Here is a 51,636-nt window from a genome sequence, read left to right as displayed (position 1 = left end):
GTGCGCGGCGCCGCGCAGGACACGGCGCAGCTGACGGCCTGGCTGTGGTCACCCGACGCCCCGGCCATGGACATGCGCCACTACGACGACCGCCCGCACGGCCTGGTGGCCAGCTACGAGGACGTGCAGCCCGGCATGAGCAAGGCCTATGGCGTGGCGCGCACCAGCGAGCTGACCATCTATCCGTCGGCCGGCGTGCCCGCGCGTACCGAGCAGGTGGCGCAGGCCCAGGCCGTCGCCCAGCGCCCGCTGCTGACGGCCAGCCCGGAATACCTGCATGCCGCCGGCGTGTTTGGCGTGTGGAGCCTGCCGGACCGTTCGACGCCGCTCAAGGCCGAGATGGAAGGGCGCCTCGACTCCATCCTGGATTTTTACAAACAGCAGGTCGATGAGCGCTACTGGTACGGTTTCTGGTACTACGGCGACTTCATCCACAGCTACAACGCGGCCGGCCATGTCTGGTACTACGATTACGGCGGCCACGCCTGGGACAGCACGGAACTGGGCACGCCGCTGTGGCTGTGGTACAGCTATCTGCGCAGCGGCCGCGCCGATGTGTTCCGCATGGCCGAGGCGCTGACCCGCAATACCAGCGAGACCAATGTCTACCACATCGGTCCCATGGCGGGCCTGGGCTCGCGCCACAACGTGGTGAAGTGGGGGGACGGCGCCAAGGAAGCCCGCATCAGCCAGGCCGCGCACTGGCGTCCCTATTACTACCTGACCACCGACGAGCGTACCGGCGACGTGATGCGCGAACAGCTCAAGTCCGACCTGGCCATCATCAGCCACGATCCGATGCGGCTGGCGCAGCCGGTGCTGCCGCAGGACCCCAAGTATCCCGGCCGGCTGCGCATCGGGCCGGACTGGTTCGTCCTGGCCGGCAACTGGATGACGGAATGGGAGCGCACCGGCGACACCCGCTGGCGCGACCGCATCAACGCCGGGGTGGACGGCATCCTGGCCATGCCGTACTGGCTGCGCTCCGGCGTGCGCAACGGCTTGAACCCGCTGCTGAAGAAGGGCGAGATCGGTCCGCTCAAGGGCGGCGGCAGCATGACGGTGGGCTACGACCCCGCCACGGGCAAGCTGTTCCCCATCCCCGACCCCAAGGCGGGCAAGCAGGTGCCGGTGCTGTACAACCTGGCCACCATACAGGGCGGCGCGCAGGTGATGTTCGAGCTGGTGCCGCTGCTGGGCCGGGACGATATCAAGCGCGCCTGGCTGCAGTATGCGCGCCTGGGCGGCGCCCCGGCCGAGGTGCTGGACAAGGACCGCGAGACCGGCAACGAAGGCGCCGACGCCAGCCTGGTCGAGAGCGGGCAGGGCGGACCGCGCCTGGCGGCGTATGCGTACTCGCAAACGCGCAATCCGGCCTTTGCCAAACGCGCCGTGGCCGCGCTGGCGCGCTATCGCGGCGCCGAGCAGCGCCTGGTCAGCGGCGCCGACTCGCTCAATCCGGTGCACGAGGCGCCCGGCGTGTCCACCAACGACGCGGCCCAATCGGGCATGACCATCATTGAAATCCTTGCCCTGTGTGCCGACGCGCTGCCGCTGGAGCTGCCGCCGGCCGAGGCGCGCAACAAAAGGTAACCATATGCCACGCTTACTTCCCCAACTCACCCCGGCGCGCATCGCGTTGGCCACCGCCCTGTTGCTGGCGCTGCAGGCGCACGCCACGTTGCCGCCGTTGCCACCCATGCCGGCCGTCCCCGCGCCGCTGCCGGTGGACAGCGTGCCGCTGGGCGACTCCGCATCCGCGCCGGAAGTGCAGCTCGACCTGCCCATCATGCCGGGCCCGTTCCAGCCCACCTGGGCCTCGATAGAGAAGAACTACCCGGGCACGCCGGCCTGGCTACGCGAGGCGAAATTCGGCATCTGGGTGCACTTCGGACCGCAGGCCGCCGGCTTGAGCGGCGACTGGTATGCGCGCAGGATGTACAGTCCCGGCACGCCGGCCTACGCCAACCACCTGCAAGCCTTCGGGCATCCGTCCACCTCCGGCTACAAGGAGATACTGCGCGACTGGAATCCGGTCCGCTTTGACCCGGTCCAGCTGACCGCGCTGTACAAGGAAGCCGGCGCGCGCTTCCTGCTGGTACAAGGCGTCCATCACGACAATTTCGACCTGTGGGATTCGCGCTACCAGCCGTGGAACTCGGTACGCCTGGGGCCCAAGCGCGATTTGCTGGGCGAGTGGGCCAGGGCCGCGCGTGCGGCTGGCATCCGCTACGGTGTCGCCTTCCACCACGAGTATTCCTGGTGGTGGTGGCAGACCGCGTTCGGCAGCGATACCAGCGGCGCGCTGGCGGGCGTGCCCTATGACGGCGGCCTGGCCCTGGCCGACGGCAAGGGCAAGTGGTGGGAAGGCCTGGACCCGCGCCTGCTGTACAACGTGGACCTGCGCGAATACCGGGGCGTGGCCAAGGCCGCCGGCTCGGCCTGGAATCCGCCGCCGGATGGCCTGTTCACGCGCCATGCGGACTACGCCAAGTGGTACGCCACCCGCTGGGCGCTGCGCATGATGGACGTGGTCGAACGCTACGACCCGGACTTCATCTACACGGACGGCACCGGACCGCAACCCTTCAGCGGCGACCACACCGGCACCGGCATCAAGGCCGACGCCATGCAGCGCGTGATTGCCGATTACTACAACCGCACGCTGGCCGCGCGCGGCAAGCTCGATACCTTCAGTATCGTCAAGTTCCGGCCCAACACCAATGGCACCGTCAACACCGAGGAAGGCACCATTCCGGCCGGGATCAAGACCGACCAGGCCTGGATCGCGGAGAACCCGGTGGGTGACTGGTACTACCGTCCCGGCTTCACCAACGATGCCGGCGCCGTCATTCGCTATATCCTGGAGCAGGTGGCGCGTGACGGCAATGTGGCGATCTGCATATCACCGCTGCCCGACGGCTCGCTCGATGCCGGCACGGTGCGCATGCTCAAGGATGTCGGCGCCTGGATGCGTATCAATGGCGACGGCATTTATGGCAGCAAGGCCTGGGTGCGCCTGGGTGAAGGAGCAGATGCCGGCAAGGGCGGCAAGCTGCGCACCCTGCCGGCCGGTAAGCTGGGCAAGAGCCAGGCCGATTTCCGCTTCGGCCCGCACGACTTCCGCTTCACGGTGGGCAAGGATGGCGCCCTGTATGCCTACGCGATGGCGGTGCCGGCGCCGGGCAGCACCGTGAAAATCGCCAGCCTGGGCCGCGCCGCCGGCCTGCTCGGCAAGCCGGTGCGCTCGGTCACGCTGCTGGGCCACCAGGGCAAGCCGTTGGCCTGGAAGCAGGAGGACGATGCGCTCGTCATCGCCAGCCCGCAGGACATGCCATTTTCCACCGCAGTCGCCTTCCGGATCGAATAGCCCCGGCGCGGGCAAGAAAAAACGGCTGCGGTCCCCAGGCGGGAGCGCAGCCGTTCTGGCGGTCAGCGATAAGGATTAACGCTGGCCCTGGTACATGAAGCCTGAGTCATTCAAGCCGTACTTGTACTTCTTGTTCAGCTCAATGATCTCGGCGCCGGCCAGCAGCACCGGGCCGTAGCCATGCGCGGCGCGCGTGCTGGTCGGACGGTAGTAGTAGAAGGCCGGGTCGAAGGCCATGCCGGTGCCCACGCAGATGCCTTCGATCTCGCCCTTGGCGTTGACTTTGCTGGCCACCGCGTTCCAGGCCAGGTTGGCCTTGGTGCCGTACATTTCCTTGTCCAGGTAGCCGCGGTTGACGGCGCGCGCCAGCGCATAGGTGTAGATGGCGCTGGCCGAGGTTTCCAGGTAGGAGTCGGGGCGGTCCAGCAGCTGGTGCCACAGGCCGTCCTTGTCCTGGTACTTGACCAGGCCGGCGGCGTGGGCGCGCAGCTGGGCTTCCACGGCCTTGTAGTCCTTGTGGTTCTTGGGCAGCACTTCCAGCACTTCGACCATGGCCATCAGGGCCCAGCCGTTGGCGCGCGCCCAGTGCAGCTGCGGGTGGTCGCGCAGGCCTTCCACGTAGCCGTGCATGTAGATGCCCAGCTGCGGGTTGAACATGCGTTTGGAGAATTGCAGCACCTGCTTGGCGGCGTCGTCATAGTATTTGCTGTTGCCGGTGTACTTGCCCATCAGCGCGATGGTCGGCACGCCCATGAACATATCGTCCAGCCACAGGGTGTTGGGCAAGGGACGCGGCTTGACCTTGCCGTTGGCGTCCGGACCGCCACGGGCCAGGGTGCCGTCCGGCAGGCGGTATTCCTTCTCGGTGACGAAGGTGCCGCACACGCCGACCATCTGGCTGTAATCGACCTTGACGCCCATGTTCTTGGCCTTCAGGAAGCTCATGCACAGGGCGCCGGCGTCGTCCAGCGCGTGCGGGTTCAGGAAGCTCTTGATGGGCGCGTGCGCATTGGCCTTGTCGGCCTGCACCACGGGCAGGTAGAGGCGGGTCAGGTCGGCCATCAGCTGGTGGCGCTTGGTGGTGTAGTCGGTGTAACGGGCGTCGCCGGTGGCGGCGCCGGCGGCCAGCATGCCGGCGTAGGTCACGCCCCATTCATAGCTGGTCAGGCGGAAGTCGCCCGGTTTCAGGACCGCGTCCGGATCGGCCTTGTCCAGCTTGGCGATGGGGGCGTGGGTTTTTTCGCTGATCAGTTCAGCGGGGGTGACGGCGTCCAGGTAGTTGAACACGCGGTCCAGCACGGCCTTGACTTCGGCCGTTTCCATGGCGCGGTAGGGAGTCGGGTATTTCACTTCCAGCGCGTGCAGCATGGCGTCGGCGGCGGCCGGGCCTTTTTCCTGTGCGGCCGGGGCTTCCTGGGCGATGGCATTGAGCGACAGCGGCAGGGCGGTGGCGAACAGGGCGCCGACCAGCAGGCGGCAGGCTTTGAGTTTGAACTGAGTGGTCTTCACTTGGACAGCTTCTCCGAATGGTTATGTGATAAGCCACGCTACAGTAGCGGATATGCCACCGCGCCGCAATGCGGCGGCGGCGGCAATCAAAAACACTCGCATTGTTGATTGGAAGTGAGCAACTGGGCGTCGTTCATGGCCATCCATTGCTAAGATCATGCCGCTGTCTTCATGATCGGGAGGGTGTTATGGGCACATCATCGGATTTTCCGCATTTTTTGCAGCAGCGCGAACAGGCATCGACCGCCTTTGTCAACGGCGACTACGGTCCATTGGGCCAGGTTTCCACACAGGCCTCGCCGGCCACCATCTTCGGCCCCAAGGGCGATTGCGTGCAAGGGGCCGAGGAGGTCAACAAAGTCAACCAGCAGGGCGCGGGTATGTTCGGCGAGGGCAGCGAGAACGCCTTCGAGATCATGCACAAGGCCAGCGACGGCGTGCTGGCCTACTGGGTTGGCATCCAGCGCTCCAAGGTCAGCATGAAGGGCAAGGAGGGCAAGGTGCCCATGGACTTGCGCGTGACCGAGATATTCCGCCGCGAGGACGGCCAGTGGAAGCTGATCCACCGGCATGCCGACCAGCTGGCGCCCGGGCCGGGCGCATGAGCGCTTAAAAGCCCGGGCCGCCGCCACCGCCGGGGAAACCGCCGCCCGGCATGCCGCCGCCCTGACCGCCGCGCATGCCGCCTTCACCAGGCTGGCCGCGGAACATGCCGCCGCCGTTGCGGATGCGCGGGTCGCCGGTCACGCCGCCCAGCGTGAAGCTGAGCGCTACATTGATGACGCGGCCGCTCTGGCGGTTGTAGCTCTCGGTCTGCACCGTGTCGGTGAACTGCCGGCTGTGGTTGACGCTGCTGTTGAACAGGTCGGTAACCATGGTGCGCAACGATATACCCCTGACCAGGGTCCAGGACCAGCTGAGGTTCGCGGTCCAGTAGGCCTCGGTCTCTATGGTTCCCCGGTATTGCTTGCCCGTATAGTTGGCATTGAACTGCAGGCTATGATCGGGAATACCGAAGTATTGGGTCCGCAGCTGCACGGTTTTTGGGGTGGACTCCAGCTCCCTTTCCCGGGTGGTGCGAGTGCCGTCGGCGTTATTGATGGTGGATAAGACGGACTGGCTGATGCGCTGCAGGTTGACGGTAGCGCCGAATCTCAGGGTTTTATCTGGCTGTCCCTGGAAATTGAGGCTGATGCCGTTGTTGATTTTTGCGCCGAAGTTCACGTACTCGCTGATGATGACGGTGCTGTTGGGTACTGCTACCAGGGCGCGGCCGATCAGCGGCGATTCGGTTTCCCGATAAGGGGTGATCGTGTAGCTTACCCAATCCCACTTGTCGTCGTACTTGATCTCGTATTTTTTGTTATGGACCGGCGCCAGGCGAGGGTCGCCCAGATTGGAACTGGTGTCGCTGACGTATTGCAGGTTGGGGTTAATTTCATTGATCGACGGCCGCCGGATACTGCCCGAGTAAGCGCCGGTGATGGTGGAACGCCCATTCTCGCCCCACGCATAACGCACGAACATACTGGGTAACAGCCTCTTGCTCCTGTCGCCGCCGGTCGTGTGCTGATTAATGTAATCGATATCGCGGTTGATGGTTTCATAGCGCGCGCCAGGCTGCATGGTCCAGTGATCGCTCAAGGGGATGTTGAATGATGCGTAGACGGCCGCCGAGTGTTCCGTAGTCTTGAAGGCGCTGGCGCGGGTGGGATCGATCAATTCTTCGCCGGTGAGCGGATCGATATTGAAGTAGTCCGCATCGCTTTGCCCACGGTTCAAGCCAGCTTTCAGTCCCGCTTTCATTTGAACGGTCTGCATCAGGAGCTGGACGTAATCCATGGTGAAGTCCGCGACTGTGTTACTGGATTTGTTACCGTTCAGGTATTGGGGGCGCGGGCCGGTGGGCGGCGTGACGGTATAGGAATTCAGATAACGGCTCTCGCTGTCGCTGTTGGAGCCCGACACGCGCAAATCGTAATTGAGCTTGTCGGTGCGGTTGAACTTCTGCTCATAGGTGAGCGCTGCCTGATATTGGGTGGAAGGGCTGTCGCCCAAGGATTTTTGCCGGTACTGCTGGTATGGTGTGGTCGAACCCTGGTAATACACCCAGTCGGAAACGTTGTCCCTGTCGCGAGTGCTGCGGTTGTAGTTCAAGGCCAGGCGGACGCGGTCGGATTCACCCACGTTATAGGTAAAGGTGGGGGCCAGCGTGAGGGTGTCCGAAATATTCTTGCCAGTGCCATCGCGGCGGCTGGTGGTGACCACATTGCCGGACTGGGTAATTGAATTGGACCAGCCGCTGGAATCGTTCACGCGGCGGGCCAGGCTGGCGATGCCATCGACCTGGAAGCGGCCGGTATTGTAGCTGCCGGTCAGGGCGGTGTTGCGCCGTCCTTCCGGCCCGGCGCCGACGCTGAAGTTGCCCTGGCCCCCGGGCGGGCGCACCCGGCGCGTCACCAGGTTCAGGATGGGGCCGCCGCCACCTTCCGAGCCGAATTCCGGACCGGGTATCGTGATGACCTCGACGCTTTCCAGCGCAGAGGCAGGATAGGCGTTCAGGGCGTCGCCGGCGCTGTCGCCGGAGAACATGGCGGAGCGCTTGCCGTCCACAAAAATCCGGGTGTTCTGGTTGCCCCGGATCGCTACCTTGCCGTCCTGGTCTACCGTGACATTGGGGACGTTGGCAATCACGTCGGCGGCCGAGGCGGCAGGGGTGATGACTTCCTGCTTGAGGTCGTAGACGGAGCGGTCTATCAGTTCGTTGGGCCGCTGTGCCACCACTTCGACGGTTTGCATGGCGGCGCCGCCTTCAGCCGGCTGCTCCTCGGGTTTCTTGGCGGGGTCGCCAGGCTTGGCGCTGACAGCGGCGCCATCGGCCGGCTTGGCGCCAGACGCCGGGGCGGGAGCTGCTGCCGGCGCGGCCGGCCTGCTTGCCGCCTCCGGTTTGGCGGCCGGCGCCGGGGTGGCTGGCTGGGTCTGGGCCAGGACGGGACTGGCGGCGCACAGCAGGGAGAGTCCGGCCAGGCTGCCTGCGATCAGGGTGGTTTGCGTCATGATGTCTCTGTTAAGGGTTTATTGCTGTTTTGTAAAAATCTTGTTACATACGGCGCTGGAAAAAAAGAGGCCGCAAGCGTTAACTATGCGGCCATAAGAGGGGTCGTACTCTAACTTGTGTCTGATCATGAGGTGGTCCACATATCAGTTTGCCTTTCGGAGCTGGTCTATCGCTTCCTCCGGCACCGCGATCACGGTGCCGTGGCGGATGCGCTGTGGCGTGCCTTCGTCGGGGAAGTGCATGTCCTTGCTCACGTCTTCCCAGTGCACCAGGTCGCGCGAGCGCAGCGCGCCGTAGCGCTTGTCCTTGTAGGCGTCGTAGTAAATGATGGCGTCCTGGCCGATCTGTATCGCGGTCGGGCCTTCCACCCACACGCCGGCGGGCGAGATCGGCGCGCTGAGCTTGCCGAAGGGGCCGCGCAGGTCAGGCGCGTCGGCCACCTGCAGGTATTTGCGCGGCGGGTTGCGCGTTTCATCCTTCACCAGCAGGTAGTCCTTGCCATTGGCCTTGAGGAAGGTGGCGTCGATCACGCTGAATCCCGGGTCGTAGAACAGCCGGGTGGGCGTGAAGGTGGCGAAGTCTTTGGTGGTGGTGTAGTACATGCGGTGATTGTACTTGTCCTCGGACGAGCCATCCGTTTCGGGAAACTTGCCCGGCACGGTGGAGGCCCAGAAGATCAGGTATTTGGCGCGTTTGGCGTCGTAGATGATTTCCGGCGCCCAGGCGTTCAGCGTGCCCGGTTCATGCGCCATCACCGGCAATTCCTTCTGCGCCGACCAGTGGATCAGGTCCTTGGATGAGGCGTAGCCGATGTTGTTCTCTTTCCAGCCCGAGGTCCACACCATGTGGTAGGTGCCATCCGGACCGCGAACGATGCAGGGATCGCGCATCAATTTGGCGCCGCCCACGGCGGGCGCCAGGTAGCTGCGGCCGTTGCCCAGCTTGTCCCAATGGTAGCCATCTTTGCTGGCGGCCAGGTGCAGGCCATCCTCGCCGTTCTTGATGAAGTAGGCGAACAAATACTGGTCGGCCGCCAGTGCGGGCGCCAGCACGGCGGCGGACAGCAGCAGGGCGGCAAGGGGGCGGGCGATCTTCATCATTTGTTGGCTTCGTCGCCCAGCGGACGCTGGTTGGTGTAGGTCGGGCTGGCCGGCACCGCGAAGGACGCCAGCGGGTCCGGATGCGAGGGATCGAAATTACCGTAGCCGTCGGCGATGAAGGCGGCGGCCGGCACGCCAGCCTTGCGCAGGCCGGTCAGCACGGCCTGGGCCAGTTCGTAGGCGCCGTAGTTGTTGTGGTGGGTGTTGTCCACCTTGCCCGGCTGCGGTTCGGCGAAGGCGGCCGCCGACTTTTCCGGGCCCAGCGCTTCGTAGAACGGCTTGCTCATGGCGTTCAGGTCGATGAAGGCCACGCCCAGTTCCTGGGCCGACTGGCGCGCCGCGTCGGCGTATTCGATCAGGGTGGACTCGGCCTTGCCGTGCTCGTCGAAGCGGCGGCGCTCCATGGGCGAGACGATCACCGGTATGCCGCCACGGACTTTGATGCCTTCCACGTGCACGCGGATCTCGTCCTTGTAGGTGGTGAACGGGCCGCCTTTGCCTTCCTTGATCTGCTTCTGGTCGTTGTGGCCGAACTGCAGCAGCACCGTGTCGCCGGGATTGAGCGCGCTCAGCACCTTGTTCAGGCGCAGGCGGTTGATGGAGTCGCGGTAGGTCTCGCCCGATTCGCCATGGTTGGCCACCGCGATGCCGGGCTTGAGGAAGCGCGGCAGCATCTGGCCCCAGCTGGCGTAAGGCTCGCCGGACTGGTCGCACACGGTGGAGTCGCCCAGCAGGAAGATGGTGGGCGCCTTGACCGGCACGATGTCGATGGCGCGGATGACGGGGGCGCTGCCGTTGAATTCCAGGGTCAGGCGCTGGTCCCAGTTCCAGGCTTCCTGCACGCTTTCGCGCGGGACCTTGAGCTTGACGGCGCCTGCCGGCACGGAATTCCTGGCCGGGATGCGCGGCGTGCGCACGTTGACCGTGAAGGTGCGCTGCACCACTTCACCGGCTTTGGTGCTGACGTTTTCCAGCATCAGGCGGCGCAGCTCGGCCTTGACCGTGGTGCTGGAAGGCGCTTGCGTGGCGCCGAAGGTGACGGTGACGTTGTAATTGCCTTCGGGGACGTCGGCCGTGAAGAAAAAGGGTTTCGTGCCGGTGAGATAGCTGGCTGGTTGACGTCCGCCCGCAGCGTCTTGCACGCTCCGCACGATGGCGCCTGGCTCGAAACCGTAACCGCGGGTGCTGCTGTATTCCATGTCCGGCTGCACGGCGCTGCGGCCGGCGGCCGGGGTGGCCGTACCGAAATCGAAATGCCATTGTTCCGCCGCCTGCGCCGCATGCACGTTCATGAGCGCCAGCAGCAGGCCGGCGCGGGACAGGGTAGGGGTGAGTCGCATGTCTCTGGGTCGTTATCGTTGTTGCGGTATTCTTATGTGCGGCGCGCGGCAGATCAAGCGGCGCGCTGAAAGAATCAGCCAGTTGAGCGGCCGCGCGGCGAAAACGCCACGCAGCCGCCCCTCGCTTATTTCGAGCTTGACAGGCTGACCTTGACCGGCGTGCGCACGCGCGCGGCCTCGTTGGCCACGTATTTCTGCCAGTCGGCGCGGGTGGCGAAGTCGCCGCCGCGCACCCAGCCGCCGCCCACGTAGTAGGTCAGCGGCTTGCCGGAGGTGACCGGGGCCAGCACCAGTTCATTGAGCTCGTCCTCGGCATAGCCCTGGGCGTCGGCCGAGGGCACGATGACGGCGGTGCCGAAGGCGCCGTTGGATTTCTGCTCCACCCACTGCAGCAGCGAGCGGTCTCCCGCCACTTTCTCGGGCGTGACCACGGCGTCCTGGCCCTTGTCGGCCGGCTTCTTGAACAGGCCGACGGCGGCGGTGAGCTGCGGCTGGCCGCTGAAGCTGAAGGTGCTGTCGATGCGGTCCAGGTAGTGGCCCGCGTCCACCGTGAAGCGCTTGACTTCGCTGACCTTGGCGCCGGCCGCGTCCCAGGCGTCGTAGCTCAGTTCAAAGATGGCGCGGATGGGGCCATTGGCGATCACGTTCCACTTGGCGTAGTTGCGGCCCACGTAGAGCTGCTTGCCGTCCCAGATGCCGGTGCCGCCTGCGCCGCGCGAACGGCCGACGTTGTACATGTCCATGCCCTCACCCTCGTCGTGGTGGTAGTGGTCATGGCCCTTGTTGTACCAGCGGTCGACGATGGGGTAGGGCACGCGCTTGAACCAGATATCCAAGCCGCTGGTGACCAGCACTTCCTTGCCACGGCCTTCCGCATCGGGGGCGGCCAGGGCCGGGCCGTAGGTGCGGTGGGCGATCTTGTCATTCTCCCAGGCGAAATCGTCCAGGCGCTCGGGCACGTAGCGGGCGCTGACCTTGGTCGGGAACACCGGCGCCAGCTTGTCGATTTTCTGCACGGTGAAGGTGGCGCTCTTCTCGCCGGCCTTGAAGTCATGCTGGAAAATCAGGTCGCCATAGGCGATGCCTTCGTTTTTCGGGTCCTTGGCTTCCGGGGCCACGTTGGTGACCTGGTAGGGCAGCACCTGGCCCTTGGCGTCGCGCACTTCGATCTTCTGCAGCAGGGCGCCGGGCAGGGCCTTGTTCACTTCCGACCAAGGGATGGTGATGGTTTCAGAGGGGCGGGCCAGCGACTGCTCGTTGCTGACGGTGACGGTCAGGCGCTCGGCGGCGCCGGCGTTGGCGGCGGCCAGCAGCAGGGCGGCGTAGGACAGGGTGCTCCGTTTGATCATGGTTATACAGTCCGGTTGTGAGGTCAGGGGGTGTAAATCGGGTCTTGTTTGACCGCTTCCATTCCCGCACCCAGGTAGAAGCTGGGATGCGGCGGCTGATTGTAGCCTGCATTTTGTCCGGCCACCTGTACACGGTACTGCGGATTGTGCATCAGGGTTGGGATACGGTGGCTGGTCGGGCGGGTGGTGCTGAAGATCAGCAGCTCGGTGCTGTCCCTGCTGCGCCAGACCACTTCCTCGCGCCAGTCGCCGAACAGGTCGGCCGACAGCACCGGCGTGGACTTGGTGCCGTTGTTGGAGGCGGCGCCGTAGGCCGCGCCGTCCAGCATGCGGTCGAAGTTCTTGTCCAGCGGGTTCCACTTGTCGATGTAGGGACCGTCCAGCGACTGGCGCAGCAGGTCGCCGTCCCACCAGATGGCGAAATTGATGTGGCGCGGATGCTCGGGCCAGATTTCCTGCCCGGCGGCGCTGACCAGGCCACCCTCGCTGGCCCAGCATTCCTCGCCGGGATAGTCGGGATCGATGTCCATGCACACGCCGCGGCCCACGTCCTTGCCGTTGCCGGTGAAGCTCCACAGGATCTTGCCGGTGGCGGCGTCGTGCATCTCCACGCCCTTGCCGTTGTAGCAGCCTGGGGTCTCGTGCACCATGAAGACTTGCTGGCCGCGGCGCTGGGGATCGAGTTTGCCGACGTGCAGGGCGTCGCCGTGGCACAAGCCGGTCGAGTACAGCAGCTTGCCGTTGCTGGCGATGGTGGCGGCGCCGTAGATGATGTCGTCCTTGCCATCGCCATCGACGTCGGCCACCGACAGCCAGTGCGCGCCCTGGTGGTAGGCGCCGCCTTCGGTGGGCTGGTCGTACACCCAGCGGCTGGTGAGTTTACCGTCGCGCCAGTCCCAGGCCGCGATCACGGCGCGCGTGTAATAGCCGCGCGAGAAGATGGCGCTGGGGCGCTGGCCGTCCAGGTAGGCCACGCCGCCCAGGAAGCGGTCTACCCGGTTGCCGTATTTGTCGCCCCAGGCGGCGACCTCGCCGCGCGCCGGCAGGTAGGGCACGGTGGCCATGGCGGCGCCGGTCTGGCCGCTGAAGACGGTGAGGAATTCGGGGCCGGACAGGATGTATCCGCGTTCGTTGCGGTAGTCGGCGGCGGGGTCGCCGATCACCTTGCCGGCGCCGTCCACGGTACCGTCGGCGGTCTTGGCCATGATTTCGGCCTTGCCATCGCCGTCGAAGTCATAGGCCAGGAAGGTGGTGTAGTGGGCGCCGGCGCGGATGTTGCGGCCCAGGTCGATGCGCCACAGCCGGGTGCCATCGAGCTTGTAGGCGTCGATGTAGGTGTTGCCGGTGTAGCCGGCCTGCGAGTTGTCCTTGGCGTTGGTGGGCTGCCATTTGACGATCAATTCGTAGCTGCCGTCGCCATCGAGGTCGGCGGCGGAACCGTCGTTGAGTTCATAGCTGTAGCTGCGTCCATCGGGCGTGGCGCCGCCGGCCGGTTTCTGCACCGGGATGCTGCGGAATGGCGTCTGCCAGGTGGCGCCCGCTGCAGCGGCGGCCTGCTCCTTGCCGTCCACCACGGCGCGCACCGTGTAGCGGTTGATGGAACTGCCGGAGGTATCGGTGAAATTTGTGAGGGAGATGGGCTGCGCGGTGAGGCGGGCGCCGTCGCGATAAACGTGGAACAGGGTGTTGTTTGGATCGGTGCCGAGCGCGCGCCAGCTCAGGAACACGCCCTTGCCGGTGGCGATGGCCACCGCGCCGCGGTCCAGCTTTTCCACCTGCTTGCCGGGCGCGGCGCCGCACAGCAGCGGGATGGCGAGAGCGGAAATGAGCAGTGGACGCATCGTGATCACTTTCTAAAGTGTCACGAGTATCTTTTTTCTATTCCTTGGTGTCAACAACGACGCCGATCTAATCACTTTCGTGACTGAAACCACTACGGTGTCCACCCCGGTGTCACCCCGGTGTCACCCCGGTGTCAGGTCTGCCATTGGTACATGAGTTTGCTTCAAGAGGCGGACTGATGTACCGATGGCAGATCTGACACCATGAGGTGGACACCATGAGGTGATGGACACCATGAGGTGATGGCAGATCTGACACCATGAGGTGGACACCATGAGGTGCCATGAGGTGGACAACATGAGGTGCACAGCTTTGTTTTGGTCACTGGGTGTTAAAAGCCGCCGTTGCTTTTGATGAAGTTGTAGAAGGCCGTCACGTCCAGGCTGCCGAAGCCGGTGGTGTAGTCCCAGCCCTTGGCGGCCGAATAGGCGCCGTTGGTGCCCGAGGTGACGTCGTGGAACAGGGCGGTGTTGGCCACGCCGTACTTGTACAGCGCGGGGCCGGGGAAGGCCAGCTTGTTATTGTTGGCCGACTGGATGCGGGCCCAGAAGCCCACGAAGATGGGCGCCGCCAGGCTGGTGCCGCCATACTGCGCCACCTTGCCGTTGACGATGGGCTGGGCGCCGGTGGCCGGATCGCCCACAAACGCCAGGTCCGGCACGCCGCGCCTGGTCGACGTGCCCAGCACCTTGGACGAAATTTGCCACGAAGGCGCCGTCTCGGTCAGGCTGGGGCCGCCGCCGGTGCCGCCGTTGCTGTCGCAAGTGCTGTAGCTGGAGCAGGCCCACACGGTTTCGGCGCTCCACGCGCCGCTGGACGTGGTGGTGAGCGAGGTGCCGCCCACCGCGATCACGTACGGCGAGACGGCCGGATAGCTTTGCGACGCGGTCTTGCCGCCGCAGGTGTAGGCGCCCGAGTCGCCCGAGGCCACCACGAAGGTCTGGCCCTGGGCCATGGCGGCCAGGAAGATCTGGTCGTTGGTGGCCATGCTCCCCGACAGCCGGGCGCTGGTCTCGCACTGGCCCAGCGACACATTGATCACCTTGGCCGTATTGGCGGCGACGGCGGCGTTGTAGGCCTTGGTCAGGTCGGCGTCGGTCAGCGAGGCGGCGTTGTAGAAGATCAGCGACTTGACCACGCCGCCGGCGGCGCCCAGCGCGTCCTGGGCGTCGATATCCCATTCGGCCGTGTAGTCGCTGGTGCTGGTGCTGGCGCGGCGGCTGGCGCTGGCCACGTTCACCACGCTCACCGCCGGCGTGGCGTAGCCGGCCGACTTGACGAAGGTGGCCAGGTCGGCCTGGGTCTGGGTCAGGTCGCCCGCCGTGATGATGCCTATGCTGGTGTTGGCGGCGGTCGGCAGGCCGGTGGCGTTGTAGATGGTCGGCCATTCCTTGGGGCTATGGCCGGTCTTGCCGGAAGTGGCGTACACCACGCTGCTCTGCACCCGGCTCAGGGCCGTGTGCGCGGTGTGCACGGTCTGCAGGCCCTGCACCCCCAGCACGATGCTGCCCAGCTCCTGCGGCACCTGGGCGTCGTTGGTGTTGGCGTAGGCGCTGCGGCCGTTCACCCGGTAGTGGCGCATGTTGACGTTGAAGGCCTGTTTGGCGGTGCTGGCGGTACCGTCGGCCGTCACCAGCAGCTTGTTGGCGCTGACTTCGATGTTCACGTAGCCGCTGTTGCGCAGGTAGGTCACCACCTTGTCGACGTCGGCCTGGGTGGGCGCGCAGGTGGCCAGGAACTGGGCCGAGGTCAGCGGGGTGCTGACGCTGCCGTTGGCCAGGCTGTAGGCAAAGGCTTCCAGCGCGTCGCGGTTGCGCAGCGACAGCGACACCGCCACATGCACCGACTCGCCCGATTGCATGTCGGCGCCGGAGGTGGCGTCCGAGCTGTCCGGGGCGCGGGTCTGGATGCCGCGCCAGTTCTTTCCGGGCTGGGCCTGGGCACAGAGCGCGGCGGCCATCAAGGAGGTTACGAGGAGGGTACGTCGCAGGGTGGTGGTGGTCATGGTGCGCTCCTAAGATGTCTGAGGAATAGTTTATCTTAGGAAATACTTTAATCCGGTGATCTTTACCGGTCTTTACACCATGCACCCCTTGTAATAATTACTAGTTTTAGCCCTGCCATGGAAGGGTGCTGCGCGGCAGGGCCGGGGTGGGCGGCAAACCTGCTGCGCCCTCGGCAATGGCGCGTTGCAGCGCGGCGATGGCCGCCGCGTGGTCCCGGGCGTTGACGATGCCGCGCAGGACCGCCACGCCCGCCGCCCCGCACCGGGCCGCCTCGCGGCTGCGGTCTTCATCCATGCCGCCGATGGCGACGATGGGTTGCTCCAGCGCGCGCGCCCAGTAGGCCACATTGCCGGGGCCTTGTGGTGTCCAGGGCATGTCCTTGGTGGTGGTCGGATGGACCGGGCCGCAGGCGACGTAGCTGGAGCCTATGGACAGCGCGCGGCACACTTCCCAGTAGCTGTGGGTGCTGATGCCGATGCGCATGCCGGCGCGGCGCAGCACGCCCAGGTCGGCCTTCAGCAGGTCTTCCTGGCCAAGGTGGACGCCATAGGCCTTGTGTTCCAGCGCCAGTTCCCAGTGGTCGTTGATGAACAGCTGGGCGCCCGTGGCATTGGCGGCCTTCACGCAGCGGGCGATTTCCCTGGACAGGAATTCAGGTGTGCCTTCCTTGGCGCGCAGCTGCACGGTTTTTACGCCGGCGTCCAGCACCCGCTCCACCCAGTCCGCACTGCCGACCACGGCGTACAGGCCCAGCTTGCGCTCTGCCAGGGGCGCGAAACCCTCGCTGGCTTCGGCCGGTATGCCGGGTGCGATGTCCAGCCGGGGCAGCAGGGCGCCATGGCGCGCGAAGCCCGGCTCAGGCTCGCCGGCGGCAACCGCCATCTGCGCCAGCACCGCCGCATCGGCGGCGCAGAAGTCCAGCGACAGGGCGGCGGCCAGCGACGCCGCGTACAGCGGCGCATCGTGGTAAGGTTCAGCCGCCGCGCCTCGCGGAGCTGCGCGCAGCCAGCCTTGCGCCTGCGGCGTGTCCAGCCAGGCAAGCGCCACGCCTGCTTCCTGCTGACCGTGGACTTTGGGGTACGGGAGGGCTGCGCCCCCGTGCGGCGCGGGCAAGACCGTCTCCGCAGCCGCTGCCGGGGCCGGCCGGCCGGCGGCGGCGTTGATGACGATCGCGGCGCCGGCGCCGGCAGTGCGCAGGTCGGCCGCCAGGCCCGTAGCATTGGCGAGGCCGCCCACCAGCAGGTCGGCGCGGCGCAGCGACGTGATGGCGACCGTTGCCCGTGGCAGCAGTTCCTGTTCGATGGCGGCACGCACTTCGTGCTGCTGCCTGGCCGTGGCGTCCAGGTCCAGCACGAAGGCCAGCGGGCCCCGTGCGCGCAGGCTGTCGATGCGCTGCGCCAGTTCGGCCGCCTCGCCGGCGCTGGCTGGCACCCCGGCTTTCAGCACGCGCGGCAGGGCGCTGACTTCGCCCTGCCGGTCCGCCGGTTTGAACTTCACGCCGAAGGCCCGCGCCGCCAGCGCCTCCGCATACGCGGTCTCGCGCCCGCCATCGCCTACGGTCCAGATCAAGCTCATGCCGCTCTCCTAGATGTCAAAAGGACGCCCGCCCACCGGCGTGGACGCCACCGCCACATCCTGCGGCGCCAGCAGGCCGGAGACATAGCCCAGGCGCCCGGCCTCGATGGCATGCCGGAACGCCGCCGCCATACCAACCGGATCGACCGCCTGCGCCACCGCGCTGTTGAGCAGCACGGCGTCGTATCCCAATTCCATGGCCTGCGCCGCGTGCGAGGGCGCGCCTATGCCGGCATCGACCACCAGGGTCAGGTCCGGGAAGCGCGCGCGCAGCGTGCGCAGCGCCCAAGGGTTGATCAGCCCCTGGCCGGAACCGATGGGCGCCCCCCAGGGCATGAGGATGCTGCACCCCGCATCGGCCAGCCGGAAGGCCGTCACCAGGTCGTCGGTACAGTAGGGGAAGACTTCGAAGCCGTCCCGCACCAGTTGCTCGGCCGCCGACACCAGCTCCCACTGGTCCGGCTGCAGGGTGTGCTCATCGCCCACCACTTCCAGCTTGATCCAGTGGGTGCCCAGCAGTTCGCGCGCCATGTGCGCCAGGGTGATGGCCTCGCGCGCCGTGCGGCAGCCGGCCGTGTTGGGCAGCAGCCGCGCGCCGCTGGCGCGGATGATGTCGATGAATCCGTTGTCCCTGGCCTCGCCGGCCAGCTGGCGTTTCAGGCCCAGGGTCACCACCTGGGAACCGGAAGCGGCAATCGCTTCGCGCAGCACCTGGGGCGATGGATAGCCTGCGGTGCCAAGCAGGAAACGGCTCTGCAGCGGCACGCCTGCCAGATTGAATGGTGTTGTCATCTCATCCTCCTACGATGGCCTGGAAGCAGGTGATCTGATCGCCTGCCTGCAGGATGTGCGCGCCGCGCAGCCCGCGCGCGACGTATTCTCCATTGACGGCGGTCGCCACCGAGTCCGGCGCGTGGTCCAGCAGGGCCAGCAGGTCGGCCAGCGTGGCCGCATCCACCTGGTGCGGCGTGCCGTTCACGGTGACGGCGATGGTGTTGGTTTGGGTGGCCGCATTCATGCCGCGTGCTCCTCCAATGCAGTGATGCCGGTGGCGGCCAGGGCCTGCTCCACCAGCGCCGGCGCAATCAGCCAGCCGTGGCGGAACAAGCCGTTGATACGGCTGATGCCCGCGCCATGTTCGGCCAGCGGCAGGTTGTCCGGCAGGGCCGGGCGCAAATTGGTTTCGCTGTGCACCAGGCGCGCCTCGGCCAGTTCCGGGATCACGCTATGGGCGGCCGTCAGCAGGCCGATCAGGCTGCGCACCGACACTGGCGAGCGGTCTTCCGATTCGATCTCGGTGGCGCCCACCACCACGATGTCGCCGGGACGCGGCACCATGTACACGCGCCAGCGCGGATGCATGAGCCGCAAGGGCCGGTGCAGGGCCACGCCGGGCGCATGCAGCCACACGATTTCGCCGCGCACGCCGCGCACCGGCAGATCGGGCCGGGCGCCGATGCCGCGCACGTCGAATACATGGTCGTAGCGCTGGCCGTCGATGTGGCCTGCATCCACCCGGGCGGCGGCGTGGCCCCAGCACCATTGGGCGCCCAGCGCGGTGGCGGAAGACGCCAGCGCTTCCATGGCCTGCACCGTATGGATCTGACCTTCGCCGTCCAGCATCCAGGCGTGCGTCGGACCATGGATAGCCGATTCCAGGGTGGCCAGTTCGCCCGGTTCCAGCGGGCGCGGCATGTGCGCCTGCGGCGCCTTGGCATTGAGCAGGTCCAGCAGGCGGCGGGCCGCGCCCAGGTCGGCGCGATGCGACAGCAGCAGGCTGCCGCGCCGCGCGAAATGCACGGGCGCATCCAGCTCCCGCACGGTGTCCTGCCACAGGTCCAGCGAGCGCAAGCCCAGCTGCGCCACCGCCAGGTCGGCCGTCTCCAGCTCGGCCCAGGGGCTGAGCATGCCGGCGGCGGTCCAGCCGGCAGCGCCGCGCTGCGACGGGCCGCTGGCCGGGTCGTGCACTGTCACGCGGTGCCCCATGCGCGCCAAACGCCAGGCCAGCAGCCGTCCCAGCAGGCCGGCGCCGGCAATGCCGATAGCTAGCCGCGTCATCTCAGTTGCTGCCGGCCGGCTGGATGGGGATGTAGAACTCGCCGCCGGCGCGCCGGAATTCGGTCGATTTCTGCTCCAGGCCTTCCTGCAGCGCCGCTTCCTCGCTGATGCCCTGGGCGGCGGCAAACTCGCGCACTTCCTGGGTGATCTTCATGGAGCAGAACTTGGGACCGCACATGGAGCAGAAATGCGCCTCCTTGCTGGAATCCTTGGGCAGGGTCTCGTCGTGGAAGTCGCGCGCCGTGTCCGGGTCCAGGCTCAGGTTGAACTGGTCGTGCCAGCGGAATTCGAAGCGCGCCTTGGACAGCGCATCGTCGCGCGCCCGCGAACCGGGATGGCCCTTGGCCACGTCCGCCGCGTGCGCCGCGATCTTGTAGGCGATGATGCCGGCCTTGACGTCGTCGCGGTCGGGCAGGCCCAGGTGCTCCTTGGGCGTCACGTAGCACAGCATGGCGGTGCCGTACCAGCCTATCATGGCGGCGCCAATGGCGCTGGCGATGTGGTCGTAGCCGGGCGCGATGTCGATGGTGAGCGGACCCAGGGTGTAGAACGGCGCCTCGTGGCAGTGCTTCAATTGCTCGTCCATGTTGGCCTGCACCAGGTGCATGGGCACGTGGCCGGGGCCTTCTATCATGGTTTGCACATCGTGCTTCCAGGCCACCTGGGTCAGTTCGCCCAGGGTCTGCAGTTCGGCGAACTGCGCCTCGTCGTTGGCGTCGGCGCCGCTGCCGGGCCGCAGGCCGTCACCCAGAGAGAAGCTGACGTCGTAGGCCTTCATGATGTCGCAGATGTCCTCGAAATGCGTGTACAGGAAGCTTTCCTTGTGGTGGGCGATGCACCACTTGGCCATGATGGAGCCGCCGCGCGAGACGATGCCGGTGCGGCGCTTGGCGGTCAGGTGGATGTAGGCCAGGCGCAGGCCGGCGTGGATGGTGAAGTAGTCCACGCCTTGCTCGGCCTGTTCGATCAGGGTGTCGCGGTAGATTTCCCAGGTCAGGTCCTCGGCAATGCCGCCGACCTTTTCCAGCGCCTGGTAGATGGGCACGGTGCCGATGGGGACTGGCGAATTGCGCATGATCCAGTCGCGCGTGGTGTGGATGTTGCGGCCGGTGGACAGGTCCATCACGTTGTCGGCGCCCCAGCGGATGGCCCATACGAGTTTTTCCACTTCCTCGTCCACGCTGGAGGTCACGGCCGAATTGCCGATGTTGGCGTTGATCTTGACCAGGAAATTGCGGCCTATGGCCATGGGCTCCACTTCCGGGTGGTTGATGTTGGCCGGGATGATGGCGCGGCCACGGGCCACCTCGTCGCGCACGAATTCCGGCGTGATCAGTTGCGGTATCTGCGCCCCCATGGGATTGCCGCGCAGGCGCTGTTCGCGGCCGCTGTCGGCCAGGTATTCGGCCATCCATTCGCGCCGGCCGTTCTCGCGGATGGCCACGTACTCCATCTCGGGCGTGATGATGCCCTTGCGGGCGTAGTGCATCTGCGTGACGTTGGCGCCGCTGCGGGCGCGGCGCGGGGTGCGCTGCAGGGCTGCCGCCTCCAGCCGCAGCGCGGCCAGGCGTTCGCTGTCGCGGCCGCCGTCATCGATGGCTTGCGGCTGGCGGCCCTGGTAGCTTTCGGTGTCATTGCGGGCGGCGATCCATTCCGCGCGCACCAGCGGCAAGCCCTGGCGCACGTCGATCTGCGCGGCCGGATCGGTGTAGGGGCCGGAAGTGTCGTAGACCGAGATGCGCTCGCCGTTGGTCAGCAGGACTTCGCGCATGGGCACGCGGATATCGGCATGCAGCTGGCCGGGCACATGGATCTTGGTAGAGGCGGGGAAGGGCTGGCGCGAGGCGGCCAGCAGATCGGCGAATTTGGCGCCGTCAAATTTGTCAGGTGCGTTCATCAGGTCTCCTTTCGTTGGCATGGTTAGGTGCTCCGGAAAGGCTCCTGGCCGCATCAAGCGTGCAAGTGGGCGCACGCGGGACTGCTGACATCAGGGAACGCAAACGGCTCTTCTTCCGCCGGTATTAACCGGATCAAGTTCGTCGGGTTCGGCTTTCGCCATCTCAGCATTTGCATGCACCCCGGAGCGGTGTCGTTTATACACCCTTGCGATTTTGAATGTCAACGCTTTTTAAAATATTCCTTCCATCGCCACCTGGGTCCCGGACAGCGAACCGTCGTATCCCGGCAACGCATTGAGCGCTTGCTTGAACTCCGGATTACCCATGGTGTCGAGCGCGGACGACAGCAGCGGCGAGGCCAGCGCCTTCTGTTCGCAGGCGAAGAAATACTGCTCGCGCGCGATGGGCACGAAGTCCAGTTCGAAGCGGCGCGCCGCCGTCTCCACCCCGAAGCTGGCGTCGGCCATGCCGCTGGCCACATAGGCCGCCACCGCCGCGTGGGTGAACTCGGCACTCTCGTAGCCGGCTATGGCGGTGCGGGCGATGCCGCGATGCGCCAGCAGCAGTTCCAGCAGCAGCCGGGTGCCGGAGCCGCGCTGGCGGTTGACGAAGCGGATCTCTGGACGCGCCAGGTCTTCCAGCGCACGGATGTCCTTGGGATTGTCCCTGGCCGCGAACAGGCCCTGGGTGCGGAAGGCCAGGTGGATCAGCGCGTGCTGGCGCGCGTTCAGCCAGGGCTGGTAGGTGGCGGCCGCCTCGCGCTCGAATTCGCCCACCGGCAGGTGGAAGCCGGCCAGGTCGCACTCGCCGCGCGCCAGCGCCGCCACCGCCTCGGTGCTGCTGCGGTACTGCAGGTCCACCACCATGCCCTGGGCTTCCAGCCGTTCCACCAGCGCCGCCACCGCGAAGCCGTGCGAGGCGGTCAGGCGCAGCGACTGCTGGCGGTTGGGCAGCACGCTGGCCAGTTCCTGCTGCAGCTCGGAGGCCAGGCTGTCCAGGGTGGGCTGCAGGCGTGCGTTGATGCGTTTGTCGGCCCAGATCAGCTTTTCCGCCAGCGGCGACAGCCGCGTGCCCTGGCCGCGTACCTTGTGCACCAGCTCCGCGCCAAACTGGGCGTTGAACTCGCGCAGCAGGCCCCAGGCGTGGCGGTAGGAGATGTCGCAGGCGGCGGCGGCCTGGTTGATGCTGCCCAGTTCGCGCACGGAGGCCAGCAGCTGCAGCAGCACGGGCAGGGCGGTGGTCAGGCCGTCGGCATGGCGCAGGACCCAGTCAGGGCGTATCTCGACTTTCAGCATATGCAAAATCTTTCATATTGATTTGCTATTTTCATGGTGCTAGCCTAGCTGCACATGACAAATTCTAGCTGCTGATTATGTTTTAGGGAACATAACTGCAGTGATAAAGGAGACACAGATGAACCAGCGCGCCACCGACCCGGCAGCCTTGCAGGAACAGGTCCGGGCCCTGCTTGCCGCAGGCAGCACCAGCCAGGACCAGCTGCTGCCCATGCTGCACGCCATCCAGGACACCCTGGGCTACATTCCGCCCGACTCGGTGAGCATCATTGCCGAGGCCTTCAACCTGTCGCGCGCCGAGGTTCACGGCGTGATCACCTTCTACCACTACTTCCGCACCAAGGCGCCGGCCCGCCACGTGATCCAGATCTGCCGCGCCGAAGCCTGCCAGAGCATGGGCGGCGACGCGCTGCTGGAGCACGCCGAACGCGCCCTGGGCTGCGGCCTGCACGGCCACAGCGCCGACGGCGCCTTCGGCCTGGAGCCTGTCTACTGCCTGGGCCAGTGCGCCACCTCGCCCGCCATCATGGTGGACGACGACGTGCACGCCCGCGTCACCGCCGCCCGTTTCGACAAGCTGATCGCCAAAGCCAAGGAGTCCGTATGAGCATCCGCATCTTCGTACCGCGCGATTCGACCGCATTGGCCCTGGGCGCGGACGCCGTCGCCGCCGCCATCGCGCTGGAGGCCGCGCGCCGCCAGATCAGCATCGAACTGGTGCGCAACAGCAGCCGTGGCCTGTTCTGGCTGGAGCCGCTGGTGGAAGTGGAGGCTGCCGTGGGCCGTGTCGGCTATGGCCCGGTCGACGCCGACGATGTGTCGGCCCTGTTCGACGCCGGCTTCCACCTGGGCCAGGACGGCCACGCGCTGGCCCTCGGCCCCGTGGAGCGTATTCCCTACCTGGCCAGGCAGCAGCGCCTGACCTTCGCCCGCGCCGGCATCACCGATCCGCTCTCGCTCTCCGACTACGAAGCCCACGGCGGCTATCGCGGCCTGCGCAACGCGGTGGCCATGGAGCCATCCGCCATCGTCGCCGCCGTGACGGCCTCTGGCCTGCGCGGGCGGGGCGGCGCCGCCTTCCCGACCGGGATCAAGTGGAATACCGTGGCCAAGGCCGCCGGCCAGCAGAAATATATCGTCTGCAACGCCGACGAGGGCGACTCCGGCACCTTTGCCGACCGCATGGTGATGGAGGGCGACCCCTTCATGCTGATCGAGGGCATGACCATCGCAGGGCTGGCGGTGGGCGCCACCCATGGCTACATCTATTGCCGCAGCGAGTATCCGCACTCCATCGATAACCTGAACTCCGCCATTGCCAGCGCGCGCGCCGCCGGCTACCTCGGTTCCGATGTGCTGGGCTCCGGCCGCGCCTTCGAACTGGAAGTGCGCAAGGGCGCCGGCGCCTACATCTGCGGCGAGGAGACCTCGCTGCTGGAGAGTATCGAGGGCAAGCGCGGCGTGGTGCGCGCCAAGCCGCCGCTGCCGGCCCTGGTGGGCCTGTTCGGCAAGCCCACGGTGATCAACAACGTGCTGTCGCTGGCCTCCGTGCCCATCATCCTGGACAAGGGGGCGGCTTACTATCAAAACTACGGCATGGGCCGTTCGCGCGGCACGCTGCCCTTCCAGCTGGCCGGCAACATCAAGCACGGCGGCCTGATCGAGCTGGCCTTTGGCGTAACCCTGCGCGAAGTCCTGTACGACTATGGCGGTGGCAGTTACAGCGGCCGCCCGATCAAGGCGGTACAGGTGGGCGGCCCGCTGGGCGCCTATCTGCCGGAATCGCAGTGGGATACTCCGCTGGACTACGAAGCCTTCGCCGCGCTGTGGGCGGTGCTGGGCCACGGCGGCATCGTGGTGCACGACGACACGGCCGACATGTCCAAGCTGGCGCGCTACGCCATGGAATTCTGCGTGGCCGAATCGTGCGGCAAGTGCACGCCGTGCCGCATCGGCTCCACCCGTGGGGTGGAGGTGATCGACAAGATACGCGCCGGCCAGGACCGCCCCAAGCAGGTGATCCTGCTGCGCGACCTGTGCGACACCATGCTCAATGGCTCGCTGTGCGCCATGGGTGGCATGACCCCGTATCCGGTGCTGTCGGCACTGAACCACTTCCCCCAAGATTTCGGCCAGGTCGCTGACGACCAGCGCGCCGCCTGAAGGAGCTTCGCCATGATAGAAACCATCATCACCCGCGATTTCGGCACGCCGCCCAGCGTCGCCACCAGCTTTGTCACCCTGACCATAGACGGCTATGAAGTCACCGTCCCGGAAGGCACGTCGGTGATGCGCGCCGCTGCGGAAAACGGCATCAACATCCCCAAGCTGTGCGCCACCGACAGCCTGGAGCCATTCGGCTCCTGCCGCCTGTGCCTGGTGGAGATCGAAGGACGGCGCGGCTATCCCGCGTCGTGCACCACGCCGGCCGAAAACGGCATGGTGGTGCGCACCCAGACCGCCAAGCTGCAGGACGTGCGCAAGGGCGTGATGGAGCTGTATATCTCCGATCACCCGCTGGACTGCCTGACCTGCCCGGCCAACGGCAATTGCGAGCTGCAGGACATGGCCGGCGTCACCGGCCTGCGCGAAGTGCGCTACGGCTACGATGGCGACAACCACCTCAAGCTGAAGAAGGATGAATCGAATCCCTATTTCACCTTCGACTCGTCCAAGTGCATCGTGTGCAACCGCTGCGTGCGGGCCTGCGAGGAAACCCAGGGCACCTTCGCGCTGACCATCTCGGGACGCGGCTTCGAGGCGCGCGTCTCGGCCGGCCAGGATGAACCCTTCATGGAATCGGAGTGCGTGTCCTGCGGCGCCTGCGTGGAAGCCTGCCCGACCGCCACCCTGACCGAGAAATCCGTGATCTGGCTGGGCCAGGCCGAACACACCATCAACACCACTTGCGCCTATTGCGGCGTCGGTTGCTCGCTGAACGCGGAAATGAAGGGCAGCGAGATCGTGCGCATGGTGCCGGCCAAGGAAGGCAAGGCCAACGAAGGCCACGCTTGCGTCAAGGGCCGCTTTGCCTGGGGCTACGCCACCCACAAGGACCGCATCCTGAAACCCATGATACGTTCCAAGATCACCGACCCGTGGAAGGAAGTGAGCTGGGACGAGGCGCTGGACTATGCGGCTTCCGAATTCAAGCGCATACAGGCCAAGCATGGCCGCGATTCCATCGGCGGCATCGTGTCCTCGCGTTGCACCAACGAGGAGGGCTACCTGGTGCAGAAGCTGGTGCGCGCCGCCTTCGGCAACAACAACGTGGACACTTGCGCCCGCGTGTGCCATTCGCCCACCGGCTACGGCCTGAAACAGACCCTGGGCGAATCGGCCGGCACCCAGACTTTCAAGTCGGTGGAAAAATCGGACGTCATCCTGGTGATCGGCGCCAACCCGACCGATGGCCACCCGGTGTTTGCCTCGCGCATGAAGCACCGCATCCGCCAAGGCGCCAAGCTGATCGTGATCGATCCGCGCCGCATCGACCTGGTGAAGTCGGCCCACATCCGCGCCGACTACCATTTGCAGCTGCGCCCCGGCACCAACGTCGCCATGGTCACCTCGCTGGCGCACGTGATCGTCACCGAAGGCTTGCTGGCCGAGGCCTTCATTGCCGAGCGCTGCGAGGACCGCGCCTTCCAGCAGTGGCGCGATTTCGTGGCGCTGCCGGAGAACTCGCCGGAATTCATGGAAGAAGTGACCGGCGTGCCGGCCCAATTGGTACGCGAAGCGGCGCGCCTGTACGCCACCGGCGGCAATGCGGCCATCTACTACGGCCTGGGCGTGACCGAGCATGCCCAGGGCTCCACCACCGTGATGGGCATCGCCAACCTGGCCATGGCCACCGGCAACGTTGGCCGCGAAGGCGTGGGCGTGAATCCGCTGCGCGGCCAGAACAATGTGCAGGGTTCCTGCGACATCGGCTCCTTCCCGCACGAGCTGCCGGGCTACCGCCACGTGTCCGACACCACCATCCGCCAACAGTTCGAAGCTGCCTGGGGCGTGGAACTGCAGGCCGAACCTGGGCTGCGCATACCCAACATGTTCGACGCCGCGCTGCACGGTTCCTTCATGGGCCTGTATTGCCAGGGCGAGGACATCGTGCAGTCCGACCCCAACACCCAGCACGTGACCTCCGCGCTGGCCGCCATGGAGTGCATCGTGGTGCAGGACATCTTCCTGAACGAGACCGCCAAGTACGCCCACGTGCTGCTGCCCGGTTCCTCCTTCCTGGAAAAAGATGGCACCTTCACCAACGCCGAGCGCCGCATCTCGCGCGTGCGCAAGGTGATGCCGCCCAAGGCCGGCTATGCCGACTGGGAAGTGACGGTGGAGCTGTCCAGGCGCCTGGGCTACCCGATGAACTACACCCATCCGTCGCAGATCATGGACGAAATCGCCAGCCTGACGCCTACCTTCACCGGCGTCAGCTACGCCAAGCTGGATAAGCTGGGCAGCATACAGTGGCCGTGCAACGACGAGGCGCCGGAAGGCACGCCGACCATGCACATCGACCGTTTCGTGCGCGGCAAGGGCAAGTTCTTCATTACCAAATACATACCGACCGACGAGAAGGTGACGCGCAAGTACCCGCTGATACTGACCACCGGCCGCATCCTGTCGCAGTACAACGTCGGCGCCCAGACGCGCCGCACCGAAAACTCGCGCTGGCACGAGGAGGACAGGCTGGAAATCCACCCGCACGATGCCGAGGAGCGCGGCATCGCCGACGGCCAGTGGGTCGGCATCCAGAGCCGGGCCGGGGAGACCGTGCTGCGCGCCGTGGTGTCGGACCGCATGCAGCCGGGCGTGGTGTACACCACCTTCCACTTCCCGGAATCGGGCGCCAACGTGATCACCACCGAGAACTCGGACTGGGCCACCAACTGCCCCGAGTACAAGGTGACGGCGGTGCAGGTGATGCCGGTGATGCAGCCCAAGTCGTCCGAGTGGCAGCAGGAATACGAGCGCTTCAACGAGGAGCAGCTGGGCCACCTGGCGGCCGGCACGGTGTAGGCGATACAGGGATCATTCAAACAAGGAGACTACCAGCATGAACACCGAGCACCTGGTCATCATGGCCAACCAGATCGGCAGCTTCTTCGAGTCCTACCCGGACAAGGACGAGGCGCAGACCGAGATCGCCAACCACATCCAGCGCTTCTGGGCCCCGCGCATGCGCCACCAGCTGCTGCACCACCTGGCGCAGGGGCAGGGCGAGGGCTTGAAGGATATCGTGCTGTCCGCCGTGGCGGCGCACCGGGTGCGGCTGATGCCCATGGCTGCCTGAAATACTCAGATGGTTGATGATGTTGCATCAATAGCGGCGATGTACCATGTGCAGGTCCGTCATCACTGGAGCTTGCATGCACCGTACCATCGCCGCAACCATCACGCTGTCCCTGGCCTGCGTGGCCGCGCAAGCCCATCCCAGCGTCTTTAATGCCTGTACCGGGCCGGACGACCCGGATCCCTGCCTGCTGACGACAGCGCCGCCGGAGCGCGCCAAACTGCCCACGGCCGGGGGCGCCGCCAGCTTCGATGGCGACCGCATGGTGATTTCATGGGTAGGCAAGGCGGACGAGGTGCGCATCAGCGGGCAGATTACCGGACTGGTGAAGCCGATGCCGCTGGTCGCAGAGGATGTACGTCAACTGGTGATCCAGTTCCCGCAGGCGCAGCAGACCAGGCTGCGGCTGGTCTTCAGCGTCAAAGCGGAGGGCAAGATGCAGCGGCCGGTCCTGCTGGAGGCGGCGGCGCCGGGTGCGCCTGCTATCCTGCCGGAGAGCGCCGTCGCGCCGGAGCCGATCCGCTTTGACGGTTCGAAGATCGAGGCGCGGGCCTGGCTGCCGCCCGGCTACAAGCAAGGAAAGCGCTATCCCATCGTGTACCTGGCTGATGGCGGCTACACCAGCGCCGGTTCGCTGCTGACCGATCTGATCGCGCAAGGCAAGGTTCCGCCTGTGATCGTGGTGGGTGTCGATTATGCCGCTGCGGACGCCGAGGCCAACGAGAGCCGCAAGGCCGCTTATCTGGCCCCGCCCGGCGGCGAGTCCGACGCTTTCCTGGCGCACGAGCGCTTCTGGGTGCAGACGGTGATACCGGCGGTGGAGGCCCGCTACGGCGCCCCGCCCGAGACGCGTCTGCGGGCCATAGGCGGAGCCTCGAATGGCGGTGTGTGGACCGCCTCCATGGCGCTGCGCCACGCCGAGCTGTTTGGTGTGGCGTTTGCCATGTCGCCTGGCCTGCGTCCTGCGCTTAATCCGGAAGGCAAGCCTGCGGCACGCTTTTATTTCACTGCCGGGCTGCTGGAACGCGGCTTCCTGTTCAATGCCGGATGCGTGGCTGCGGCCATCGTACAGCGCGGCGGCGTTGCAACGCTGGCCAGTTATCCATCTGGACATGATCAGCCGATGTGGGCGCGGGCGCTGGTGGAGAACGTGACGGACTGGTTGTCCACCACGCCGGCCACACCGGTTTTGGCCTCTGCGCCGCCCGGTTGCCAGCCCGCCAGCTCGGGTCACTGATGGAACTCAGCATTTCACCGTCTTGCGCTTCTTGCCTATCGCGCCGCGCTTCTGCATTTTCTCCAGCGTGGCGGGCACGGATGCCAGCTGCTGGATGCCTGTGCTGATATCCAGCGCGGCCTGGGTCAGCGGCGGCACATAGCCGCCTACCGCAGCCACGAAGCCGCTCATGGCCGAGGCGAGCGCCGCCGGCTGGGTGGCGATGGCGCCGCGCACGCGCTGCATCAAGGCCCGCAGTTCGGCCAGGTCCAGGCCGGCATCGTCGGTCAGCGCCACCAGCCCGCTGAGCGTGGCCCAGCCGGCCATGGCGATGCCGGGCCGGTCCGACTCTATCCACTCGAGCGCCAACTCGCGGCCATGCAGTCCCTGGGCCGCCACCCACGGCACCGTGTACAGGCTGATCGGTGCAGACCTGGCGCTGGCCGCCCAATGGCGCAAGTCGTCCTTGCTCATGGCTTGGTCGTCGGCGATCAGGCCGGCCAGGTACATGGCGTCGTAGATGCCGGTGTCGTACAAGTCCAACGCCATTTGATAGTCCTTCTTGATTGCTTTTTGGAAGTCCTTAAGCGCTTCTATCTTGACCCCGTAGACGGGATCCAGCACACCGTGCTTCATCAAGGTCTGCTTGTAAGCCGCCTGTCCGAGTTGCTCCAGCTGCTGCACGATCTGTCCGGCGTCCATGGCTGTTCCCTGCGTTAATGTCAAGCGGATAATCTAGCATGGGCGGCCGGTGGCCGGGAGATATCTTGCAGAGTAGAATGTCCGGACTACCATGCCCTGAAAGACAGTCTTGGACGTACACGCCCAGCGTTCGCTCCCCTCGATACGGCGCCGTTTGTACGCGCTGGTACTGGCCTGTGCGCTGCCGGCGCTGCTGGCGGTCGGACTGCTGACCTGGCACTTCTATGACCGCGAGCGGACCCAGATCCAGGCTGCCTCCCTGATCACCGCGCGCGCCCTGCTGCACGCGGTCGAGCGCGACCTGCAAACCGGCATCACGGTGGCCACCGCGCTGGCGCAATCGCCCAGCCTGGACCGTGAGGATTACGCCGCCTTCTACCGCGAGGCGCAAAACGCCATCAGCCCCGGGTTTCCGGGATCGAACTTCGTGCTCAGCACCGCTGAATCCGTGCAGATCCTGAACACCTTGCGGCCGTTCGGCCCCACCATCAACGATCCGGGCAGCCATGAGCGTATCCGGCGCGTGTTCGATACCGGCCGCCCCGTGATCTCCGACGTGTTCATCGGCGGCGCGCTCAAGCGCCCGCTGGTGGCCGTGCACGTGCCGGTGCTGCGCGACGGGAAAGTGGTGTATTGCCTGTCGGTGGCCTTCCTGCCCGAGCGGCTGGGCCAGGTGCTGCGCGAGCAGGGGCTGCCGGAAAACCGCCGTGTCGCCATCCTGGACAGCAAGGGCATCATCGTGTCGCGCACCCACGATGCGCAAAAGTATGTAGGCCATCCTGCCTCGCCCTCGCTGCTGGAGCGTTTGCCGCTCAGGCAGGAGGACGTGATCGAGGCGACCACACTGGAGGGCATACCGGTGTATTCCATGTTCAGCCGTTCGCCCGCTTCCAACTGGGCGGTGGTGATCGGCGTGCCGCGCAGCACCGTGCTGACGGCCGTGCTGTCCTCCATCCAGTGGATCAGCATGTTCGTGGGCATGCTGTTCGCGCTGGGCTTCACCATGGCCTGGTATCTGGCGCGCCGCATCGGCCGCTCGGTGGGCGCGCTGTCGGCAGCCGCAGTGGCGCTGGGCACGGAGCGCAGCGTGGCCTCGGTAGCGGCCGAGCCGACCTTCGAGGAAGAGCGCGAGGCGGTACTCACGCTGCTGCGCGTGGAGGGCGAATTGCGCAACCACCGCGACCACCTGGAAAGCCTGATCGAGGACCGCACCCTGCAATTGCAATCTGCCAACACCCAGCTGGCCAGGGCGCGTGACAAGGCAGAGGCCAGCGCCCTGGCGCTGCGCCAGGCCAACGCCGCCAAGGATATCTTCGTCGCCAACATGAGCCACGAACTGCGCACGCCCATGAACGCCGTGCTGGGCATGGCGCACCTGCTGGGTACATCGGGGCTGTCGGGCGAACAGCAGCGCTACCTGGACATGCTGCGCAGCTCCGGCCAGTCGCTGCTGGCCATCTTGAATGACATCCTCGATTACTCCAAGATGGCGGCCGGGAAGGCCGAGGTGCGCGCCGCGCCGTTCGCCCTGGACCAGGTGCTGCACGGCCTGGCCTCCATCATGGGCGTGAACGCGGGCGACAAGGAGCTGGAATTGTGCATAGGCGTGGAACCCTATGTGCCGCACCGCCTGGAAGGCGACGCCCAGCGCCTGCAGCAAATCCTGGTCAACCTGACCGGCAACGCCATCAAATTCACCGAGCGCGGTGAGGTCTCGGTGCTGATCGGCTGCGAACGGCGCGAGGGCGATACCGCCACCCTGGTGTTCGAGGTGCGCGACTCCGGGATCGGCATGAGCGAGGAGCAACTGGCGCGCCTGTTCTCGCCTTTCACCCAGGCCGACGCATCCACTACCCGCCGCTACGGCGGCACCGGCCTGGGGCTGGTGATCTCCAAGGGCTATATCGAACTGATGGGAGGCGCCATCACGGTGAGCAGCACGCCAGGGCAGGGCAGTGCATTCCGCTTCACGCTGCCGATGAAATGGCTGCCGCAGCCCATGCGTACCGGGGATACGCTGCGGGTGCTGGTGGTGGACGATAACCAGACCAGCCGCGATTATTTGGGCATGACGATACGCGCCTGGGGCTGGAAGGCCGACGCTGTCGGCACGGAGCAGGGGGCGCAGCAGGCGCTGCACGCCGCCCGGGCCGACGGCCAGCCCTACGACATCGTGCTGCTGGACTGGCAGCTGCCGGGCATGGATGGCCACGCCACCGCCGGCGCCTTGTGCACGGCCCAGGACAAGCTGCTGGTGCTGGGCATGATGAGCGCCCACGCGCGCGGGGAGCTGATGCAGAAGGGAAGCGCCTGGGCCGAGGATATGTTCCTCATCAAGCCGGTGACGGCGTCCAGGCTGTTTGACGCGGTGCAGGACAGCATGGCCAGGCGCACACCGCCCGAGGGCGGAGCGCCTGTCCAGCCCGCGGCGCCGCAGGCACTGAAAGGCCGCTTGCTGCTGGTCGAGGACAATCCAATCAACCAGAATGTGGCGCGCGGCATCCTGGAGCACGCCGGCATGCAGGTGGACGTGGCCGACAATGGCCAGGCCGCCGTGGACCGCCTGCGGGCGGCGGGCAGCGACTACGACGTCGTGCTGATGGATGTGCAGATGCCGGTCATGGACGGCTACGCGGCCACGCGTTTGATACGCCAGGAGCTGGGCCTGCGCCTGCCCATTATCGCCATGAGCGCCGGCGTGATGCCGACCGAGCAGGAAGAATGCCGCGCGGCCGGCATGGATGATTTTATCGGCAAGCCGATCGATATCGAACAGATGTATGCCACAATAAGCCGGCATCTCGCCGCCGCCTAACCCCTGTCCTGTGGAGTTATCCATGCCTACCGGTATATTCCCCAACTGGCCGTTTTCAGGAGACGTGAGCCAGAGCTTCACCAACCCCTGGTTTTCCCCCGCCTACACCTTCAATTTTGCCGGCGACGCGGCGGTGGAGGAAAAAGTGGTGTCGGAAGTGGCCAGCTATGGCCGCCAGCTGGGTGTTCTGAACGAAATCGTGCTGGCGTTGGCCAGGAAAGAACAAGCGCCGGAAGACTGCGTCAAGCGCCTGGCCGCAGTGATGGACGAGATCAAGGCTATCAAGGATAAGCAGCAAAAATCCCGGCTGGAGGCGGCCAACGAGGCGCTCGATAAGCTGGAAAAATCCCAGCCCGCTTCCTACAAGCTGCTGCTGCAGGAGCGTTATGGCAAGCTGGGTTGAGCCTTTCGAGGTGGGGCACGGTGCGCGCGCCGGTGCCGCCAAGGGCCAAGTCCTGGTCCGCCGGGCGGCGCAGTGAGGTCTCCATGAACAAGCATATCGTACTGGTCCTGCTGCTGTCCGTCTGCGGCTTGCTGCAGGCCGGGCCGGCGTCTGCCGCTGAGCCGAGCTGCATCGAGCAGACGCAACCCAAGTGCTGGCTGCCCCTGGCCGAAGGCTTGGCCGCCGCGCCCCCGCCCCGGACGGAACGCGAGCACAGCGACCGCCTCTTCAGTTACATCTTCCTGGGCAAGATAGCGTATTCCACTGGCGACCTGGAGGATGCAAAGCGGTTTTACGCCATCGCCTTCGAGCTATTGTCAACGGTCACCCGTGACCGGGCCGACCAGCAGCGCCTGCTCCAGGCGGAGGCCGCCAAACTGGCGCTCAGCATGCACGATTATCCTCTGGCGCTGGACTATCTGGATGCGGTGCGCGTACCGGATCGGGAGGAAGAGCCGGAAATGGCGGCCTACCGCGCCGCCGCGCTGATAGGGCTGGGACGACATGAGCAGGCCAGGCATCTCCTGGCCGAATTGCTGGCCAGGCTGCCGTACGACGGTAGCGCGCCGTTCTGCGGCTTAGGCGTGGGCCTGGAATTCTATAACCCCTACGATCTGGCCCGCCGCATCGCTGCCTATTACCAGCGCCAGGGATGGGACGACGACGCGCGGCAATTGCTGGACCGCCTGGAAAGCAGGCGCCAGGAAGTCCTGGCCGCATCCAGCGGGAAGCAGCCGGCGCCAGGAGGCCTGTGGGCGTCCGTGCAAGGCCCAGCGGGGTCGCCTATGCGCGTGGACCCGCTCAAGGACACCTTGGGACTTTAGGCTAGGGACGTCACCGGGCTGCCGGCCGAGGCGGCAATCATCAGCGCGATGGCCGGCCACTGCAGCCAGGCTCCCGTTACGGCCAGCAAGGGAATGAAGGACCTGTGCGAGGGAGGGATACCAGTCCGACAGCTGGGCCCCATCGGGTAATACTATGCCACCTTCAGCACCACCTTGCCCACGTGGGCGCTGGTCTCCATCAGCGCATGCGCCTCGGCCGCCTGTTCCAGCGCATAGCTACGGTAGATCACCGGCTTGATGAGGCCTTCCTCGATCAGCGGCCATACTTTTTCCCGCAGCTGGCGCGCGATGGCGGCCTTGAACGCCACGGGGCGCGGACGCAGGGTGGAGCCGGTCACGGTCAGGCGCCGCAGCAGGATCTGGCCTAGGCTGATTTGCGACTTGCCGCCGCCCAGCAGGGCGATGAACACCAGCCGGCCGTCGTCGGCCAGGCAGCTGATCTCGCGCGGCACGTAGTCGCCGCCCACCATGTCCAGGATCACGTCCATTCCCTTGCCATGGGTGGCGTCCTTGACCACCTCGACGAAATCCTCGGTCTTGTAGTTGATGGCGCGCTCGGCGCCCAGTTCCACGCAGGCGCGGCATTTCTCGTCGCTGCCGGCGGTGGCGAACACGCGGTGGCCCAGCGCCGCCGCCAGCTGTATGGCCGTCACGCCGATGCCGGACGAGCCGCCCTGCACCAGCAGGCTTTCGCCCTGGGCCAGGTGGGCGCGGTCGAACACATTGCTCCACACGGTGAAGAAGGTTTCCGGCAGGGTGGCCGCCTCCAGCGTGCTCAGTCCCCTGGGGATGGGCAGGCATAGCGACACTTCGGCCGGGCAGTACTGGGCGTAGCCGCCGCCCTGGACCAGGGCGCACACCTGGTCGCCGATGTGGAAGCCGGATTCGCCGACATTTCCGGCCACGATCTCGCCGGCCACTTCCAGCCCGGGCAGGTCGGAGGCGCCGGGCGGCACCGGGTATTGGCCGGCGCGCTGCAGCAAATCGGGGCGGTTGATGCCGGCCGCGTGCACCTTGATCAGGACCTGGGTCGGCGACAGGGAGGGGCGGGGACGTTCGCACAGCTGCAGCACGTCCGGTCCGCCAAACTGGGTGATTTCGATGGCGCGCATGGTCTCCTCATTATTTTGGACGCATGGTTGCCGATCCTAGCCAAGCGGAGCACAATTTCCCTTGACCAAAGTCAATTTGGCTGAAATCCATGCCAACTTGTCATCCAGTGAATCTTGACCGGGGTCAATGAGCATTCCGGAAGCCGCTGGCTATGATGGGGGCAAGAGAGAGCTGCGCCGACGAGCGGCGCGCCTGGCACCGGTATCGCAACACACAAGGTGGCGTCCCAACAGGGCGCCGAGCTTAAAACAATCTGGAGACTACCTATCATGAGCAAAGCTTTGGAGGGGGTTCGCATCCTCGACTTCACGCACGTCCAGTCAGGACCGACCTGCACCCAGCTGCTGGCCTGGTTCGGCGCCGACGTCATCAAGGTTGAGAAGTCGGGCGAAGGCGACGCCACCCGCGGCCAGCTGCGCGACATCCCCGGCGTGGACAGCCTGTATTTCACCATGCTGAACCATAACAAGCGGTCCATCACCCTGGACACCAAGAAGCCCCTGGGCAAGGAAGTGCTGGAAACCCTGATCAAGGATTGCGACGTGCTGGTGGAGAACTTCGCCCCCGGCGCGCTGGACCGCATGGGTTTCAGCTGGGCCCGCATCCAGGAGCTCAATCCGCGCATGATCGTCGCCTCGGTCAAGGGCTTCGGCCCGGGACCCTACCAGCATTGCAAGGTGTATGAAAACGTGGCCCAGTGCGCTGGCGGCTCGGCCGCCACCACCGGTTTCCAGGATGGCCCTCCCATGGTGACCGGGGCCCAGATCGGCGACAGCGGCAGCGGCCTGCACCTGGCGCTGGGCATCGTCACCGCCCTGTACCAGCGCAACCAGACCGGGCGCGGGCAAAAGGTCGACACCGCCATGCAGGACGCCGTGCTCAACCTGTGCCGGGTCAAGCTGCGCGACCAGCAGCGCCTGGAGCGCAACGGCGTGATGGAGGAATACCCGCAATACCCCAACGGCGACTTCGGCGACTCGGTGCCGCGCGCCGGCAATGCCTCCGGCGGCGGCCAGCCGGGCTGGATACTCAAGTGCAAGGGCTGGGAAAAAGATCCCAATGCCTACATCTACTTCATCGCCCAGGCCGCCGTGTGGGGCTCCATCTGCAAGGTGATCGGCAAGGAGGAATGGGTGGAGCACGCCGACTACGCCACCCCGCGCGCGCGCCTGCCGCGCCTGATGGAAATCTTCGCCACGGTGGAGGAGTGGACCCGCACCCGCACCAAGTTCGAGGTGATGGACATCCTCAACAAATACGATATTCCCTGCGGCCCCATCCTGTCGATGAAGGAGATAGCCGAAGAGCCGTCGCTGCGTGCCAGCGGCACCATTGTCGAGGTCGACCATCCCGAACGCGGCAAATACCTCACGGTGGGCAATCCGATCAAGCTGTCCGACAGCGTGACCGAGGTGACCCGTTCGCCGCTGCTGGGCGAACACACCGACGAAGTGCTGCGCGAGATAGGCTACGGCGCCGAGCAGATCGCTGCGCTGCGCGCCGAACGGGTGATCTGATGCGGCGCTCCTGCGGGGAGCCCAGCCATGCCTAGGTTCGCGGCCAACCTGGGCACGCTGTTCCGGGAACAGCCTTTCCTCGACCGCTTCGAGGCGGCGGCCAACGCCGGCTTCGACGCCGTCGAATTCCTGTTCCCCTATTCGTGGCCGGTGGAGCAGATCGCGCACCAGCTGTGCAGCCAGGGGCTGCGCCTGGTGCAGTTCTGCCTGCCGGCCGGCGACTGGGTGGGGGGCGAGCGCGGCATCGCCTGCCATCCGGACCGGGTGAGCGAGTTCCGCTACGGCGTGGATGAGGCCATCCAGTATGCGCGGGCGCTCGGTGTCAGGCAACTGTGCTGCATGGCGGGCCGGCTGCCCCCTGGGGTGCCGCCCGAGCAGGCGCGCGCCACCCTGGTGGGCAATCTGCGCACGGCCGCCGCGCGGCTCAAGCCGCACGGCATCGCGCTGCTGGTGGCGCCGCACAACACGGCCGATACTCCGGGCTTCTTCCTGACCGGCACGCGCCAGGCCCTGGACCTGATACGCGACACCGGTTCGGACAACCTGTTCCTGCAATACGATATCTATCAGATGCAGCGCATGGAAGGCGAACTGGCCGCCACCATCACGGCCGCCTTGCCCTGGCTGCGCCACGTGCAGCTGGCAGACAGCCCGGGCTGCAGCGAACCGGGCAGCGGCGAGATCAATTACCGCTACCTGCTGGAGCTGCTGGACCGCCTCGGTTATGACGGCTGGGTGGGCTGCAACTACGAGCCGGTGGCGGCCACGCTGGACAGCCTGGGCTGGCTGCGGCCGTGGATGGCGCCGGCCCTGTCGAGATGAAAGGAGTGCGCATGACCACACGCGTCTATACCCACGAGGATTGCTACGACCACCAGCCGGGCAGCGGCCACCCCGAATCGCCGCGCCGGCTGGCGGCCGTGCTGGAAGCGCTCAAGGCGCCGGAATTCGCGGCGCTGGAATGGGCCCAGGCGCCCATGGGCACGCGCAGCCAGGTCGAGCTGGTGCACGATCCGCTGTTCGTGGAGGCGATTGCACGCGCCGCGCCATCCTCCGGCCTGGTGGCGCTCGATGGCGGCGACACGCTGATGTCGCCCGGCTCGTGGAACGCCGTGATGCGCTGCGTGGGCGCGGCCTGCGCGGCGGTCGACGACGTGATGGCGGGCGAGGCGGCGAACGTGTTCTGCGCCACGCGCCCCTGCGGCCACCATGCGGAGCCGGACCGCGCCATGGGTTTCTGCATCTTCAACCAGGCGGCCATCGCGGCGGCCTACGCCGCGGACAAGCATGGGCTGGAGCGGGTGGCGGTGGTGGATTTCGACGTCCATCACGGCAATGGCACCCAGGCCGCGTTCGAGGCGGTGCCGCAGCTGTTCTATGCGTCCAGCCACCAGTCGCCGCTGTATCCGGGCACGGGGCTGCGCAGCGAGCACGGCAACTACAACAACATCGTCAACGTGCCGCTGCCGCCGGGCTGCGATTCGGCCACCTTCCGCAGCCGCATCGCAGCCGAGATGCTGCCGGCGCTGCGCGCGTGGGCGCCGCAGCTGCTGATCATCTCGGCCGGCTTCGACGCCCATGCCGACGATCCGCTGGCCGGGCTGAACCTGCTCGATGACGACTTCCACTGGATCACGCAAGAGTTGGCCGCCATTGCCGCCGACAGTGCGCAGGGCAGGGTGGTCTCCATCCTCGAAGGCGGCTACAGCATGCAAGGCCTGGCCGGCGGCGCCCAGGCCCACCTGCGCGCCTTGATGGCGTGAGTCCTTGTGGGCTCCTGCGCGCTGCCCCTTTGGTGTCCACCCCTGGTGTCCACCCCTGGTGTCACCCCTGGTGTCAGATCTGCCAATAGTACATGAGGCCGCTTCGCGCAGGCAGGCTCATGTACCAATGGCAGATCTGACACCAGCGGGGTAGACACCAGCGGGGTAGCTTCGCGCAGGCAGGCTCATGTACCAATGGCAGATCTGACACCACCGGGATAGACGCTTGTCAGGTACTGGTCGATGAGGGCGGCGCCGTCGGCCAGCAGGAATTTCTTGAAGGCCAGCGCCACGGGCGGCAGGCGCTTGTTCTTGCGCTGTACGATGTACCAGTTCAGCATCACGGGGAAGCCTTGCACGTCCAGCACCACCAGGCTGCCGGTCTTCAATTCCAGGCTGATGGTGTGGGCCGACAGGAAGGCCACGCCCATGCCGGCAATCACCGCCTGCTTGATGGTTTCCGTGCTGCGGATCTCCATGGCGATGTTCAGGTTCTTGAGGTGCTCGCGAAAGCCGTCTTCCATCGAGTTCCAGGTGTCCGAGCCGCGTTCGCGCGAGACAAACGGCTCGCGCACGATCTCGTCCAGCGGTATGCCGCGCCGGCCTGCCAGCGGGTGGTCCGGCGCCGCCACGATCACGTAGGGGTGGGGCGCGAAGGCCGCATGCTCGCCTTCGATTTCGGCCGGCGGGCGCACCATCACGGCCAGGTCCGTCAGGTTGTTTTCCAGCTGGCCCAACAGCTCGCTACGGTTGTGCACCGTAAGGTTGAGCTTGACGCCGGGATGGCGGCGCGCGAATTCCACCAGCAGCCGGGGGAAGAAGTAATCGCCGGCGCTGATCACGGCCACATTCAGTTTGCCGCCCGAGATGCCGCGGAACTGCGTCAGGCCGGCCTCGGCGTCCTGGAACTGGCGGATGATGGCGCGGCTGTGGTACAGCAACTCGGCGCCCCCCGGCGTCAGGTAAACCTTCTTGCCCAGCTGTTCGAACAGTTCCAGCCCTACATGGCTTTCCAGGGTGCGGATCTGGGTGGAGACGGCCGGCTGCGTCAGGTGCAGCTCCTGCGCGGCGCGCGAGTAGCTCAGGTGGCGGGCAACGGCTTCGAATACTTTCAACTGGCGCAAGGTGGCGTTTTTCATGGTGGTGATGGGTACATAAATGATCCTGAATCATTATGCATAAAAACTTTAAGTGTCGCTAATAGTTTTTTATCCTTAACATGGTTTGTATGACCATCAGCCAACCAAGGAGAACGCCATGTTCCACCACCTCGCCGACGACGCCGACGTGCACCGCAACGCCTACAACGCCGCCTTCCAGGAACTCGGACTGTCCTTTTATTGGGACACCCGCACTTACCAGACTGTGCAGTGCAACGAAGGCGAACGCGCTTGCCTGAAGCAGTACCTGCAGGCGCACCAGCCGCACCTGCTCAAGGCCTATGACGTGGACTTCCTGGTGGATGCCATCCATGCCGCCAAGGCGCGCTGCTACGACAACATGACGGCCGAAGGCTGCAACCCCAAGGCCTACATCAACTGGGCCGAATTGCGTCAGACCCAGGTCGGGGTATAAGGCATCGTTTAAGCAAAACCAGATTGGAATTCTTAACCGGGGTCAAGGAAGTCGGAAATCGCTTCTTCCACAATCAGATCGTCGGAGTATTTCAAAAGAGTACACGCCGCCCCTTCGGAGTTCTGGCTGTGCAGCATAAGTCGTGAGCCGAAATTGTTTTGTTTCCAGTGCATTCCAGTTAGCATGACGTCAACCATGCGAAGTGGAGCGCCGAGAAAACGCGCAACATAAAAAATACTATGGAGATACCAAAATGAAGCATGAGGACTCACTAGCAACGGCAGCCCGCCCAAAAGCTAATCGCTGGCTGCAACTGGTCATGGGCATCATCTGCATGGCCATGATCGCCAACCTGCAGTACGGCTGGACCTTGTTCGTCAACCCCATCGCGGACAAGCACGGCTGGACCAAGGCGGCGATCCAGGTCGCCTTCACCATCTTTGTGCTGACCGAAACCTGGCTGGTCCCCATCGAAGGCTGGGCCGTCGATAAATTCGGTCCCAAGCCGGTTGTGCTGTTCGGCGGCCTGCTGTGCGCCCTCGGCTGGGTCATGAACTCCTTTGCCGACTCCCTCACCATGCTGTACATCGCGGCGGCCATCAGCGGCATCGGCGCCGGCGCCGTGTACGGCACCTGCGTGGGTTCGGCCCTGAAATGGTTCCCCGACCGGCGCGGCCTGGCGGCGGGCCTGACGGCGGCCGGCTTCGGCGCGGGGTCGGCGGCCACCATCATCCCGATCTCCATGATGATCGAGAAAAGCGGCTATGAAGCCACCTTCCTGTACTTCGGTATCGGCCAGGGCGCCATCGTCATGCTGCTGGCGCTGCTGATGGTCACCCCGCCGGCCAAATCCGCCAACGCGGCCAAGGTGCAGCAGGCCCGGGTCGACTACGGTCCGTCGCAAATCGTGCGCAAGCCGGTGTTCTGGGTCATGTACCTGATGTTCGTGCTGGTGGCCGCCGGCGGCCTGATGGCCACCGCGCAAATGGGCCCGATCGCCAAGGACTTCAAGATCGACGGCGTGCACTTCAACGTGATGGGCATGGTGCTGCCGGCCCTGACCTTCGCCCTGGCCATCGACCGCGTGCTGAACGGCCTGACCCGTCCCTTCTTTGGCTGGGTGTCGGACCAGATCGGCCGCGAACAGACCATGTTCATCGCCTTCGCCCTCGAATCGGTCGGCATCCTGGCGCTGTACTACTGGGGCCGCGACCCGATCATGTTCGTGATCCTGACCGGCCTGGTGTTCTTTGCCTGGGGCGAGATCTACAGCCTGTTCCCGGCCACGGCGGCCGATACCTTCGGCACCAAGAATGCCGCAGGCAACGCCGGCCTGCTGTACACGGCCAAGGGCACGGCATCCATCTTCGTGCCGATTTCCAGCATCATCACCACCGCCACCGGCAGCTGGGAAGCCGTGTTCTTCGTCGGCTTCGGCCTGAACGCAGCGGCCGCCATCATGGCCTGGTTCGTGCTGAAACCCATGCGCAAACGCTTCATGGACAATGCCGTGGCTCCCGCCCCGGCGCATGACACGCAGGAACTGGGCGCAGCCGCAACGGCCGCCCGCATGGCGAACTAAGCGCCTGGTCTGATCCGCGCCGGTGGCCAGCGGCCCCGGCGCACCCCTTCCCACGAGAGAATAAAATGATACGACGTTGGCTGCGTTTCCAGCACCTCGACATGATTCGCTTCGGCACTATCGAGGGCGACAAGATACGGGTCTACAAGGGCGACATGTTTGACGACCCCGAACCCACCAACATCAGCATGCAGCTGTCCGAAGTGACGCTGCTGACCCCGGTGGTGCCGGGCAAGGTGCTGGCCATGTGGAACAACTTCCACGCCCTGGGCAAGAAACTGGGCCTGGAACCGCCGCCGGAACCGCTGTACCTGATGAAAACCCCGAATTCCTTCCTGGCCCCGGGCGGCACCATACGCCAGCCCAAGGGTGACCCGAAAGTGGCGTTCGAAGGCGAACTGGGCATTGTGATCGGCCGCACCTGCGCCGCCGTGTCCGAGGAAGACGCCATGGACCACGTGTTCGGCTACACCTGCGCCAACGACGTCACCGTCAACGACATCATCAAGCGCGACCCCACCTTCCCGCAGTGGGTGCGCGCCAAGGGCTTCGACACCTTCTGCCCGTTCGGCCCGGTCATTGCGACCGGCCTGGACCCGGCCATGCTGGTGGTGCGCACCATCCTCAACAACGAGGTGCGCCAGGATTACCCGATCAATGACATGGTCTTTTCCGTTCCCAGGCTGGTCAGCCTGATCTCGCAGGACATGACGCTCTACCCCGGCGACATACTCCTGTGCGGTACGTCCGTCGGCGTAGGCTCGATGCGGCGTGGCAGCACCATCGAAGTGGAAATTGATGGCATCGGAAAGCTCACCAACCGGTTTGACTAAGCCAATGGGGTGTTGCGATGAAGATAGCAGTGATAGGAGCAGGAGCAATAGGAGGGTATGTCGGCGCCAAGCTGGCGCTGGCGGGGGAGGATGTCACCTTCATGGTACGGGGCGCTAACCTGCGCGCCATCCGCCAGAATGGCATCAAGCTGATCGACCATGAGGGCGCCGAACACGTGGCCACCAACGTGGCGGCCACCGACAACTACCAGGAAGCCGGTCCGCAAGACCTGGTGATCCTGGCGTTGAAGGCGCACCAGGTCGATTCCGTGGCCCAGCAGCTGCCGGCCCTGTTCGGACCGCATACCAGCGTGGTCACGATGCAGAACGGTATCCCGTACTGGTATTTCCACCGCCATGGCGGCAGCCTGGAAGGGCGCGGCCTGGACAGCGTGGACCCGACCGGGGAGCTGGTCAAGCTGATCCCGCCGGAACGCGTGATAGGCTGCGTGGTTTACCCGGCGGCGGAACTGGAAGCGCCCGGCGTGATCCGCCATATCGAGGGCGAACGCTTCCCGCTGGGCGAGCTCGATGGTTCCACCAGCGAGCGGGTGCAAGCCATTTCGGCCGTCTTTACCAAGGCTGGCCTCAAGGCCCCGGTGCTGGACAATATCCGCGCCGAGATCTGGCTCAAGCTGTGGGGCAACCTCAGCTTCAACCCGATCAGCGCGCTGACCCACGCCACGCTGGTCGATATCTGCCAGTTCCCGCAGACCCGGGAGCTGGCGGCGGGGATGATGCGCGAAGCCCAGGCCGTGGCCAACAAGCTGGGCATCGAGTTCCGGGTGACGCTGGACAAGCGCATCGCCGGCGCCGAGAAGGTGGGCAAGCACAAGACGTCCATGCTGCTCGACGTCGAAGCCGGACGCGACTCGGAAATCGACGCGCTGGTGGGCTCGGTGGTGGAGCTGGGACGCTTTACCGACACGCCCACCCCGCGCATCGACAGCGTGTACGCCCTGGTCAAGCTGCTGACCCGCACCATGGCCGATCAAAGCAGCCAGGTGCGGCTGCTGAAGGTGGCCTGAAGGGTAGCCTGAACTGCACGCCACAAGCGTAAGGGAAAGGCAAATGAAAAGGGCCGGCACTGCCACCGCAGTGCCGGCCCGCCTGCATACAGCGAATTACAGGCCGTAGTGGTAAGCGGCGTCCGACTTGTCGCCGCCGGTGTCGGCATCCAGCTTTTCGCGCAGCTCCAGGGCGAAGATGAAGGAAATGATGCCCATCAGGCTGAACGGCTCGACCGGGGCGGTCTTGGTGGCGCGGGTGGTTTGGTTGGTGATCGTGGTCATGGCTAAGCTCCTGAAAGTTAAAAGAAATTTGTGTGGCAGCTGTCTATGGATTCGAGTATAGGCAGCACCCTCCGGTGCTACCAATTCGCGTTTGCCATATCGGTTATTCACCGCACAAATAATGTCTATGGGGAACACCGCTTTTCCCCATATTTCTAATTTCAGGATTCTTGACCTAGGTCAATTTTAACTGTCAGATTTTGCCCTGGTTTTTCAAGCGGCTCAGGGTTTCCGGCGACAAATTCAGGTACGAGGCCAGCTCCTTTTTCGGCAGCCGATCGAACAGTTCGGGGTGTTTGCGGATGAAGCGGTGCACCCGGCCCGGCGCGTCCAGCAGATGCAGGGTGATGGTGTGGCCCATGATCTCGCTCATCAGGCGCATGACTTCATATTCGAACACTTGCTTGATCTGGCTATGGCTTTCCAGGAAGGCCGCCCATTGGGGCAGGGCCAGCTTGGCCACGCGCGCCTTGGTCACGCACACGATGCTGTACGGCGTCGGCGTTTTCAGGCGCCAGGCCGCGTAGCTGGTCTCTATATCGCGTTCGGCGGCGAAGCGCAAAATCATTTCCTTGGCTTCCTGGTTGGTCACCACGCGCTTGAGGATGCCGTCCAGGATGAAGTACTGCTCCATCTCGTGCACGCCCTGGTTCAGCAGCAAATCGCCTTTCTGGCAATTGACGATGGTGAGGTAAGGCTCCAAAGCCGCCATCTCGCTGTCGCGCATCTCCTTGAGGACCAAATTTTGTTTGAGCTGAACGCGGATGATGTTGCGCTCGGGATGATTGGCCAGCAGTGTCATAACTAGGTTGTCTCGTTACTTATTTTGTCAGGGGGGATATCTTCCGATGAATCTTGACCGGGGTCAATGAGAGAAATGGTGCTGCCTCGCTAACATCCATCCTACCAGCTTCAATGTAGTACGCACTGATGTGCGCGGATTCAGGTTTCACGGATTCAGGTTTCACTTTTATTAAACCAATATAAGAGACACTCATCATGACCAACACTACGCAGTCACCGGAACTGACCGACGGTTTCCACCTCGTTATCGACGCGTTGAAGCACAACGATATCGACACGATCTTCGGTCTGGTCGGCATCCCCATCACCGACCTGGCCCGCCTGGCACAGGCCGAGGGCATGCGCTTCATCGGTTTTCGTCATGAGCAGCACGCAGGCAATGCGGCCGCCATCGCTGGCTACATGACCCAGAAGCCGGGCATCTGCCTGACCGTCTCGGCGCCCGGCTTCCTGAATGGCCTGACCGCCCTGGCCAACGCCACCACCAACTGCTTCCCCATGATACTGATCTCCGGCTCCAGCGAGCGCGAGATCGTCGACCTGCAGCAGGGCGACTACGAAGAGATGGACCAGTTGAACGCCGCCAAGCCCTATGCCAAGGCGTCCTACCGCATCAACAAGGCCGAGGACATCGGCATCGGCGTGGCGCGCGCCATCCGCGCCGCCGTGTCCGGCCGTCCGGGCGGCGTTTACCTGGACCTGCCGGCCCAGCTGCTGGCCCAGACCCTGGATGCCGAACATGGCCGCCGCTCGCTGGTGAAAGTGGTCGATCCAGTGCCGCGCCAGATCCCCGCGCCCGACTCCGTGCAGCGCGCGCTGGACGTGCTGAAAAGCGCCAAGAAGCCGCTGATCCTGCTGGGCAAGGGCGCCGCCTACGCCCAGGCCGACGAGGACATCAAGGCCCTGATCGAGAAAACCGGCATTCCCTACCTGCCCATGTCCATGGCCAAGGGCCTGCTGCCCGACACCCACGCCCAGTCGGCCTCCGCGGCCCGCTCCTACGTGCTGCAGGAAGCCGACGTGGTGATGCTGGTGGGCGCCCGCCTGAACTGGCTGCTGGCGCACGGCAAGGGCAAGACCTGGGGCAGCGCACCGAAGAAATTCATCCAGCTCGACATCGCGCCCACCGAGATTGATTCCAACGTGGCGATCGAAGCGCCGCTGATCGGCGACATCGGCTCCTGCGTGGCCGCGCTCCTGGCCGGCCTGGAAAAATCCGGCTTCCAGAAACCTGACGCCGCCTGGACCGGCACCATCGCCGAGCGCAAGGACAAGAACCTGACCAAGATGGCGGCCCTGCTGAACCAGAATCCGTCGCCGATGAACTTCCACAGCGCGCTGCGCGCCATCCGCGACGTGCTGAAAACCCGTCCCGACGTCAATGTGGTCAACGAGGGCGCCAACACGCTGGACTTCGCGCGCTCCATCATCGACATGTACGAGCCGCGCAAGCGCTTCGACTCCGGCACCTGGGGCATCATGGGCATAGGCATGGGCTACGCCATTGGCGCCGCCGTGGTGAGCGGCAAGCCGGTGGTGGCCATCGAGGGCGACAGCGCCTTCGGCTTCAGCGGCATGGAGCTGGAAACTATCTGCCGCTACGAGCTGCCGGTGACCACCGTCATCTTCAACAACAACGGCGTCTACCGCGGCACCGACGTCAATCCGACCGGCGGCAAGGACGTGGCGCCCACCGTGTTCGTCAAGAATGCCCGCTACGACAAGATGATCGAAGCCTTTGGCGGCATCGGTTACCACGTCACCACGCCGGAAGAACTGGGCAAGGCGCTGGCAGAGTCCATCGCCTCCGGCAAACCCACGCTGATCAATGCCGTCATCGATGAAACGGCAGGCACCGAATCCGGCCGCCTGACCAACCTGAACCCGCAATCGAACGCGGGCAAGAACTAATCCGACATACCAACAGGAGACATAGAAATGACCAAACCATTGGAAGGCATCAAAATCATCGACTTCACCCACGTGCAAGCCGGTCCCGCCTGCACCCAGCTGCTGGCCTGGTATGGCGCTGACGTGATCAAGGTGGAACGTCCCGGCGCCGGCGACGTGACCCGCTCGCAGCTGCGCGACATCGAAGGCGTGGATGCGCTGTACTTCACCATGCTGAACTCGAACAAGAAGTCGCTGACGCTGGATACCAAGACCCCGGAGGGCAAGGAAGTGCTGACCCGCTTGATCAAGCAGTCCGACGTGCTGGTCGAGAACTTCGGCCCCGGCGCCCTGGACCGGATGGGCTTCACCTGGGAGCACATCCGCGAACTGAATCCCGGCATGATCGTCGCCTCGGTCAAGGGCTTCTCGGACGGCCACCACTACGAAGACCTGAAAGTGTACGAGAACGTGGCGCAATGCGCCGGCGGCGCGGCTTCCACCACCGGTTTCTGGGACGGCCCGCCGACCGTCAGCGCCGCCGCCCTGGGCGACAGCAACACCGGCATGCACCTGGCGATCGGCATCCTGACCGCGCTGCACGCCCGCAACCGCAACGGCGGCAAGGGCCAGAAGGTGGCCGTGTCCATGCAGGATTCGGTGATCAACCTGTGCCGGGTCAAGCTGCGCGACCAGCAGCGCCTGGACCGCGTCGGCTACCTGGAAGAGTATCCGCAGTATCCGCACGGCGAGTTCACCGACGTGGTGCCGCGCGGCGGCAACGCCGGCGGCGGCGGCCAGCCGGGCTGGGTCCTGAAGTGCAAGGGCTGGGAGACCGATCCCAATGCCTACATCTACTTCACCATCCAGGGCCACGCCTGGGCGCCGATCTGCAAGGCCCTGGGCCGCGAGGAGTGGATCGACGATCCGGCCTACAACACGGCCCGCGCGCGCCAGGACAAGATCTTCGACATCTTCGCCATCATCGAGGACTGGCTGAAGGACAAGACCAAGTTCGAGGCGGTGGACATCCTGCGCAAGTACGACATCCCGTGCTCGCCGGTGCTGAGCATGAAGGAAATCGCCAACGATCCTTCGCTGCGCGCCAGCGGCACCATCACCGAGGTGGACCACAAGGCGCGCGGCAAGTACCTGACCGTGGGCAGCCCGATCAAGTTCTCCGACCTCAAGGTGGAAATCACCGGTTCGCCGCTGCTGGGCGAGCACACCAACGAGGTGCTGGAAACCCTGGGCTACAGCAGCAAGGAAATCGCCGCCCTGCACGAAGCCAAGGCCGTGTGATCGCCGCAAGCTGCTAGTCCTGTTAATGTCCGGGATGCGAATCCCGGACATTTGTATTTTGTAGGAGGTGATATGTCAGTAACTCTCGATTACCAGGCGGTGCTGGAAGCGCTGGGCGACGGCGTGGTGGTGTGCGACGCGGCCGGCGCCATCATCCTGTGGAATGGCGCGGCCGAGCGCATCTTCGGTTTCACCAAGGAGGATGCGCTGGGCCAGTCGCTGGACCTCATCATTCCGGAACGGCAGCGCCAGCGCCACTGGGATGGCTACAACAAATCCATGGCCACCGGCGAAACGCGCTACGGCAATGACGTGCTGCGCGTGCCGGCCCTGCACAAGGAGGGCAAGACGCTGTCGATTGCCTTCACCGTGGCCATGACGTATGGCGCCGACGGCAAGGTCAACGCCATCGTCGCCATCGTGCGCGACGAAACCGTGCGCTGGGCCGAGGAGCGCGCGCTCAAGGTGAAGGTGGCGCAGCTGGAGGCGGCCGCCAGGGCTGGCGCGCCGGCCTGAGTTCATTCAACCGCGTCGGCGGGACTAGCGCAGGCGCGCCTGTTCCGCCGCCGTCAATTCACGGTGGCCGTAGCTGACGATGCGCGTCATGCGCCACTGTCCTTCCTTGTGCTGCCATACCATCAGGAACTTGGCGACACCTTCGCATTTGCCGCTGCCGGTCTGGCAGAACACATGTTCGCCTTCCTCGATGCCTCCGTAGTCCTTGACCGGGTAGATGTGCAGCGTGCCCGGCACCAGCTTGCGCGTGACCTTGCCGCAGATGTATTTGCGGGTCGATTCGACCACCGCGTCGCGGCCCGTCATCAGGCCGCCGTTATCGTGATAGAACTCAACGTCCGGCACGAACAGGTCCTTGAAGGCGTCCAGGTCGCAGCGGTTGTAGGCGTCGAACAGCCTGGTGTCGAGCGCCGTGATGGTGGCGGTGAGATCGGCGCCGGCGCCGTCGGCCAGGGCGGTGGCGGGCAAGAGCAGGGCGGCGCAGCAGGCAAGCAAGGTGTGTTTCATGATGGCTCCGGCGATGTAGGTGGGGCCATGTTAGGCAGATTGCGGCGTGCGGGCAAGCGGTGTCCCGACCAATGGCCGTAACGCGGGCGCCAACTGCCGTGGCGGCCGACGAACGCCGTATAATGCGGCTGCACCCAACCACCGCCAGCACCATGACCGACACGCCTCCGTTCGACCCGCCCTACAAATGCAAGATCACCGATGCCAGCGGCGTGCGCTGGGTCGAAGTCCGCCCCGACGGCAGCCAGGTGGAGGTGGCGGCCCCCGCCGCGTTGCCGCCCAGTGCGCCGCCTGCCAAGGCCGGCGGCGCCAGGCCGGGAGGTGGCGCCAAGGGCACCTTCCTCAAGGTACCGTACGCGGAAAAGGAGGAAGCCAAGCGCTTGGGCGCGCGCTGGGATCCGGGCCAGAAGAAATGGTACATCCCCAACGGCGTCGATCCGGCCGGTTTCGAGCGCTGGCTATAACTAAGGCGTCGTTGCCGCACAGGCGCGACCCCATGCCGGACTGGCGTTGGACTTGCCTCAACCATTGCGCGGGCGCGAGGCCGGCGCCACATGCTGCCCCAGCCACACTCCCAGCAACGCCAGCGCCCCGCCCACGGCATGATAGCCGCGCAGCTGCTCGCCCAGCAGCAGCGCCGCGCAGCCGGCCACCAGTAGCGGCAGCAGGTTCAAATACATGCTGGCGCGCGCCGGCCCGAGTTGCCGGACCCCGGTCATCCAGCAGAACGGCGCGCCTATCGAGGCCGGTATCCCGGCATACAGCACCAACGGCGCATTGGCGGCCGTCAGCGGCGAGGAGGGCGCCAGCCACCAGAACGGCAGTATCAGCAGTACGCCGCACCACACCTGCACCGACAGCTGCTCCCAGGTGGACAGCCCTGTCGGCCAGCGCTTGAGCAGCACGCCGTACAGCGCGTTCGACGCCACCGCCGCCAGCATCAGCAGATCGCCCGCGTGCACGTCGCCGTGCAGCAGCCGCTGCGGCTGTCCCGCACTGCACAGTATCAACAGCCCGGCCAGGGACAGCAGGACGCCGCAGCCCCGGACGGCGCTCACGGCCTCGCCGGCCAGCATCGACGACAGCAGCAGGGACATCAAGGGCATCAGCGCCACGATCACGCCCATGTTGACGGCCGAGGTGCTGCGCGCCGCCTCATATGCCAGTCCCTGGTACATGCCCATGCCCAGGCAGCCCAGCAGCGCCAGCTTGGGTAGTGCGCAACCTACCAGCGCGCGCCGCCGCCACAGCCCGGGCGCCACCATCGGCGTGATGATCAATCCGGCCAGCAGCCAGCGGTAGAGGGTGATGGCGGCCGGCTCGATGTGTGCCGTGGCGGCCTTGGTCACCAGGGTATTGCCGGTCCAGATCAGGACCGCCAACAGTGGGTAGAGGGAAAATCGCATGATTGCAGCCCGAGTGGTTCACAGCCACCATCCTCGCGCTGCCGGCACCCGTGCGTAAAGTGATATTCTTGCACTCAATCATTGCACCGGATGCAGCCATCATGACCCCGCCGGACTTCAATCTCCTGCTCGACCTGGACGCCCTGCTCAGCGAAGGCAGCGTGGCCGGCGCAGCGCGCCGCCTGCACATCAGCGCCCCGGCCATGAGCCGGCGCCTGGCGCGGCTGCGCGCGGCAGTGGGCGATCCATTGTTTGTCGCTGCCGGACGCGGCCTGGCGCCGACCCCGCGCGCGCTTGCGCTCCAGGCCCGCCTGCAGTCCGCGCTGGAGGGCGTGCGCCAGGTGTTCACACCGGACCAACTGGACTTGCACACGCTGCAGCGCATCTACACCCTGCGCGCCAACGATGGCTTTGCCGGCGTCTGGGCCACACGCCTTGCGCAGCAGATCTCCGCGCTGGCGCCCGGCGTCTTGCTGCGCTTCGTGCCGCGCCAGGACAAGCGCGCCGACGTCCTGCACCGCGGCGGTGTGGACCTGGACCTGGGCATACTCGCGTCGGACGAACCCGGCATCCATGCCGAGCCACTGTTCGACGCCGGCTTCGTGGGTGTGGCCAGGGAAGGGCATGCGCTGCTGGAGGAGGGCGGCGAGATCAGTGCGGCGCGCTACGCCGCATGGCCGCATGTCTCGGCCTCGCCGCGCTGCCTGGCCGCGCGGCCCATAGACGCGGCCCTGGCCGAACTGGGCCTGCAACGCCGTATCGTGCTGGTGGCGCCCGGCTTCCAGGCCGCCATGGTGATGGCCGCCAGTTCGGATTTTCTCACTGCCATGCCCGAGCCTTTTGCCCGGTGGGGCGCGCCGCACCACCGGGTCCGCGCCTTTACCCTGCCCATGGCGACGCCGACGGCTGCGGTGTGCATGAGCTGGCATGCGCGCCAGCATCACGACCCCGCCCACCGCTGGCTGCGCGAACAAGTGAGGCTGGCCTGCAGCGCCGAATAGTTGTTTCGGCGCGACATAGCAGGCGATATCGTGTTTGGGACTTGAAATGGTAGCGCATAACATTTACATTTATCACTACCATTTGGCGCTTGGGCATTCAGTTCTATCCCGGCAGCCATTTCAGGCTTGAAATATTCATCATGGAATTGGTTTGGTCTGTGCGTACATTTCGTTCAGCACAGATTTTTTTTCCAAAGAAATGGTTGCGCAAACATTTTGGTAAAAAGGAGAGCTCAATACAGACTTGGCGGTTCGCGGCAGCACATAAATCATAAAAATTATGGAGATAGGATTGAACAACAATTGCAAATATGGACAGGGCCGCCATGGCACCGCGCGCGAGGTATTCGCCCTGACGGTACTGGCCGGATTGATTTCCAGCGCTTACGCGCAAACTGATACCCAGGCCCAGGCTCAGACCGCGGCCCCGGCCAAGGATGAGAAAAATACCGTGGTGGTGAGCGGCTACCGCAGCTCGCTGGCCCTGTCCGCCAACGAAAAGCGCGACAACAACGGCCTGACCGATACCGTGTTCTCCGAGGACATGGGTAAATTCCCCGATCCGAACATTGCCGACGCCCTGTCTCGCGTCCCTGGCGTGCAAGTGACCCGCGCCGCCATCGACGGCGAGGGCATGAATATCTCCATACGCGGCATGGGCGCCGCCTTCACCCGCGTGCTGCTCAATGGCGCGCCCATGGCCTCGGCCTCGGCCGGCAGTTGGGGCGGCAACATCAGCGCCAACCGCGAAGTGGACATGGACTTCCTGCCGTCCGAACTGTTCCGCAGCGCCACCGTCTACAAGAGCCAGCAGGC

General features: G+C 65.4%; 44 protein-coding genes and 1 riboswitch (1 of these 45 running past the window's edge). Of the genes, 24 read left to right on the top strand and 20 right to left on the bottom strand.

What is annotated here, in order from left to right:
* Positions 1-1,593 (top strand): exo-rhamnogalacturonan lyase family protein (locus ACLB1G_RS00840; protein WP_491625279.1); only part of this gene is annotated, 1,593 nt, incomplete at its 5' end.
* 4 nt (positions 1,594-1,597) lie between these two features.
* Positions 1,598-3,370, top strand: coding sequence for an alpha-L-fucosidase (locus ACLB1G_RS00835; protein ID WP_491625278.1), 1,773 nt, complete (start codon positions 1,598-1,600; stop codon positions 3,368-3,370).
* A 75-nt stretch (positions 3,371-3,445) separates the two neighbouring features.
* Here ACLB1G_RS00835 and ACLB1G_RS00830 read toward each other — a convergent pair whose 3' ends face one another.
* Positions 3,446-4,879, bottom strand: a complete 1,434-nt coding sequence (locus ACLB1G_RS00830) for a glycoside hydrolase family 88/105 protein (protein WP_491625277.1) — start codon at positions 4,877-4,879, stop codon at positions 3,446-3,448.
* A 188-nt stretch (positions 4,880-5,067) separates the two neighbouring features.
* Between ACLB1G_RS00830 and ACLB1G_RS00825 the strand changes: the two genes are divergently transcribed.
* On the top strand, positions 5,068-5,484 hold the full coding sequence (locus ACLB1G_RS00825; protein WP_491625276.1) for a YybH family protein: 417 nt from the start codon (positions 5,068-5,070) through the stop codon (positions 5,482-5,484).
* A 4-nt stretch (positions 5,485-5,488) separates the two neighbouring features.
* On the opposite strand, the gene ACLB1G_RS00820 is transcribed toward ACLB1G_RS00825, so the two are convergent.
* From ACLB1G_RS00820 to ACLB1G_RS00765, 12 genes are all read right to left on the bottom strand, one after another.
* The gene (locus ACLB1G_RS00820; protein ID WP_491625275.1) at positions 5,489-7,936 is read right to left on the bottom strand and encodes a TonB-dependent receptor; all 2,448 of its coding nucleotides are present in this window, start codon (positions 7,934-7,936) and stop codon (positions 5,489-5,491) included.
* A 144-nt stretch (positions 7,937-8,080) separates the two neighbouring features.
* Positions 8,081-9,037: a glycoside hydrolase family 43 protein gene (locus ACLB1G_RS00815; protein ID WP_491625274.1), complete on the bottom strand. Its 957-nt coding sequence runs from the start codon at positions 9,035-9,037 to the stop codon at positions 8,081-8,083.
* Positions 9,034-10,377 carry a rhamnogalacturonan acetylesterase gene (locus ACLB1G_RS00810; protein ID WP_491625273.1) on the bottom strand — a complete coding sequence of 448 codons (1,344 nt, stop codon included), beginning with the start codon at positions 10,375-10,377 and terminating at the stop codon, positions 9,034-9,036. The genes ACLB1G_RS00815 and ACLB1G_RS00810 overlap by 4 nt, the downstream gene beginning before the upstream one ends.
* Before the next feature lie 125 nt (positions 10,378-10,502).
* Positions 10,503-11,726 (bottom strand): BT3233 family polysaccharide utilization protein, encoded by a 1,224-nt coding sequence (locus ACLB1G_RS00805; RefSeq protein WP_491625272.1) that lies wholly within the window; start codon positions 11,724-11,726, stop codon positions 10,503-10,505.
* A 23-nt stretch (positions 11,727-11,749) separates the two neighbouring features.
* Entirely contained in the window at positions 11,750-13,567 is a 1,818-nt protein-coding gene (locus ACLB1G_RS00800; RefSeq protein ID WP_491625271.1) for a rhamnogalacturonan lyase, read from the bottom strand.
* A 332-nt stretch (positions 13,568-13,899) separates the two neighbouring features.
* Positions 13,900-15,573, bottom strand: coding sequence for a S53 family peptidase (locus ACLB1G_RS00795; RefSeq protein ID WP_491625270.1), 1,674 nt, complete (start codon positions 15,571-15,573; stop codon positions 13,900-13,902).
* Between the two features lie 106 nt (positions 15,574-15,679).
* Positions 15,680-17,149, bottom strand: coding sequence for a thiamine phosphate synthase (locus tag ACLB1G_RS00790; protein ID WP_491625269.1), 1,470 nt, complete (start codon positions 17,147-17,149; stop codon positions 15,680-15,682).
* Between the two features lie 9 nt (positions 17,150-17,158).
* Positions 17,159-17,941, bottom strand: a complete 783-nt coding sequence (locus ACLB1G_RS00785) for a thiazole synthase (RefSeq protein ID WP_491625268.1) — start codon at positions 17,939-17,941, stop codon at positions 17,159-17,161.
* A gap of 1 nt (position 17,942) precedes the next feature.
* Complete coding sequence (thiS, locus tag ACLB1G_RS00780; RefSeq protein ID WP_491625267.1) at positions 17,943-18,167, bottom strand: sulfur carrier protein ThiS; 225 nt, start codon at positions 18,165-18,167, stop codon at positions 17,943-17,945.
* Positions 18,164-19,207, bottom strand: a complete 1,044-nt coding sequence (locus tag ACLB1G_RS00775) for an FAD-dependent oxidoreductase (protein WP_491625266.1) — start codon at positions 19,205-19,207, stop codon at positions 18,164-18,166. The genes thiS and ACLB1G_RS00775 overlap by 4 nt, the downstream gene beginning before the upstream one ends.
* Position 19,208: 1 nt before the next feature.
* On the bottom strand, positions 19,209-21,104 hold the full coding sequence (gene thiC / locus ACLB1G_RS00770) for a phosphomethylpyrimidine synthase ThiC (RefSeq protein WP_491625265.1): 1,896 nt from the start codon (positions 21,102-21,104) through the stop codon (positions 19,209-19,211).
* Positions 21,105-21,197: 93 nt separating this feature from the next.
* Positions 21,198-21,298, bottom strand: a riboswitch (TPP riboswitch).
* Between the two features lie 37 nt (positions 21,299-21,335).
* Entirely contained in the window at positions 21,336-22,400 is a 1,065-nt protein-coding gene (locus ACLB1G_RS00765; RefSeq protein WP_491625264.1) for a substrate-binding domain-containing protein, read from the bottom strand.
* A gap of 118 nt (positions 22,401-22,518) precedes the next feature.
* Between ACLB1G_RS00765 and ACLB1G_RS00760 the strand changes: the two genes are divergently transcribed.
* The 5 genes from ACLB1G_RS00760 (at position 22,519) to ACLB1G_RS00740 (ending at position 28,936) form a co-directional block, all read left to right on the top strand.
* A complete protein-coding gene (locus tag ACLB1G_RS00760) occupies positions 22,519-23,007 on the top strand; it encodes a formate dehydrogenase subunit gamma (RefSeq protein ID WP_491625263.1) in 489 nt (162 codons plus the stop codon).
* Positions 23,004-24,563, top strand: coding sequence for a formate dehydrogenase beta subunit (locus tag ACLB1G_RS00755; protein ID WP_491625262.1), 1,560 nt, complete (start codon positions 23,004-23,006; stop codon positions 24,561-24,563). The genes ACLB1G_RS00760 and ACLB1G_RS00755 overlap by 4 nt, the downstream gene beginning before the upstream one ends.
* A gap of 12 nt (positions 24,564-24,575) precedes the next feature.
* Entirely contained in the window at positions 24,576-27,425 is a 2,850-nt protein-coding gene (gene fdhF / locus ACLB1G_RS00750; RefSeq protein WP_491625261.1) for a formate dehydrogenase subunit alpha, read from the top strand.
* A 37-nt stretch (positions 27,426-27,462) separates the two neighbouring features.
* Complete coding sequence (locus ACLB1G_RS00745) at positions 27,463-27,699, top strand: formate dehydrogenase subunit delta (protein WP_491625260.1); 237 nt, start codon at positions 27,463-27,465, stop codon at positions 27,697-27,699.
* 76 nt (positions 27,700-27,775) lie between these two features.
* On the top strand, positions 27,776-28,936 hold the full coding sequence (locus tag ACLB1G_RS00740) for an alpha/beta hydrolase (protein ID WP_491625259.1): 1,161 nt from the start codon (positions 27,776-27,778) through the stop codon (positions 28,934-28,936).
* A gap of 6 nt (positions 28,937-28,942) precedes the next feature.
* Here the strand turns inward: ACLB1G_RS00740 and ACLB1G_RS00735 are convergent, their stop codons facing one another.
* A complete protein-coding gene (locus ACLB1G_RS00735; RefSeq protein ID WP_491625258.1) occupies positions 28,943-29,617 on the bottom strand; it encodes a DNA alkylation repair protein in 675 nt (224 codons plus the stop codon).
* Between the two features lie 109 nt (positions 29,618-29,726).
* Between ACLB1G_RS00735 and ACLB1G_RS00730 the strand changes: the two genes are divergently transcribed.
* From ACLB1G_RS00730 to ACLB1G_RS00720, 3 genes are all read left to right on the top strand, one after another.
* Positions 29,727-32,432, top strand: coding sequence for a hybrid sensor histidine kinase/response regulator (locus ACLB1G_RS00730; protein WP_491625257.1), 2,706 nt, complete (start codon positions 29,727-29,729; stop codon positions 32,430-32,432).
* Positions 32,433-32,454: 22 nt separating this feature from the next.
* Complete coding sequence (locus tag ACLB1G_RS00725) at positions 32,455-32,835, top strand: hypothetical protein (RefSeq protein ID WP_491625256.1); 381 nt, start codon at positions 32,455-32,457, stop codon at positions 32,833-32,835.
* 83 nt (positions 32,836-32,918) lie between these two features.
* Complete coding sequence (locus tag ACLB1G_RS00720; RefSeq protein WP_491625255.1) at positions 32,919-33,698, top strand: hypothetical protein; 780 nt, start codon at positions 32,919-32,921, stop codon at positions 33,696-33,698.
* 152 nt (positions 33,699-33,850) lie between these two features.
* On the opposite strand, the gene ACLB1G_RS00715 is transcribed toward ACLB1G_RS00720, so the two are convergent.
* Positions 33,851-34,831, bottom strand: a complete 981-nt coding sequence (locus ACLB1G_RS00715; protein ID WP_491625254.1) for an NAD(P)H-quinone oxidoreductase — start codon at positions 34,829-34,831, stop codon at positions 33,851-33,853.
* A gap of 270 nt (positions 34,832-35,101) precedes the next feature.
* Here ACLB1G_RS00715 and frc (ACLB1G_RS00710) point away from each other — a divergent pair, with 270 nt between their 5' ends.
* From frc (ACLB1G_RS00710) to ACLB1G_RS00700, 3 genes are read left to right on the top strand one after another with little or no spacing between them, the layout of a single operon-like run.
* Positions 35,102-36,349, top strand: a complete 1,248-nt coding sequence (frc, locus tag ACLB1G_RS00710) for a formyl-CoA transferase (protein WP_491625253.1) — start codon at positions 35,102-35,104, stop codon at positions 36,347-36,349.
* Between the two features lie 27 nt (positions 36,350-36,376).
* A complete protein-coding gene (locus tag ACLB1G_RS00705) occupies positions 36,377-37,171 on the top strand; it encodes a hydroxypyruvate isomerase family protein (RefSeq protein ID WP_491625252.1) in 795 nt (264 codons plus the stop codon).
* A gap of 11 nt (positions 37,172-37,182) precedes the next feature.
* Positions 37,183-38,112, top strand: coding sequence for a histone deacetylase family protein (locus ACLB1G_RS00700; RefSeq protein ID WP_491625251.1), 930 nt, complete (start codon positions 37,183-37,185; stop codon positions 38,110-38,112).
* Between the two features lie 185 nt (positions 38,113-38,297).
* On the opposite strand, the gene ACLB1G_RS00695 is transcribed toward ACLB1G_RS00700, so the two are convergent.
* Complete coding sequence (locus ACLB1G_RS00695) at positions 38,298-39,251, bottom strand: LysR family transcriptional regulator (protein ID WP_491625250.1); 954 nt, start codon at positions 39,249-39,251, stop codon at positions 38,298-38,300.
* A gap of 118 nt (positions 39,252-39,369) precedes the next feature.
* Between ACLB1G_RS00695 and ACLB1G_RS00690 the strand changes: the two genes are divergently transcribed.
* The 4 genes from ACLB1G_RS00690 (at position 39,370) to ACLB1G_RS00675 (ending at position 43,130) form a co-directional block, all read left to right on the top strand.
* Positions 39,370-39,687: an HAD family hydrolase gene (locus tag ACLB1G_RS00690; RefSeq protein WP_491625249.1), complete on the top strand. Its 318-nt coding sequence runs from the start codon at positions 39,370-39,372 to the stop codon at positions 39,685-39,687.
* A 253-nt stretch (positions 39,688-39,940) separates the two neighbouring features.
* Positions 39,941-41,269: an oxalate/formate MFS antiporter gene (oxlT, locus tag ACLB1G_RS00685; protein WP_491625248.1), complete on the top strand. Its 1,329-nt coding sequence runs from the start codon at positions 39,941-39,943 to the stop codon at positions 41,267-41,269.
* A gap of 65 nt (positions 41,270-41,334) precedes the next feature.
* Complete coding sequence (locus ACLB1G_RS00680) at positions 41,335-42,102, top strand: fumarylacetoacetate hydrolase family protein (RefSeq protein ID WP_491625247.1); 768 nt, start codon at positions 41,335-41,337, stop codon at positions 42,100-42,102.
* Between the two features lie 17 nt (positions 42,103-42,119).
* Positions 42,120-43,130, top strand: coding sequence for a 2-dehydropantoate 2-reductase (locus tag ACLB1G_RS00675; protein ID WP_491625246.1), 1,011 nt, complete (start codon positions 42,120-42,122; stop codon positions 43,128-43,130).
* Between the two features lie 96 nt (positions 43,131-43,226).
* Here ACLB1G_RS00675 and ACLB1G_RS00670 read toward each other — a convergent pair whose 3' ends face one another.
* Together ACLB1G_RS00670 and ACLB1G_RS00665 are read right to left on the bottom strand one after the other, a co-directional pair.
* Complete coding sequence (locus ACLB1G_RS00670) at positions 43,227-43,394, bottom strand: hypothetical protein (protein ID WP_491625245.1); 168 nt, start codon at positions 43,392-43,394, stop codon at positions 43,227-43,229.
* Between the two features lie 193 nt (positions 43,395-43,587).
* Positions 43,588-44,196: a Crp/Fnr family transcriptional regulator gene (locus tag ACLB1G_RS00665; RefSeq protein ID WP_491625244.1), complete on the bottom strand. Its 609-nt coding sequence runs from the start codon at positions 44,194-44,196 to the stop codon at positions 43,588-43,590.
* A gap of 197 nt (positions 44,197-44,393) precedes the next feature.
* Here ACLB1G_RS00665 and oxc point away from each other — a divergent pair, with 197 nt between their 5' ends.
* The 3 genes from oxc (at position 44,394) to ACLB1G_RS00650 (ending at position 47,906) form a co-directional block, all read left to right on the top strand.
* Positions 44,394-46,109: an oxalyl-CoA decarboxylase gene (gene oxc, locus ACLB1G_RS00660; protein ID WP_491625243.1), complete on the top strand. Its 1,716-nt coding sequence runs from the start codon at positions 44,394-44,396 to the stop codon at positions 46,107-46,109.
* Positions 46,110-46,136: 27 nt separating this feature from the next.
* Positions 46,137-47,390, top strand: coding sequence for a formyl-CoA transferase (gene frc, locus ACLB1G_RS00655; protein ID WP_491625242.1), 1,254 nt, complete (start codon positions 46,137-46,139; stop codon positions 47,388-47,390).
* A 72-nt stretch (positions 47,391-47,462) separates the two neighbouring features.
* Positions 47,463-47,906 carry a PAS domain-containing protein gene (locus tag ACLB1G_RS00650; protein WP_491625241.1) on the top strand — a complete coding sequence of 148 codons (444 nt, stop codon included), beginning with the start codon at positions 47,463-47,465 and terminating at the stop codon, positions 47,904-47,906.
* Positions 47,907-47,930: 24 nt separating this feature from the next.
* Here the strand turns inward: ACLB1G_RS00650 and ACLB1G_RS00645 are convergent, their stop codons facing one another.
* Positions 47,931-48,413, bottom strand: coding sequence for a nuclear transport factor 2 family protein (locus ACLB1G_RS00645; RefSeq protein WP_491625240.1), 483 nt, complete (start codon positions 48,411-48,413; stop codon positions 47,931-47,933).
* A 152-nt stretch (positions 48,414-48,565) separates the two neighbouring features.
* Here ACLB1G_RS00645 and ACLB1G_RS00640 point away from each other — a divergent pair, with 152 nt between their 5' ends.
* On the top strand, positions 48,566-48,877 hold the full coding sequence (locus tag ACLB1G_RS00640; protein WP_491625239.1) for a DUF5710 domain-containing protein: 312 nt from the start codon (positions 48,566-48,568) through the stop codon (positions 48,875-48,877).
* A 57-nt stretch (positions 48,878-48,934) separates the two neighbouring features.
* On the opposite strand, the gene ACLB1G_RS00635 is transcribed toward ACLB1G_RS00640, so the two are convergent.
* Entirely contained in the window at positions 48,935-49,819 is an 885-nt protein-coding gene (locus ACLB1G_RS00635; RefSeq protein WP_491625238.1) for a DMT family transporter, read from the bottom strand.
* 101 nt (positions 49,820-49,920) lie between these two features.
* Between ACLB1G_RS00635 and ACLB1G_RS00630 the strand changes: the two genes are divergently transcribed.
* Positions 49,921-50,820 carry a LysR family transcriptional regulator gene (locus ACLB1G_RS00630; RefSeq protein WP_491625237.1) on the top strand — a complete coding sequence of 300 codons (900 nt, stop codon included), beginning with the start codon at positions 49,921-49,923 and terminating at the stop codon, positions 50,818-50,820.
* Positions 50,821-51,112: 292 nt separating this feature from the next.
* On the top strand, positions 51,113-51,636 hold the start of the coding sequence (locus ACLB1G_RS00625; RefSeq protein WP_491625236.1) for a TonB-dependent receptor. 2,611 nt of this gene lie beyond the right edge of the window; 524 of the gene's 3,135 nt are visible here — the first part of the coding sequence; the start codon lies at positions 51,113-51,115; its stop codon lies beyond the right edge, outside the window.

The organism is Duganella kummerowiae, assembly GCF_053572355.1.
Note: the sequence above shows the minus strand (reverse complement) of the source record. Positions and strands in the feature narration are given on the sequence as shown.

Bases quoted from the DNA above. Each gene is read 5' to 3' on its own strand.
- ACLB1G_RS00835 (WP_491625278.1), top strand. From the start codon at position 1,598: ATGCCACGCTTACTTCCCCAACTCACCCCGGCGCGCATCGCGTTGGCC.
- ACLB1G_RS00825 (WP_491625276.1), top strand. From the start codon at position 5,068: ATGGGCACATCATCGGATTTTCCGCATTTTTTGCAGCAGCGCGAACAG.
- ACLB1G_RS00820 (WP_491625275.1), bottom strand. From the start codon at position 7,936: ATGACGCAAACCACCCTGATCGCAGGCAGCCTGGCCGGACTCTCCCTG.
- ACLB1G_RS00815 (WP_491625274.1), bottom strand. From the start codon at position 9,037: ATGATGAAGATCGCCCGCCCCCTTGCCGCCCTGCTGCTGTCCGCCGCC.
- ACLB1G_RS00810 (WP_491625273.1), bottom strand. From the start codon at position 10,377: ATGCGACTCACCCCTACCCTGTCCCGCGCCGGCCTGCTGCTGGCGCTC.
- ACLB1G_RS00805 (WP_491625272.1), bottom strand. From the start codon at position 11,726: ATGATCAAACGGAGCACCCTGTCCTACGCCGCCCTGCTGCTGGCCGCC.
- ACLB1G_RS00800 (WP_491625271.1), bottom strand. From the start codon at position 13,567: ATGCGTCCACTGCTCATTTCCGCTCTCGCCATCCCGCTGCTGTGCGGC.
- ACLB1G_RS00795 (WP_491625270.1), bottom strand. From the start codon at position 15,573: ATGACCACCACCACCCTGCGACGTACCCTCCTCGTAACCTCCTTGATG.
- ACLB1G_RS00790 (WP_491625269.1), bottom strand. From the start codon at position 17,149: ATGAGCTTGATCTGGACCGTAGGCGATGGCGGGCGCGAGACCGCGTAT.
- ACLB1G_RS00785 (WP_491625268.1), bottom strand. From the start codon at position 17,941: ATGACAACACCATTCAATCTGGCAGGCGTGCCGCTGCAGAGCCGTTTC.
- thiS (WP_491625267.1), bottom strand. From the start codon at position 18,167: ATGAATGCGGCCACCCAAACCAACACCATCGCCGTCACCGTGAACGGC.
- ACLB1G_RS00775 (WP_491625266.1), bottom strand. From the start codon at position 19,207: ATGACGCGGCTAGCTATCGGCATTGCCGGCGCCGGCCTGCTGGGACGG.
- thiC (WP_491625265.1), bottom strand. From the start codon at position 21,104: ATGAACGCACCTGACAAATTTGACGGCGCCAAATTCGCCGATCTGCTG.
- ACLB1G_RS00765 (WP_491625264.1), bottom strand. From the start codon at position 22,400: ATGCTGAAAGTCGAGATACGCCCTGACTGGGTCCTGCGCCATGCCGAC.
- ACLB1G_RS00760 (WP_491625263.1), top strand. From the start codon at position 22,519: ATGAACCAGCGCGCCACCGACCCGGCAGCCTTGCAGGAACAGGTCCGG.
- ACLB1G_RS00755 (WP_491625262.1), top strand. From the start codon at position 23,004: ATGAGCATCCGCATCTTCGTACCGCGCGATTCGACCGCATTGGCCCTG.
- fdhF (WP_491625261.1), top strand. From the start codon at position 24,576: ATGATAGAAACCATCATCACCCGCGATTTCGGCACGCCGCCCAGCGTC.
- ACLB1G_RS00745 (WP_491625260.1), top strand. From the start codon at position 27,463: ATGAACACCGAGCACCTGGTCATCATGGCCAACCAGATCGGCAGCTTC.
- ACLB1G_RS00740 (WP_491625259.1), top strand. From the start codon at position 27,776: ATGCACCGTACCATCGCCGCAACCATCACGCTGTCCCTGGCCTGCGTG.
- ACLB1G_RS00735 (WP_491625258.1), bottom strand. From the start codon at position 29,617: ATGGACGCCGGACAGATCGTGCAGCAGCTGGAGCAACTCGGACAGGCG.
- ACLB1G_RS00725 (WP_491625256.1), top strand. From the start codon at position 32,455: ATGCCTACCGGTATATTCCCCAACTGGCCGTTTTCAGGAGACGTGAGC.
- ACLB1G_RS00720 (WP_491625255.1), top strand. From the start codon at position 32,919: ATGAACAAGCATATCGTACTGGTCCTGCTGCTGTCCGTCTGCGGCTTG.
- ACLB1G_RS00715 (WP_491625254.1), bottom strand. From the start codon at position 34,831: ATGCGCGCCATCGAAATCACCCAGTTTGGCGGACCGGACGTGCTGCAG.
- frc (WP_491625253.1), top strand. From the start codon at position 35,102: ATGAGCAAAGCTTTGGAGGGGGTTCGCATCCTCGACTTCACGCACGTC.
- ACLB1G_RS00705 (WP_491625252.1), top strand. From the start codon at position 36,377: ATGCCTAGGTTCGCGGCCAACCTGGGCACGCTGTTCCGGGAACAGCCT.
- ACLB1G_RS00700 (WP_491625251.1), top strand. From the start codon at position 37,183: ATGACCACACGCGTCTATACCCACGAGGATTGCTACGACCACCAGCCG.
- ACLB1G_RS00695 (WP_491625250.1), bottom strand. From the start codon at position 39,251: ATGAAAAACGCCACCTTGCGCCAGTTGAAAGTATTCGAAGCCGTTGCC.
- ACLB1G_RS00690 (WP_491625249.1), top strand. From the start codon at position 39,370: ATGTTCCACCACCTCGCCGACGACGCCGACGTGCACCGCAACGCCTAC.
- oxlT (WP_491625248.1), top strand. From the start codon at position 39,941: ATGAAGCATGAGGACTCACTAGCAACGGCAGCCCGCCCAAAAGCTAAT.
- ACLB1G_RS00680 (WP_491625247.1), top strand. From the start codon at position 41,335: ATGATACGACGTTGGCTGCGTTTCCAGCACCTCGACATGATTCGCTTC.
- ACLB1G_RS00675 (WP_491625246.1), top strand. From the start codon at position 42,120: ATGAAGATAGCAGTGATAGGAGCAGGAGCAATAGGAGGGTATGTCGGC.
- ACLB1G_RS00670 (WP_491625245.1), bottom strand. From the start codon at position 43,394: ATGACCACGATCACCAACCAAACCACCCGCGCCACCAAGACCGCCCCG.
- ACLB1G_RS00665 (WP_491625244.1), bottom strand. From the start codon at position 44,196: ATGACACTGCTGGCCAATCATCCCGAGCGCAACATCATCCGCGTTCAG.
- oxc (WP_491625243.1), top strand. From the start codon at position 44,394: ATGACCAACACTACGCAGTCACCGGAACTGACCGACGGTTTCCACCTC.
- frc (WP_491625242.1), top strand. From the start codon at position 46,137: ATGACCAAACCATTGGAAGGCATCAAAATCATCGACTTCACCCACGTG.
- ACLB1G_RS00650 (WP_491625241.1), top strand. From the start codon at position 47,463: ATGTCAGTAACTCTCGATTACCAGGCGGTGCTGGAAGCGCTGGGCGAC.
- ACLB1G_RS00645 (WP_491625240.1), bottom strand. From the start codon at position 48,413: ATGAAACACACCTTGCTTGCCTGCTGCGCCGCCCTGCTCTTGCCCGCC.
- ACLB1G_RS00640 (WP_491625239.1), top strand. From the start codon at position 48,566: ATGACCGACACGCCTCCGTTCGACCCGCCCTACAAATGCAAGATCACC.
- ACLB1G_RS00635 (WP_491625238.1), bottom strand. From the start codon at position 49,819: ATGCGATTTTCCCTCTACCCACTGTTGGCGGTCCTGATCTGGACCGGC.
- ACLB1G_RS00630 (WP_491625237.1), top strand. From the start codon at position 49,921: ATGACCCCGCCGGACTTCAATCTCCTGCTCGACCTGGACGCCCTGCTC.